The organism is Pantoea sp. SGAir0430 (genome assembly GCF_043549295.1).
In genome coordinates this window covers 57672-115342 of the sequence record NZ_CP039427.1, presented here as the reverse complement: position 1 = coordinate 115342, position 57671 = coordinate 57672, and the positions used below count along the sequence as shown (strand labels likewise).

General features: G+C 59.0%; 45 protein-coding genes and 1 pseudogene (2 of these 46 cut by a window edge). 13 read left to right on the top strand and 33 right to left on the bottom strand.

Annotated elements, in window-relative coordinates:
- Both guaA and guaB read right to left on the bottom strand, forming a co-directional pair.
- Window positions 1-1022, bottom strand: the 5' portion of a protein-coding gene (gene guaA / locus E7738_RS00620; protein ID WP_021506569.1) for a glutamine-hydrolyzing GMP synthase. 559 nt of this gene lie to the left of the window's left edge; only the first 1022 of its 1581 coding nucleotides appear in the window; it begins with the start codon at window positions 1020-1022; its stop codon lies off the left edge, out of view.
- A gap of 72 nt (window positions 1023-1094) precedes the next feature.
- On the bottom strand, window positions 1095-2561 hold the full coding sequence (gene guaB / locus E7738_RS00615) for an IMP dehydrogenase (protein ID WP_021506568.1): 1467 nt from the start codon (window positions 2559-2561) through the stop codon (window positions 1095-1097).
- A 168-nt stretch (window positions 2562-2729) separates the two neighbouring features.
- Here guaB and xseA point away from each other — a divergent pair, with 168 nt between their 5' ends.
- The 4 genes from xseA to E7738_RS00595 all read left to right on the top strand — a co-directional run bounded on the left by xseA (window position 2730) and on the right by E7738_RS00595 (window position 5847).
- Window positions 2730-4097 carry an exodeoxyribonuclease VII large subunit gene (gene xseA / locus E7738_RS00610; RefSeq protein ID WP_104094134.1) on the top strand — a complete coding sequence of 456 codons (1368 nt, stop codon included), beginning with the start codon at window positions 2730-2732 and terminating at the stop codon, window positions 4095-4097.
- A gap of 125 nt (window positions 4098-4222) precedes the next feature.
- Window positions 4223-5236 carry a M4 family metallopeptidase gene (locus E7738_RS00605; protein WP_021506566.1) on the top strand — a complete coding sequence of 338 codons (1014 nt, stop codon included), beginning with the start codon at window positions 4223-4225 and terminating at the stop codon, window positions 5234-5236.
- The gene (locus E7738_RS00600) at window positions 5233-5562 is read left to right on the top strand and encodes a protealysin inhibitor emfourin (RefSeq protein WP_021314501.1); all 330 of its coding nucleotides are present in this window, start codon (window positions 5233-5235) and stop codon (window positions 5560-5562) included. Before E7738_RS00605 ends, E7738_RS00600 begins: the two co-directional genes overlap by 4 nt.
- 102 nt (window positions 5563-5664) lie before the next feature.
- A complete protein-coding gene (locus tag E7738_RS00595; protein ID WP_071813581.1) occupies window positions 5665-5847 on the top strand; it encodes a con-10 family general stress protein in 183 nt (60 codons plus the stop codon).
- A gap of 86 nt (window positions 5848-5933) precedes the next feature.
- On the opposite strand, the gene E7738_RS00590 is transcribed toward E7738_RS00595, so the two are convergent.
- The 13 genes from E7738_RS00590 to E7738_RS00530 all read right to left on the bottom strand — a co-directional run bounded on the left by E7738_RS00590 (window position 5934) and on the right by E7738_RS00530 (window position 26064).
- Window positions 5934-8372, bottom strand: a complete 2439-nt coding sequence (locus E7738_RS00590) for a glucose/quinate/shikimate family membrane-bound PQQ-dependent dehydrogenase (protein ID WP_021506565.1) — start codon at window positions 8370-8372, stop codon at window positions 5934-5936.
- A gap of 329 nt (window positions 8373-8701) precedes the next feature.
- Window positions 8702-8929 carry a zinc ribbon domain-containing protein gene (locus E7738_RS00585; protein ID WP_058758301.1) on the bottom strand — a complete coding sequence of 76 codons (228 nt, stop codon included), beginning with the start codon at window positions 8927-8929 and terminating at the stop codon, window positions 8702-8704.
- An 84-nt stretch (window positions 8930-9013) separates the two neighbouring features.
- The gene (gene der, locus E7738_RS00580) at window positions 9014-10504 is read right to left on the bottom strand and encodes a ribosome biogenesis GTPase Der (protein ID WP_021506563.1); all 1491 of its coding nucleotides are present in this window, start codon (window positions 10502-10504) and stop codon (window positions 9014-9016) included.
- A gap of 176 nt (window positions 10505-10680) precedes the next feature.
- Complete coding sequence (gene bamB / locus E7738_RS00575) at window positions 10681-11862, bottom strand: outer membrane protein assembly factor BamB (RefSeq protein WP_058758300.1); 1182 nt, start codon at window positions 11860-11862, stop codon at window positions 10681-10683.
- Between the two features lie 19 nt (window positions 11863-11881).
- Window positions 11882-12499, bottom strand: coding sequence for a YfgM family protein (locus tag E7738_RS00570; protein WP_021506561.1), 618 nt, complete (start codon window positions 12497-12499; stop codon window positions 11882-11884).
- A gap of 39 nt (window positions 12500-12538) precedes the next feature.
- Window positions 12539-13813, bottom strand: a complete 1275-nt coding sequence (gene hisS / locus E7738_RS00565) for a histidine--tRNA ligase (protein WP_058770848.1) — start codon at window positions 13811-13813, stop codon at window positions 12539-12541.
- Window positions 13814-13918: 105 nt separating this feature from the next.
- Window positions 13919-15040, bottom strand: coding sequence for a flavodoxin-dependent (E)-4-hydroxy-3-methylbut-2-enyl-diphosphate synthase (gene ispG / locus E7738_RS00560; RefSeq protein WP_021506559.1), 1122 nt, complete (start codon window positions 15038-15040; stop codon window positions 13919-13921).
- 38 nt (window positions 15041-15078) lie between these two features.
- Window positions 15079-16101: a cytoskeleton protein RodZ gene (gene rodZ, locus E7738_RS00555; protein ID WP_058781734.1), complete on the bottom strand. Its 1023-nt coding sequence runs from the start codon at window positions 16099-16101 to the stop codon at window positions 15079-15081.
- Complete coding sequence (gene pilW, locus E7738_RS00550; RefSeq protein ID WP_058770850.1) at window positions 16091-16825, bottom strand: type IV pilus biogenesis/stability protein PilW; 735 nt, start codon at window positions 16823-16825, stop codon at window positions 16091-16093. The genes rodZ and pilW overlap by 11 nt, the downstream gene beginning before the upstream one ends.
- Before the next feature lie 75 nt (window positions 16826-16900).
- The gene (locus tag E7738_RS00545) at window positions 16901-18070 is read right to left on the bottom strand and encodes a bifunctional tRNA (adenosine(37)-C2)-methyltransferase TrmG/ribosomal RNA large subunit methyltransferase RlmN (protein ID WP_394515989.1); all 1170 of its coding nucleotides are present in this window, start codon (window positions 18068-18070) and stop codon (window positions 16901-16903) included.
- 187 nt (window positions 18071-18257) lie between these two features.
- On the bottom strand, window positions 18258-18689 hold the full coding sequence (gene ndk / locus E7738_RS00540) for a nucleoside-diphosphate kinase (RefSeq protein WP_021506555.1): 432 nt from the start codon (window positions 18687-18689) through the stop codon (window positions 18258-18260).
- A 169-nt stretch (window positions 18690-18858) separates the two neighbouring features.
- A complete protein-coding gene (pbpC, locus tag E7738_RS00535) occupies window positions 18859-21123 on the bottom strand; it encodes a peptidoglycan glycosyltransferase PbpC (protein ID WP_394516321.1) in 2265 nt (754 codons plus the stop codon).
- 60 nt (window positions 21124-21183) lie between these two features.
- Window positions 21184-26064 carry an alpha-2-macroglobulin family protein gene (locus tag E7738_RS00530; protein WP_394515988.1) on the bottom strand — a complete coding sequence of 1627 codons (4881 nt, stop codon included), beginning with the start codon at window positions 26062-26064 and terminating at the stop codon, window positions 21184-21186.
- A 146-nt stretch (window positions 26065-26210) separates the two neighbouring features.
- On the opposite strand from E7738_RS00530, the gene sseA reads away from it, so the two are divergent.
- Window positions 26211-27050: a 3-mercaptopyruvate sulfurtransferase gene (gene sseA / locus E7738_RS00525; protein ID WP_021506552.1), complete on the top strand. Its 840-nt coding sequence runs from the start codon at window positions 26211-26213 to the stop codon at window positions 27048-27050.
- A gap of 192 nt (window positions 27051-27242) precedes the next feature.
- Here sseA and sseB read toward each other — a convergent pair whose 3' ends face one another.
- The 5 genes from sseB to trmJ all read right to left on the bottom strand — a co-directional run bounded on the left by sseB (window position 27243) and on the right by trmJ (window position 32042).
- Window positions 27243-28010, bottom strand: coding sequence for an enhanced serine sensitivity protein SseB (gene sseB, locus E7738_RS00520; RefSeq protein ID WP_132464720.1), 768 nt, complete (start codon window positions 28008-28010; stop codon window positions 27243-27245).
- Between the two features lie 52 nt (window positions 28011-28062).
- Window positions 28063-29349 carry an aminopeptidase PepB gene (gene pepB, locus E7738_RS00515; RefSeq protein ID WP_058770854.1) on the bottom strand — a complete coding sequence of 429 codons (1287 nt, stop codon included), beginning with the start codon at window positions 29347-29349 and terminating at the stop codon, window positions 28063-28065.
- Window positions 29350-29406: 57 nt separating this feature from the next.
- The gene (locus tag E7738_RS00510) at window positions 29407-30576 is read right to left on the bottom strand and encodes an IscS subfamily cysteine desulfurase (protein ID WP_136545942.1); all 1170 of its coding nucleotides are present in this window, start codon (window positions 30574-30576) and stop codon (window positions 29407-29409) included.
- An 89-nt stretch (window positions 30577-30665) separates the two neighbouring features.
- Window positions 30666-31163, bottom strand: a complete 498-nt coding sequence (iscR, locus tag E7738_RS00505) for a Fe-S cluster assembly transcriptional regulator IscR (protein WP_031279392.1) — start codon at window positions 31161-31163, stop codon at window positions 30666-30668.
- A gap of 135 nt (window positions 31164-31298) precedes the next feature.
- The gene (gene trmJ, locus E7738_RS00500) at window positions 31299-32042 is read right to left on the bottom strand and encodes a tRNA (cytosine(32)/uridine(32)-2'-O)-methyltransferase TrmJ (protein WP_031279390.1); all 744 of its coding nucleotides are present in this window, start codon (window positions 32040-32042) and stop codon (window positions 31299-31301) included.
- A gap of 123 nt (window positions 32043-32165) precedes the next feature.
- Here trmJ and suhB point away from each other — a divergent pair, with 123 nt between their 5' ends.
- Complete coding sequence (suhB, locus tag E7738_RS00495; RefSeq protein ID WP_058758291.1) at window positions 32166-32969, top strand: inositol-1-monophosphatase; 804 nt, start codon at window positions 32166-32168, stop codon at window positions 32967-32969.
- Between the two features lie 45 nt (window positions 32970-33014).
- Here the strand turns inward: suhB and E7738_RS00490 are convergent.
- From E7738_RS00490 to E7738_RS00475, 4 genes and pseudogenes are all read right to left on the bottom strand, one after another.
- Window positions 33015-34322, bottom strand: a pseudogene (locus E7738_RS00490) (IS4 family transposase).
- Window positions 34323-34451: 129 nt separating this feature from the next.
- Entirely contained in the window at window positions 34452-35465 is a 1014-nt protein-coding gene (locus E7738_RS00485) for a hypothetical protein (RefSeq protein WP_058758290.1), read from the bottom strand.
- 200 nt (window positions 35466-35665) lie between these two features.
- Window positions 35666-36643 carry a nickel/cobalt transporter gene (locus tag E7738_RS00480; protein ID WP_278709054.1) on the bottom strand — a complete coding sequence of 326 codons (978 nt, stop codon included), beginning with the start codon at window positions 36641-36643 and terminating at the stop codon, window positions 35666-35668.
- Entirely contained in the window at window positions 36634-37260 is a 627-nt protein-coding gene (locus E7738_RS00475) for a DUF1007 family protein (RefSeq protein ID WP_166719564.1), read from the bottom strand. The genes E7738_RS00480 and E7738_RS00475 overlap by 10 nt, the downstream gene beginning before the upstream one ends.
- 158 nt (window positions 37261-37418) lie before the next feature.
- On the opposite strand from E7738_RS00475, the gene csiE reads away from it, so the two are divergent.
- Window positions 37419-38687 carry a stationary phase inducible protein CsiE gene (csiE, locus tag E7738_RS00470; RefSeq protein ID WP_394515987.1) on the top strand — a complete coding sequence of 423 codons (1269 nt, stop codon included), beginning with the start codon at window positions 37419-37421 and terminating at the stop codon, window positions 38685-38687.
- On the opposite strand, the gene E7738_RS00465 is transcribed toward csiE, so the two are convergent.
- Window positions 38684-39820 (bottom strand): 3-phenylpropionate MFS transporter, encoded by a 1137-nt coding sequence (locus tag E7738_RS00465; RefSeq protein WP_394515986.1) that lies wholly within the window; start codon window positions 39818-39820, stop codon window positions 38684-38686. The genes csiE and E7738_RS00465 overlap by 4 nt on opposite strands.
- A 124-nt stretch (window positions 39821-39944) precedes the next feature.
- Window positions 39945-41198, bottom strand: a complete 1254-nt coding sequence (gene glyA, locus E7738_RS00460) for a serine hydroxymethyltransferase (RefSeq protein ID WP_021506540.1) — start codon at window positions 41196-41198, stop codon at window positions 39945-39947.
- A gap of 337 nt (window positions 41199-41535) precedes the next feature.
- On the opposite strand from glyA, the gene hmpA reads away from it, so the two are divergent.
- Window positions 41536-42720 (top strand): NO-inducible flavohemoprotein, encoded by a 1185-nt coding sequence (gene hmpA / locus E7738_RS00455; RefSeq protein WP_394515985.1) that lies wholly within the window; start codon window positions 41536-41538, stop codon window positions 42718-42720.
- 51 nt (window positions 42721-42771) lie between these two features.
- Here hmpA and glnB read toward each other — a convergent pair whose 3' ends face one another.
- The 5 genes from glnB to purL form a co-directional block, all read right to left on the bottom strand.
- Window positions 42772-43110 (bottom strand): nitrogen regulatory protein P-II, encoded by a 339-nt coding sequence (gene glnB, locus E7738_RS00450; protein WP_007886217.1) that lies wholly within the window; start codon window positions 43108-43110, stop codon window positions 42772-42774.
- Between the two features lie 77 nt (window positions 43111-43187).
- The gene (gene glrR / locus E7738_RS00445) at window positions 43188-44519 is read right to left on the bottom strand and encodes a two-component system response regulator GlrR (protein ID WP_125309206.1); all 1332 of its coding nucleotides are present in this window, start codon (window positions 44517-44519) and stop codon (window positions 43188-43190) included.
- 2 nt (window positions 44520-44521) lie between these two features.
- Window positions 44522-45193, bottom strand: coding sequence for a two-component system QseEF-associated lipoprotein QseG (gene qseG / locus E7738_RS00440; protein WP_021506537.1), 672 nt, complete (start codon window positions 45191-45193; stop codon window positions 44522-44524).
- Between the two features lie 3 nt (window positions 45194-45196).
- Window positions 45197-46624 carry a sensor histidine kinase gene (locus tag E7738_RS00435; RefSeq protein ID WP_325924015.1) on the bottom strand — a complete coding sequence of 476 codons (1428 nt, stop codon included), beginning with the start codon at window positions 46622-46624 and terminating at the stop codon, window positions 45197-45199.
- A gap of 641 nt (window positions 46625-47265) precedes the next feature.
- Window positions 47266-51156 (bottom strand): phosphoribosylformylglycinamidine synthase, encoded by a 3891-nt coding sequence (gene purL / locus E7738_RS00430; protein WP_058775645.1) that lies wholly within the window; start codon window positions 51154-51156, stop codon window positions 47266-47268.
- Window positions 51157-51426: 270 nt separating this feature from the next.
- Here purL and mltF point away from each other — a divergent pair, with 270 nt between their 5' ends.
- Window positions 51427-52884, top strand: coding sequence for a membrane-bound lytic murein transglycosylase MltF (gene mltF, locus E7738_RS00425; protein WP_021506534.1), 1458 nt, complete (start codon window positions 51427-51429; stop codon window positions 52882-52884).
- Here mltF and tadA read toward each other — a convergent pair.
- Both tadA and yfhb read right to left on the bottom strand, forming a co-directional pair.
- Entirely contained in the window at window positions 52881-53375 is a 495-nt protein-coding gene (gene tadA, locus E7738_RS00420; protein WP_071813580.1) for a tRNA adenosine(34) deaminase TadA, read from the bottom strand. The genes mltF and tadA overlap by 4 nt on opposite strands.
- A 57-nt stretch (window positions 53376-53432) precedes the next feature.
- Window positions 53433-54071, bottom strand: coding sequence for a phosphatidylglycerophosphatase C (yfhb, locus tag E7738_RS00415; RefSeq protein WP_010618503.1), 639 nt, complete (start codon window positions 54069-54071; stop codon window positions 53433-53435).
- A gap of 216 nt (window positions 54072-54287) precedes the next feature.
- On the opposite strand from yfhb, the gene E7738_RS00410 reads away from it, so the two are divergent.
- The 4 genes from E7738_RS00410 to E7738_RS00395 all read left to right on the top strand — a co-directional run.
- Window positions 54288-55127 carry a MurR/RpiR family transcriptional regulator gene (locus E7738_RS00410; protein ID WP_021506531.1) on the top strand — a complete coding sequence of 280 codons (840 nt, stop codon included), beginning with the start codon at window positions 54288-54290 and terminating at the stop codon, window positions 55125-55127.
- A 178-nt stretch (window positions 55128-55305) separates the two neighbouring features.
- On the top strand, window positions 55306-55668 hold the full coding sequence (locus E7738_RS00405) for a GtrA family protein (protein WP_058781808.1): 363 nt from the start codon (window positions 55306-55308) through the stop codon (window positions 55666-55668).
- On the top strand, window positions 55665-56576 hold the full coding sequence (locus E7738_RS00400) for a glycosyltransferase family 2 protein (RefSeq protein WP_058781719.1): 912 nt from the start codon (window positions 55665-55667) through the stop codon (window positions 56574-56576). Before E7738_RS00405 ends, E7738_RS00400 begins: the two co-directional genes overlap by 4 nt.
- Window positions 56573-57671 carry the 5' portion of a hypothetical protein gene (locus tag E7738_RS00395; protein WP_394515984.1) on the top strand. Its footprint extends 323 nt past the window's final position, so the window shows 1099 of its 1422 coding nt (coding positions 1-1099); the start codon lies at window positions 56573-56575; its stop codon lies beyond the right edge, outside the window. Before E7738_RS00400 ends, E7738_RS00395 begins: the two co-directional genes overlap by 4 nt.

Sequence of the window (57671 nt, the reverse complement as noted above, 5' to 3'; positions counted from 1 at the left end):
TCCGGATAGATGGTGCCCTGCGCCAGCCACTTCACGTCGGTCAGCTTCAGTGCTTCTTCGTCGAACACTTCCACGAACACGCGGCCGATGATTTTACGTTTGGCTTCCGGATCGTTCTCGCCCGCCAGCGCGTCGAGGAAGCGCCCTTCTGCCGCAACATGCACGATGTTCAGACCAAAGTGGTCGCCGAACATGTCCATCACCTGCTCAGCTTCATTCAGACGCAGCAGTCCGTTATCGACGAACACACAGGTCAGGCGCTCACCAATCGCGCGGTGCAGCAGCATCGCGGTCACGGACGAGTCCACGCCGCCGGACAGGCCGAGAATCACGCGGTCTTCACCTACCTGTTCACGGATGCGCTCTACCGCATCTTCGATGATTTTGGCTGGCGTCCACAGCGCTTCACAGCCGCAGATGTCGCGCACAAAACGCTCCAGCATGCGCAGGCCCTGACGGGTGTGCGTCACTTCCGGGTGGAACTGCACGCCGTAGAAACGCTTCTCTTCGTTGGCCATGATGGCAAACGGGCAGCTTTCGGTGCTGGCAACCGTCACGAAGTCTGCCGGGATCGCCGTGACTTTGTCACCGTGGCTCATCCACACGTCTAGCAGCGGTTTGCCCGCCGCGCTGATGGCATCTTCGATATCACGCACCAGCGCGCTCGGGGTTGTCACTTCAACCTGCGCATAACCAAATTCACGCTCGTTCGAGCCTTCAACCTTACCGCCCAGCTGCATCGCCATGGTCTGCATGCCATAGCACACGCCCAGCACCGGCACACCGGCGTTGAACACATATTCCGGCGCGCGCGGGCTGTTGTGCTCGGTGGTGCTTTCCGGGCCACCGGAGAGGATGATGCCGTTCGGGTTGAACTGGCGGATTTGCTCTTCGGTGACATCCCACGCCCAGAGTTCGCAGTAGACGCCCAGCTCACGCACGCGGCGCGCGACCAGCTGCGTATACTGAGAACCAAAATCGAGGATCAAAATACGATGTTTATGAATATTTTCAGTCGTCATTGAGGCGTTTCCATTGGGATGGACTTAATAATAAAAGCGCCCGGCTGGAGCCGGGCGGGAAATCTTACGGGATTATGAACCCATGCGGTAGTTCGGTGACTCTTTGGTAATGGTCACATCGTGCACGTGGCTTTCGTTGATGCCGGCGCCGCTGATGCGCACGAACTCGGCTTTGGTGCGCAGATCGTCGATGGTCGGGCAACCGGTCAGGCCCATGCAGGAGCGCAGGCCGCCCATCTGCTGGTGCACGATCTCTTTCAGGCGGCCTTTATAGGCAACGCGCCCTTCGATACCTTCCGGCACCAGTTTGTCGGCGGCGTTATCGCTCTGGAAGTAGCGGTCAGACGAGCCTTTGGACATCGCGCCCAGTGAACCCATCCCGCGGTAGGATTTGAACGCACGGCCCTGGTAGAGCTCGATTTCGCCCGGCGACTCTTCGGTACCGGCCAGCATGGAGCCGACCATTACCGCCGACGCGCCCGCGGCGATAGCTTTGGCGATGTCGCCAGAGAAACGGATACCACCGTCAGCGATGACCGGAATACCGGTACCTTCCAGCGCTTCAACCGCGTCGGATACTGCCGTGATCTGCGGTACGCCAACACCGGTAACGATACGGGTAGTACAGATGGAGCCCGGGCCAATGCCCACTTTCACCGCGCTCACGCCCGCGTTAGCCAGCGCCAGTGCGCCTGCACCGGTCGCCACGTTGCCGCCGATGATTTCGAGGTCTGGATATTTTGCGCGGGTTTCACGGATACGCTGCAGCACGCCTTCGGAATGGCCGTGCGAGGAGTCGATCAGCAGTACGTCAACGCCCGCAGCGACCAGCGCATCAACGCGCTCTTCGTTGCCGGCACCGGCACCCACCGCGGCACCGACGCGCAGACGACCCTGCGCATCTTTACAGGCGTTAGGTTTACGCTCGGCTTTCTGGAAATCTTTAACGGTAATCATGCCCAGCAGGTGGAAGCTGTCGTCAACAACCAGCGCTTTCTCGACGCGTTTTTCGTGCATTTTCTGCAGCACGACTTCACGCGCTTCACCCTCTTTCACCGTCACCAGGCGCTCTTTCGGCGTCATGACCGCGGTCACCGGCAGCGTCATATCGGTCACGAAGCGCACGTCACGACCGGTAATGATGCCCACCAGCTCGTTGTCGGCGTTGACCACCGGATAACCGGCGAAGCCATTACGTTCGGTCAGCTCTTTCACCTCGGCCAGCGTGGTGGTTGGCAGCACGGTCTGTGGCTCCGTTACGACGCCGCTTTCGTGTTTTTTCACCTTGCGAACTTCATCCGCCTGGCGCTCAATCGACATGTTTTTGTGGATAAAGCCCAGACCGCCTTCCTGCGCCAGCGCAATCGCCAGACCGGCTTCGGTCACGGTGTCCATCGCTGCAGACAGCATAGGAATGTTGAGACGGATGTTTTTGGTCAGCTGGGTGCTGAGATCGGCCGTGTTGGGTAAAACAGTGGAGTGAGCGGGAACGAGCAGGACGTCGTCAAATGTGAGGGCTTCTTTCGCGATTCTTAACATTGCAATATCTCCACCTGGGGCGTTTAAAACAGATAAAATATTGCCGCGGCATTATACAGGCCGAAATCGGTTGCCTCCAGTGTTTTTTCGGAAAAAGTCTTGATCCTCCGGGGCAGGCATGTAGTATCGGTTAATTAACCCTCTGATTTGAAATTTGATCCTCATCACATGTCGCTACCGCCAACCGCCAATATTTTTACTGTCAGCCGCCTGAACACCACGGTGCGCCAACTGCTGGAAAATGAGATGGGCCTGGTGTGGCTCAGCGCTGAAATTTCCAATTTCACTCAGCCCGCTTCCGGTCACTGGTACTTCACCCTGAAGGACGATGGCGCGCAGGTGCGCTGTGCCATGTTCCGCAACAGCAATCGACGCGTCAGCTTTCGCCCGCAGCACGGTCAGCAGGTGCTGGTGCGTGCCAGCATCACGCTGTATGAGCCGCGCGGCGACTATCAGTTGATTATCGAAAGCATGCATCCGGCCGGTGAAGGGCTGCTGCAGCAACAGTTTGAGCAGCTGAAAGCCCGGCTGGCGGCGGAGGGGCTGTTCGACCAGCAGTTTAAACAGCCGCTGCCGGAGCCGGCGCGCCAGGTGGGTGTGATCACCTCCGCCACCGGCGCGGCATTGCACGATGTGCTGCGCGTGCTGCATCGCCGCGATCCCTCGCTGCCGGTGGTGATCTATCCAACCGCAGTGCAAGGCGTTGATGCGCCCGCCGCCATCGTGCGCGCCATCGAGCTGGCCAACCAGCGTGACGAGTGCGACGTGCTGATCGTCGGTCGCGGCGGCGGTTCACTGGAAGATCTGTGGAGCTTCAACGACGAGCGCGTGGCGCGGGCCATCTTTGCCAGCCGCCTGCCGATCGTCAGCGCCGTTGGGCATGAAACCGATGTCACCATCGCCGACTTTGTTGCCGATCTGCGCGCGCCGACGCCTTCTGCCGCTGCCGAACTGGTGAGCCGCAACCAGATCGAGCTGCTGCGCCGTTTGCAGTCTCAGCAGCAGCGCATGGAGATGGCGATGGACTATTACGTGGCGCAGCAGCAGCGCCGCTTCACCCGGCTGCAGCATCGTCTGCAACAGCAGCATCCGCAGCTGCGCCTGGCACGGCAGCAAACCACGCTGATTCAACTGCAGCGTCGTCTGCAGGAAGCGGCCGATCAGCGGCTGCGCCTGGCGCATCGCCAGCAGGACCGCCTGCTGCAGCGCCTGCAATCCCAGCAGCCGCAGGGACGTATTCTGCGCGCTCAGCAGCAGTTACAGCAGTGGCACTACCGTCTGCAGCAGGGCATGGAAAAACAGCTCAATCACAGCCGGCAGCGTTTTGGTACGCTGGCAGCACAGCTGGAAGGCGTAAGTCCGCTGGCGACGCTGGCGCGTGGCTTTAGCGTCACCACCGATGCTCAGGGCCAGGTGGTGAAAAAGACCCGTCAGCTGCATGCCGGCGATCTGCTGCGTACCCGGCTGGATGATGGCTGGGTGGAGAGTCAGGTGACGGCGTTACAACCGCAGAAGACGCGCAGCCGTAAGGCGTGATAATCTTTTCAGCCGCATAAATGGTTGATAACCCCCCGTAAATCGCGCGGGCTGCAGACGCAGCGGCGCGCGATTGATAAGCGGGTCTATACTTTCTGACATACCCATCCGTCAGGGAGTCCGACATGCCTTACAGCGTTATTCCTCCGTATATTCTGCGAAACATCATCGATAACTGTTCCGGCGCACAGCAGGATTACGCGCGGCGCACCCTCACCCACGTGCAACAGCTGATGGCGGAACATCCTCACACCGCCAGCGCAGCCAGCACCGCGCAGCCCGGCAGCGTGCTGCGTGCTATCTACGACGCGGGTAATACGCAAAATCTGCCCGGCACCCTGATCCGTGAGGAAGGCCAGCCCGGTAACGGTGACGTTGCCGCCGACGAAGCGTGGAACTATCTCGGCATCACCTATGATTTCTACTGGCAGATCTACCAGCGCAACTCGCTGGACAATAAAGGCCTGAAACTGGATGGCACCGTGCATTACGGCAAGGAGTACCAGAACGCCTTCTGGAATGGCCAGCAGATGGTATTTGGCGACGGCGACGGTGAGATCTTCAATCGCTTTACCATTGCCATTGATGTGGTCGCGCACGAGCTGACGCACGGCGTGACCGAAACCGAAGCCGGGCTGATTTACTTCCAGCAGGCGGGTGCGCTCAACGAATCGATGTCCGATGTGTTCGGCTCGCTGGTGAAGCAGTATCACCTTAAGCAAAGCGCCGATCAGGCCGACTGGATCATCGGCGAAGGGCTGCTGGCGGCGGGTATTAAGGGCAGCGGCCTGCGCTCGATGTCCGCGCCCGGTACCGCCTATGATGATCCGCTGCTCGGCAAAGATCCGCAGCCTGCCGATATGGATCACTATATCGACACGCGCGAAGACAACGGCGGCGTGCATCTTAACTCCGGCATTCCCAATCGCGCCTTCTATCTGGCAGCGACCGCGCTAGGCGGCTTTGCCTGGGAACGGGCCGGTCAGGCATGGTACGACACGCTGTGCGATAAGGAATTGCCGCAGGATGCCGATTTCAGCACCTTTGCGCGCTTTACCGTACAGCATGCCGCAAAACGTTTTGATAATACGGTGGCACAGGCGATCCAATCCGCGTGGCACGAGGTAGGTGTAAGGTGAATATTCAGCTGACCGATGACGCCATCATTGAGCTGGCGCGTGAAGGCGGCATTGCATTTATCCCCGGCCTGCGCAGCGAGCGGCGATTTGCGCTGGCGCAGCTGCCGGAACCGCAGAAGCAGCGCGTGTGCAACGTGCTGGAGCAGGCGCTGCCGCTCGGTGAGCCGGAGGAACAGGCCGCCAGCATCGGGCGCGGCGACCAGCGCTATTTCCGCATCCAGATTAGTTACGCGACCCACCGCGAAGCCGGAACGATTGTGATCCTGATTCCGGAAAACGTTGCGCCTCCTGAATTGCAGGCGCTGTGGCGCGATGGCGAAGAATAACTTAGACAGTTCCCACAGCATCGCCGTAACTAACTGACTATACTGGATAACGTGGCTAGCTAGTCCACATCAAAGAAAACACCCTTAGATGATGTCTCTGCTATGACACAAACCAAGCAACGAGGCGGTGCCGGGAACTTTGCAGAGGACCCGGAGCGCGCCAGGGAAGCCGGTAGCGCTGGCGGCAAAGTCAGTGGGGGCAATTTCAGGAACGATCCTGAGAGAGCCAGGGAAGCTGGAAGAAAAGGAGGTCAAAAAAGCCGTCGCCCCTCTAAGCAGAAGTAAGTAAGGATCCTTACAGGAAGGAGTACGCCACGGACGGTTAATAAAAAAGGCCGACATCATGATGTCGGCCTTTCTTTTACTGCGGCTTACTTGCTGTCGGGCAGCGCGTAAGCAATCACGTAATCACCGCGATCCGGTGACTGACGCGCACCGCCTGCAGAGATCAGGATGTACTGTTTGCCGGTTTTCGGCGAAACATAGCTGATCGGTCCGCCCTGGCTGCCCACCGGCAGACGTGCTTTCCACACTTCTTTACCGGTTGAGCTATCAAAGGCGCGCAGGTAGTAATCCTGGGTGCCGGCAATAAATACCAGACCGCCCTGCGTTGCCAGCGTACCACCCAGCGTCGGCATACCGACCGGCATCTGCGCATGCATTTTGATACCAAACGGACCGGTATCCTGCACCGTACCCACCGGCACCTGCCACACAATCTGACGGGTCTTCATGTCGATGGCCGACAGCGTACCGAACGGCGGTGCCTGACACGGAATGCCCAGCGGCGACATGAAGCGGTTTTTGTTTACTGCATACGGCGTGCCTTTCAGCGGTACCGCACCCATGCCGGTGTTGATGGCTTCACCGCCATTGCTGGCAGCCGATTTGGTAGTGTCCTGCGGAATCATCTGCACCCACAGGCCGAGACGCATATCGTTAACGAACATGTACTGGTTGTTCGGATCGAACGAGATGCTGCCCCAGTTCATGCCACCGAGCGAGCCCGGGAAGCTGAGCGAAACATCAGTGTCTGGCACGGTGAACAGGCCGTCATAACGCATGCCTTTAAAGGCAATACGGCAAGCCAGCTGGTCAAACGGCGTGGCGCCCCACATGTCTGACTCGGTCAGTTTCTGATTGCCAATGTTTGGCATTTCTACCGAGTGCGGCTGAGTTTTGGTGTACTGCTCGTTCGGGATATGGCCCTGCGGCATCGGCAGCTCTTCAACTTTGGTTAAAGGCTTGCCGGTCAGGCGATCCAGCACCCAGATCATGCCGGTTTTCCCGCCGATCACCACCGCAGGTTTGGTGGTACCGTCCTTCATCGGGAAGTCCACCAGGCTCGGCTGCATTGGCAGGTCGAAGTCCCACAGGTCATTGTGGACCGTCTGATACACCCACTTCTCTTTACCGGTGGTGGCATCCAGCGCCAGCACCGACGCGCCATATTTGTGATCCAGCGCGGTACGGTTGGCACCCCACAGGTCCACCGACGAACTGCCCATCGGCAGGAACACGGTGTTCATCGCCGGATCGTAAGAGATTGGCGCCCATGAGTTTGGCGTGCTGCGGGTGTAATCCTGACCTGGCATCAGTACGGCATTTGGATCTTCATTGCCCGGGTCAAACGCCCAGCGCATCTGGCCGGTGATGACGTCGAAGCCACGAAGAACGCCGCCAGGCATGTCTGTCTGTACGTTATCCGCGACGCGACCGCCCACCACAACCGTGGTGCCTGCCACCTGCGGCGGCGAGGTCAGCTGATACTGCGGGTCCGGCGCGCTGCCGAGACCTTGCTTCAGATCGACCACACCGTGGTTGCCGAAGTTTTCACACAGCTCGCCGTTATCGGCATTGATGGCAATCAGACGTGCATCGATGGTGTTCATCAGGATGCGACGCTGGCAGCTATCGCCCGCCGCCAGCGTTACCGCTGGCACCGGCGTGGAGCCCGGCTGCGTTGGCTGCTGTACCGGTTTGGTGGCATCAAAATACGCCAGACCACGGCAGCGGTTCCACACCTGCGCCTGCGCATTGATTTCGCGCTTCCAGATCTGCTTACCGCTGTCGGCTTCCACCGCAATCACGTTGTTGTGCGGCGTACACAGATACAGGGTATTACCTACCTGCAGTGGCGTTTCCTGATCTTCTGCACCGTTACCGGTCGGGCTGATCGGCGTGTCGCCGGTATGAAACGTCCAGGCAACCTGCAAGTCTTTCACGTTGTCGCGGGTAATCTGGTCGATAGCGGCAAAACGGTCACCCTGCGGCGTACGGCCGTAGCTGCTCCAGTCTTGCTGCGGTTTGCTTTTATCTACCGGGATCAGCGGCAGCTGCTTGCCGGTGAAAGCCACAGTCGGATGCGGCTGGAACATCTGGACAAAGGTGACCACCATACCAACGGCAATCACTGCTGACAGCGCATACGAAAGCTTCGCCAGCGAGGCCTTGCCTTCTCGCTTACGCAGCGCCGGCCAGGTAATAAACGCCAGCACCATCAGGCCGGCCGGCACCATCAGGCGCGACACCAGCGGCCAGAACTGCCAGCCAGCATCGTACAGCGCCCAAATCAGCGTGCCGGCGAAGACCAGAATAAACAGCGTAACCGCCGAGGATTTACGGCGAAAGAACTGAATCGCCGACAATAACATGACGATACCGGCAATGAGGAAGTACCAGCTGCCGCCCAGGGCCACCAGTTTACCGCCACCGATCGCGAAGAACAGGCCGATCGCCAGCAGGACCAGCCCGAATAACACGGACCAGAGACTCAACCCTTTACCGGGACGAGCGGAATTTTCTGCCATAACACAAACTCTCCTGAAAAAATAACGCGTGGCGGCCGGAATGCGGGAGCAGCCGGTCAATGTCCTCCTGACTGAGCAGGGACAGGAAGTTATCCGTTACGCTTTATTTTATATCTGTTGGTACGGGAGCTACGCCCGTTATGCAGCGCTTGTGAGCGAGGCCGCAGGATCAACATCCGCTGGCATTCGCGACAAGGCGGGCAGGATTGTACCATCCGGTACAATTAAAAGTGAACATCCATAACGCGGTAGTTACTGGGCAATAGCATTTTTGCTACAAACGCAGCGCGAAGCGAGCAGCCAGCACCACTTCGCGCTATCGCAAACCCTCATTCCATGACGTCTTCCGGGCGATAATGCACGCGCCTGCTGGAGATCAGGCCGTGACCGTGGGTACAGAAATAATCTATGGCACCGCACGCTTTTAGCACCTGCAGCGGCTGCTGGCAGTCGGGACAGCAGGCCAGCGCGGTGAAATGACGCTGGCAGTGCGGGCAATCGAAGCGTTGTTCGCTGTAAGTGAGCGGTTGCTGACAGTGAGGGCACGGGGTGAGCATGATGACTCCGGAATCGTGGCTGAGGATCGTGATAAACCGGATGTTACGCCATAAAAAGAGGGCCCATCCGGGCCCTCATCATGTTTAGCGTTTGTTTTTCTTCAGATGCGATATCAGACGCTTACGCTTACGCTGCTGGGTTGGCGTCAGCAGGTTACGTTTGCCCGCATACGGGTTATCGCCCTCTTTAAACTGGATGCGAATCGGCGTTCCCATCACGTTCAGCGAGCGGCGGAAGTAGTTCATCAGGTAACGCTTGTAAGAATCCGGCAGATCCTTCACCTGATTACCGTGAATCACCACAATCGGCGGGTTATAACCACCGGCATGCGCGTATTTGAGTTTCACGCGGCGTCCACGCACCAGCGGCGGCTGATGGTCGTCAGCAGCCATGTTCATGATACGCGTCAGCATGGAGGTATTTACGCGTTTGGTCGAGCAGTCGTACGCTTCGGTCACGGATTCAAACAGGTTGCCCACGCCGCTGCCGTGCAGTGCCGAGATAAAGTGCACACGCGCGAAGTCGATAAAGCCGAGACGGAAGTCCAGCGTCTCTTTCACTTCATCTTTAATCTCCTGCGACAGGCCATCCCACTTGTTGACCACAATCACCAGTGAGCGCCCACTATTCAGGATAAAGCCGAGCAGCGACAGGTCCTGATCTGAAATGCCCGCGCGCGCGTCAATCACCAGCATCACCACGTTGGCATCTTCAATCGCCTGCAGCGTTTTGATGACGGAGAATTTTTCCACCGTATCAGTGATTTTGCCGCGCTTACGCACGCCCGCGGTATCAATCAGAATGTACTCGCGGTCATCACGCTCCATCGGAATGTAGATGCTGTCGCGCGTGGTGCCCGGCATGTCGTACACCACCACACGATCTTCACCGAGGATACGGTTGGTGAGCGTTGACTTACCTACGTTGGGACGCCCGACAATCGCCAGTTTGATCGGCAGACCGGTCGGATCGAAGGCTTCTTCCTCTTCTTCCTCCAGCGCTTCACCGTTCTCTTCGGCGGCTAACGCGGCCCAGTAGGCTTCGTTTTCGTCCTCTTCGCTGACTTCCCGCGGCGCGATGTCATCCATCCACGGCAGCAGCGCGGTTTCCAGCAGGCTGGTGACGCCACGACCGTGCGACGCGGCAATCGGGTGAATCTCACCCAGGCCGAGCGCGTAGAAGTCCAGCACCGCAGCATCCGGATCGAGACCATCAGTTTTGTTGGCAACGAGGAACGTCGCTTTATCGCGCGAACGCAGATGATTGGCGATCTGCTGATCCGCCGGCATGACGCCAGCACGCGCATCAACTAAAAACAGCACCACATCGGCCTCTTCAATCGCCAGCAGCGACTGTTCCGCCATGCGGTTTTCCACGCCTTCCTCGGTGCCATCAATACCGCCGGTATCGATAACAATAAATTCGCGCCCTTCCACTTCGGCGCGACCATATTTGCGATCGCGAGTCAGTCCAGGGAAATCGGCCACTAACGCATCACGTGTGCGCGTTAAGCGGTTAAATAGCGTGGATTTCCCCACATTGGGACGCCCAACCAGCGCGACCACAGGTACCATAACACTTGCCTCAGTTTTAAAAATAAATCGCCCGAATGGCGTGATTATAACGGCATTTGCCGTCAGGTTCAGGCCGCAGGCGCCAAGAATATCATGCCTGACTAAAAACAGAACGGCCCCTGACGAATCAGGAGCCGTATCAATGCGTGCGAAACGCTGCCCGTCGGGCCATCGCCTTAACGGGTGATGGCGTAGACCTCACCGCCTTTCGCCTGGATCAGCAGCTTGTCACCGGCCACGACTGGCTCGGTCTGGAAGCCGTCGCTGTCCAGTTTCTGCTGCGCCACAAAGCGGCCGTCCAGGGTGTTGATCCAGTGCACGTAGCCTTCGCTATCGGCGACCACCAGGTAACCGTTGAACAGCACCGGAGACGTCAGATTACGGTGCAGCAGATCGCTCTGACGCCAGATCGCCACGCCGCCATCGGCGTTGAGCGCAATCACGCGGTCATCCTGATCCACCAGATAGATACGACCGGCATCGACGATAAGATCTTTGACGCCGCCGATTTCACGCTTCCACAGAATCTGACCGGAACGCAGATCCAGCGCCGTCAGGTTACCGTTGTAGGCCAGCGCATAGACCACGCCATTGACGATCACCGGCGTGGTGTCGACATCGTTAAGACGATCGATCTCGGTCGCGCCGCTTGGCTGGGAGATACGCTGCTGCCAGATCAGCTGGCCCTGGTTCATGATCACCGCGCTGACGCGGCCGTTATCGCCGCCAACAATCGCGCCGCCGAACGCTACTGCCGGCGCCGATTCACCGCGCAGCGACAGCGCTGGCATATCCAGATTCACGCTCCATTTCACCGCGCCGCTGCTCTGATCGAGCCCCTGCAGCATACCGTTGCTGGTGTGAATCAGCACCAGACCATCGCTGACCACCGGACGCGACAGTGCTTCACCGGCCACTTTGGTCTGCCAGGCAATGCTGCCGTCGCTGCTGTTCAGGGCAAATACCTGCCCCCGCTCGCTACCGATGTAGAGGCGATCGCCATTGGCCGTGATGCCGCCAGACAGCAGTGCCGAAATGTTTTTCGAAAAGAAGCCGGTCTTCTCAGAGAGGTTCACTTTCCACTTCTCTTTGCCGTTGCTGGCGTCGAGCGCTTTCACGATACCGAAGCGGTCGGCGGCATACACGGTGCCGTCCTGCCAGGCGGGATGCAGATTGGAGTAGAAATCACCCACGCCGTCACCGACCGAGGTGCTCCACGCGGTTTCCGGCGTGAACTGGTTTTCAACCTTCGGCAGCGGGGCCATTTTCACTACATCTTCTTCGCCGCTGAACAGCGAGCAACCGCTGAGCAGAGTGACTGACATCAGCCCTGGCAGCAGGTATTTACGTAATTCCATGTGCGCTCTCTTGACTGGCTTAACTTAAGTTATTCATCTTCATCTGCAGCATCTGCTTCAGCGCAGGAGAAGCCTGCGATTCCGCACCTTTACTCCAGGCATCGCGGGCGCCCTGCTTATCGCCTTTGCTCAGCAGTGCTTCGCCACGAATGTCCGCCACAATGGCTGTCCAGCCATCACCCTTCACATTGTTCAGGGTAGTAAGGGCGGCATCGGCCTGATTTTGCTGCAGTTGAATGCGTGCCAGACGCAGGTTGATCACCGCCTGCAGATTGGCATCTTTGGTGTCTTTCAGCCCGCTCTGTAACAGCGTGATGGCTTTGTCTAACTGATTGGCGGCAACGTACTGTTTAGCCAGATCCAGCGCGGCCAGCGCACCGTAGGTGTTGTTGTTCTCGCTGGCGAAGCTGGCGACCGCTTCCAGCGTCTGCGGCTTGTCTGCCTGCATGGCGCTGGTCAGCTGCTGATACTGCGCCGACGCGGCTTTGTCCGCTCCTTCCTGATGGCTGCTCCAGAAACGCCAGCCACCCAGCGCAGCGATACCGACGATGACCCCGACCGCCAGCGCTTTGCCATTATTGGCAAAGAAGCGACGCAGCGCATCAACCTGTTCGTTTTCGTTGCTGTAAACTTCCACGCAATCCCTCTCCTTAAAATGCCTGTTGCAGTGCTGCGCTTACTGCAGCAGCGTGTGCAGCGTCGCGGCGGCGTCGCTCTGCGCCAGCGTCTGCTGATCGCCGGTGCGCAGGTCTTTAATCACCACCTGGCCCGCTTTCACTTCGTCTTCGCCCAGCACCAGCGCAATGCGTGCACCCCACTTGTCTGCACGGGCAAACTGCTTCTTGAAGTTACCGCCGCCGAAGTTGGTCATCAGCTTCAGCGCCGGGTCGGCATCACGCAGTTTTTCCGCCAGTTGCATCGCGGCGGACTGCACGCCCTGCCCCGAAGCGATAACATAGACATCAACAATGCGCGTCGGTTCAAATTCCGGATTCACCGCCTGCACCAGCAGCACCAGACGCTCGAGCCCCATGGCAAAACCGACCGCCGGCGTTGCGCGGCCGCCCAGTTGCTCCACCAGACCATCATAGCGACCGCCACCGCACACGGTGCCCTGCGAGCCGAGGCTGCTGGTCACCCATTCGAACACGGTGCGGTTGTAGTAGTCGAGGCCGCGCACCAGGCGCTGATTGATGCGGTATTTGATGCCGGCATCGTCGAGCAGCGCGCACAGGCCGCTGAAGTGTTCACGTGACTCCTCGTCGAGGAATTCACCCAGCGTCGGCGCGTCGTTCAGCAGCGTCTGAATATCCGGATTTTTACTGTCCAGCACGCGCAGCGGATTGGTATACATGCGGCGTTTGCAATCTTCGTCCAGCACCTCTTTATGCTGTTCGAGGAAGGCCACCAGCGCGCTGCGGTAGTTGGCGCGTGCTTCCAGTGAACCGATGGAGTTCAGCTCCAGCTCAACGTGGTCAGCAATACCCAGCGCTTTCCACCAGCGATGGGTCAGCATAATCAGCTCGGCGTCCACGTCCGGCCCCTGCAGGCCAAACACTTCCACACCCATCTGGTGGAACTGGCGATAGCGCCCCTTCTGCGGACGCTCGTAGCGGAACATCGGACCGATGTACCACAGGCGCTGCTCCTGATTGTACAGCAGACCATGTTCGATACCGGCGCGCACGCAGCCTGCGGTGCCTTCCGGACGCAGCGTCAGGCTCTCGCCGTTGCGGTCTTCAAAGGTATACATCTCTTTTTCAACCACGTCGGTGACTTCACCGATCGCGCGGCTGAACAGGGGGGTTTGCTCGACGATTGGCAGACGGATTTCACTGTAGCCGTAGCTGGCCAGCACCTGCTTCAGGGTGCCCTCAATACGCTGCCAGATGGCGGTATCTGCCGGCAGGTAATCGTTCATCCCGCGAATCGCTTGAATATTCTTCGCCACGTTAGAATCTCTTAATACAAAAAAACCTGTCCGGCATCATACCTTATGAGGATGAAACCGCACAGGTTCAATCACAACTGGCGTGCGCCGGGCGCACACCGTCCTTTATTTTTCCAGCTGCTGCACGTTGATGCGGCGGCTCTCGTCCAGCATGGTGGCTTTCGCACGGATGCGCGCTTCCAGCTGATCGATCATGTCATTGTTGTCGAGGCGATCGCGCTGGCGCACGCCATCTTCGTAGAAACCGCTCTTCTTGTTGCCGCCGGTGACGCCGAGCGTCGAGACCGTGGCTTCGCCGGGACCGTTCACCACGCAGCCAATGATCGAGACGTCCATCGGCGTGATGATGTCTTCCAGCCGCTCTTCCAGCGCGTTCACCGTGCCAATGACGTCAAACTCCTGGCGCGAACAGGTCGGGCAGGCGATGAAGTTGATGCCGCGTGAGCGGATGCGCAGTGATTTCAGGATGTCGTAGCCGACTTTCACTTCTTCAACCGGGTCGGCGGCCAGCGAAATGCGCAGCGTATCGCCAATCCCTTCCGCCAGCAGCAGACCAAGGCCGATCGCTGATTTCACCGCACCCGCACGCGCGCCACCGGCTTCGGTGATGCCAAGGTGCAACGGCTGATCGATGGCTTTTGCCAGCAGACGGTAAGATTCCACCGCCAGGAACACATCGGAGGCTTTGACGCTCACTTTGAACTGGTCAAAGTTGAGGCGATCGAGGTGATCAACATGACGCATCGCGGATTCGAGCAGCGCCTGCGGCGTTGGCTCACCGTATTTTTCCTGCAGATCTTTTTCCAGCGAACCGGCGTTAACGCCGATACGAATCGGAATATTGTGGTCACGGGCGCAATCCACTACCTGGCGAATACGCTCGTTGTTACCGATGTTGCCCGGGTTAATGCGCAGGCAATCGACGCCGTACTCGGCCACTTTCAGAGCGATGCGGTAGTCAAAGTGAATGTCCGCTACCAGCGGCACGTTGACCTGCTGCTTAATCAGTTTGAAGGCTTCCGCCGCATCCATGGTGGGCACGGACACACGCACGATATCCACGCCGACGCGCTCCAGCTGACGAATCTGATTCACCGTGGCTTCGACGTCCGTGGTACGGGTGTTGGTCATTGACTGAACGGCGATAGGCGCGCCATCGCCAACCGGCACCTTGCCGACGTAAATACGTGTAGATTTGCGACGGATAATGGGTGCTTCGTTATGCATATTCTCTCTCCACAATTACCCGGAAAGCGCGCTGCGCGTTATTGCGCACCCAGCGTCAGACGGGCAACCTGGTTATTACGGATAAAACGACTTAAATCAACGGGCTGATTCTGATATTGCACGTCAACCGCACCCGGAGCGCCAATTTTCAGACGATACGGAGCGGTGCCGGACAGGCTGAGTTTACCGCCGCTACGTTGCAATCCGCTGAACAGCTTCTTACCGGTCGCATCGGTGACTTCCAGCCAGCAGTCTGCTTTGAAGTTCATCACCACGGCGTTAGGATCGCCCGCGGGCTGGCTGACGGCAGCGGTACCGGTTGGCATTGAGCCTGCCGGCACGCTGTTGGCCGGCGCCGGTGAGGTGGCCGCTGGCGGTGCGTTGTCAATCGGCGCCTGGCTCGGAGACACCACCGCGTTGTCGCTGCTGGTTGCCGTGTTGCTGCTGGTCGCTGCTGGCGCACTGCTGGTAATGCCAGCGTTGTCTGGCGTGCTGACCGCACCGGCACCGGTGTCAATCGGGGTACCGGCCGCGTTAGTGTCGCTGTCGGTAGTGCTGTCCGTGCTGTTGTCACCCAGCGGAATCGACTGGCTGTTGTCGCTGCTGCTGCCGTTCTGGTCAGCCATCGACACCAGATCCGCCTGCGAGGCTTTATGGTTCTGCCACCACCAGGCGCCGGTCAGGCCGACCACCACGAAAATCACCAGCCAGGTGAAGATCATCAACCAGCCGTCACGCTTTTTACGACGCTTACCCAGTGAGAAGCTCTGCATCGGCTCAATTTTCGCCGCACGCACCGGAGCCTGCTTCGCCATCATCGGCAGCAGGTCATCTTCAGGTACATGCACCAGACGCGCATAAGAGCGAATGTAGCCGCGCAGGAAGGTCGAGGCCAAATCCGCCGGGGATTTATCCTCTTCAATATCACGCACGGTAGAAAGTTTCAGGCACAGGCGCTCAGCGACGTTTTGCTGGGTCAGCCCCATCTGCTCACGGGCCAGACGCAGGCGTTCACCTGTGGAATGTACTGCAGAATTCTCTTGAGTGGCTTCAGTATTCATTAGCTAAATAACGCTGGTACTGTATCGATTGTGGAAAACTTCGCGCCAACCGGTCGCCATAACGTGTAACGTCAGCAGCGTTTCCCTGTTGCGCGGCGAAACGTATCTGTAACCCCAGACTCTCTGCCGTTGCCGGCAAATGCTGATGGTAAACTTCTAAAAGCAGCGGCACTGAAGCCCACTGCTGCTGTTCAAGCCGTCGTTCCACTTCCGTCAGCAGCATACTGCCCTGCTCCGGTGCGGCATCCAGCGCGAGATCGAACTGCTGGCGCGCGGCGCGATCCTCTCCCGCCTGCAGGTAACAATAGCCCGAAAACAGCAGGGCATCCTGAGCGGCGTCGCTGTGCTGCGCTTCAGTTGCCAGCTTAAACTGTTGATGCGCTTCGTCATACTGCCTCAAACCGCAGAGAAACGCACCGTAATTGTTAGCCACATAACCATTCAGCGGCGCTAACTGCTGCGCGCGCTGGTAGTAATGGCGCGTCCGGGCGTTATTCTGCTGTGCCTGCGCGACGCGCGCAAGCGCCAGCGGCACCCGGTAATCGCGCGGCGCGGCCTGCTGCGCGCGCAGCAAATTGCGCTGCGCCGCGGCATAATCCTTCACCGCCAGATAGTGCAATCCCAGCTGCAGCCGGATATCAGCCGCGCCGTGCCGCGCCGGTGCTTCGACACACCCGGTTACAACAAAGCCGGCCAGCAGCGCGGCGGGTAATCCTTTACGCATCTCAGTCTCTCCCTGTCAGTTCAGCGCAGAGACTGCCATGCCTGACGCCCGATGCGTAGCAGCGGGCGCGATCTTTCAGAGCGCCTTCACAGAGATGGCTTCACCGGCCATTTTTTTACGCAGCGTACGCTTGGTGCGGTCGATAACATCGCCCGCCAGCTGACCACAGGCGGCATCAATGTCGTCGCCGCGCGTTTTACGCACGATGGTAGTGAAACCGTACTCCATCAGCACTTTGGAGAAGCGGTCAATACGGCTGTTTGAGCTGCGGCCATACGGCGCGCCCGGGAAGGGGTTCCACGGGATCAGGTTGATCTTGCACGGCGTCTCTTTCAGCAGCGCCGCCAGCTCATGCGCATGTTCGGTGCTGTCGTTGACGTGATCCAGCATCACGTACTCAATCGTCACGCGGCCCTGATTGGCGTTGGATTTGCCAATGTAGCGCTTCACCGCCGCCAGGAAGGACTCGATGTTGTACTTTTTGTTGATTGGCACGATGTCATCGCGGATGGTGTCATTCGGTGCGTGCAGCGAAATCGCCAGCGCCACGTCGATCATATCGCCGAGCTTATCCAGCGCCGGCACTACGCCCGAGGTCGACAGCGTCACGCGACGTTTGGAGAGGCCGAAACCGAAGTCATCCAGCATGATCTCCATCGCCGGCACCACGTTGGTGAGGTTGAGCAGCGGCTCGCCCATGCCCATCATGACCACGTTGGTGATCGGACGCTGGCCGGTCACTTTAGCGGCACCGATAATTTTTGCCGCGCGCCATACCTGACCAATGATTTCAGACACGCGCAGGTTACGGTTAAAGCCCTGCTGCGCGGTCGAACAGAATTTACACTCCAGCGCACAGCCTACCTGCGAGGAGACGCACAGCGTGGCGCGGTCGGCTTCCGGGATATAAACGGTTTCCACCAGCTGATCGCCGACGCGAATCGCCCACTTGATGGTGCCATCGCTGGAGCGCATCTCTTCCGCCACTTCCGGCGCACGAATTTCAGCGCGCTGCATCAGCTTGCCACGCAGCACTTTATTGATGTCTGTCATCTGCTCGAAATCATCGCAGCAGTAGTGGTACATCCACTTCATGACCTGATCGGCACGGAACGGTTTTTCGCCCATCTCAACAAAGAATTCGCGCATCTGCTGACGGTTAAGATCCAGCAGGTTAATTTTTTCGTTTTTCGGGGAAACAACCACGGGGGAAGCGGACGATGGCGTCACAATCTGTTCGGACATAATGTTCTCTGGCCTCGTTGTTACACGTTACGGCTCTGGTTAAGAATAGGAAAAAAACAGCGCCCTCACTGAGCCAGGCTCAACAAGGGCGCATAATTGTACTACATCTGCTGCGTGATGCCAGGGGAACGTCTTAGCCACCGGTTACAAGGTGTAAAGACGTCTGTCCGCATCCGCTACCGCGCACTTAGCGGGTACGTGGGCAGACTTCGTTTTCTGCGAAGAAGTAAGCGATTTCGCGTGCCGCAGATTCTGCAGAGTCAGAACCGTGGGTGGCGTTTTCGGTGAAGCTGTCTGCATAGTCAGCACGCAGCGTACCGGCCAGCGCGTTGTCCGGGTTAGTTGCACCCATCAGATCGCGGTGACGCTGGATAGCGTTTTCGCCTTCCAGAACAGATACCACAACCGGGCCAGAAGTCATGAACTCAACCAGACCATCAAAGAACGGACGGCCTTTGTGCTCCGCGTAGAAGCCTTCAGCCTGCTCTTTGGTCAGGTGCAGCATTTTCGCACCAACGATTTTGAAGCCAGCGCTTTCGAAACGGTTGTAGATAGCACCAATCACGTTCTTAGCGACGGCGTTTGGTTTGATGATGGAGAAAGTGCGTTCGATTGCCATGATTACCTCTGATTAGCATCCTGAAGAAACCGGGAACCCGCTCCCGGTAAGAAAACGCGCCGATTATAGGGAGATCGGCGCGCCTTGCCTATGAGTGAAGAGAGGAATTATTGAAAATAATTGATTTCTGTCGGGGCAAACACGCAAAAAATATGCCATAGCGCTGCGTTTAGCCACGCGTGAAGGACACCGAAGCCAGCTGCCCGGCCTCATCCATCACCACCAGCTGATAACGACCGGGCTCGCGCAGCACCAGCGAGGCGCTGTTTTTTCCCGCCGCCAGTTCCACCGGCTGCCCGTTTAAAAACCACCAGCGCTGCGTACCCTGCCCGCCCTGCACCGCCACCGGCAGCAGCAATACGACCTTACCGGGCAGCGGCTGCACGCGCTGGCCATTGATCACGCCGGTCACCAGCAACGGCGCGCTGTCCCCCTGATTCAGCGGCGGACAGGTCGCATCCACGGGCGGCAGGCGCTGCGCCCGCCGTTCGCCCGGCGGCAGCCACGGCTCGAGCGGCAGCGGCCACATCACGCGTTCCCGGCTTTGCGCATCCGGACAATCCGCCGCCACGCGCAGCCCTTTGCTGTTTTGCCAGAAGCGCTGGCGTAAGCCATTGACGCCCTCCTGACCCGGCGCCAGCAGCGTTGGCGGCACGGTCTGATTCAGCACCCAGCTGTAACGCCGCTGCCGGCAGTTCTCGTCGCCAGCGGGCAACGGCTGGCCGCCGGGCCAGCAGATACTGACGGCGCTGACCGTCGCCGGGCGCGGATCGCCGCGCACGCCGCGCGCCGGCAGGTGTCCCGCCAGCAGGTGATTAACCTGCTGCATCACCGGCACCGCCGACGCGTAACCGAACTGGCCGGCAACCGGTGTGGCATCCGGCCTGCCCACCCAGACGCCAATCAGATAGCGCGGCGTGATACCGACGCTCCAGGCATCGCGATAACCGTAGCTGGTGCCGGTTTTCCACGCCAGCGGCACGATATCGGCGACCGCCCCGCTGGCGGCAGGCTGTGCCTCACCGGCGAGAATGCGGCGCACAATCCACGCCGCGCCAGGCGACAGTAACGGGCGCTGCAGCAACGGCTGCTGTGGCAGCCAGCGCAGCTGTGCAGCATTACCGTGGCGGGCAAAGGCGCTGTAGGCGGCGACAATGTCGTCCAGCCGCGCGCCGGTGCCGCCCAGCACCAGCGACAGATTCGGTTCACCGCCCGCCGGAAAGCGCAGATTCAGGCCGACGTTGCGCAGCCGCGCGGCGACGTTTTTCGGTCCAAGCGCCTCCAGCAGCTGCACCGCCGGCAGATTGAGCGAACGCTGCAGCGCTTCACTGGCGCTGACCGGGCCGTGAAAGCCGCTGTCGAAATTGCCGGGACGATAGTCACCAAAGCGGCGTGGCACATCCTGCAGCAGCGATTCGCCATGAATCAGGCCTTCATCCAGCGCCATGCCGTAGACAAACGGCTTGAGCAGCGATCCCGGCGAACGCACGCTGGCAATCATATCCACATGGCCAAAGCGGCTGTCGTCATTGAAAGACACCGAGCCGACGTAGCCGCGCACCTTCATGGTGCTGTGGTCGACAACCAGCAGTGCCAGCGAGGTGCTCGGCGGCAGCCGGGTTTGCAGCGACGCAGCGAGGTTCTCCAGTTCACGCTGCAACGACACATCCAGCGTGGAGGTAATTTTGCTGTCGGGCAACAGCGACAGCAGCCGGCGCGCCAGCAGCGGTGCCAGCTGCGGCAACTGGCGCGGCGGCAGCCATACCGGCTCCTGTTTGATTTCGGCGACGGTCTGCGCCGGCCACACCTGATACTGCGCCAGGCGGTCCAGCACTTTATTACGGGCAGCTTCAGCGCGCTGCGGCCAGCGGTCCGGGCGCAAACGGCTGGGTGCCTGCGGCAGCACCGCCAGCAGCGCCGCCTCGCCGCGGGTAAGCTGCGACGCCGGTTTGCCCAGCCACATCCAGCTGGCAGCGCCGACGCCCTCAACCGTGCCACCAAACGGGGCGCGGTTGAGATACAGCGTGAGGATCTCGCGCTTTGACAGATGCCACTCCAGCTGCAGCGCGCGCCACGCCTGCACCACTTTGCCACGCAGGGTACGCGGCTGCGGATCAATCAGCCGCGCCACCTGCATAGTCAGCGTGCTGCCGCCGGAGACAATGTCGTGCTGCAGCAGGTTTTGCCCGACGGCGCGCACTATCGCCAGCGGGTTAATGCCGGGATGGTGCCAGAACCAGCGGTCTTCGTAGGTCAGCAGAGCCTCAATATAAGCCGGTGACACCTCGTCCAGCGTCACCGGATAGCGCCACACACCCTGTCGATCGGCAAAGCGCCACAGCGGCGTGCCATCTTCCGCTACCACCACCCGCGCCGGCTGTAACTGGCGCAGCGGCAGCGGATCGAGCCGGTCCAGCAGCCATACTGCGCCCATCAGCAGCAGTAACAGCAGCGCCAGCCCGCACAGGCGTCGGTGGCGCTGCGTCACGGGCGCTTAACGCACATGAAGTTTTTCCGGCGTGGTGCCGATGGCGCGCCACGCGGGCACATACATCGACTCCACCTGCGGTGGCGGCAGACGATAACTGCCCGGCGTCACCGCACGCGCCAGATACAGCAGCGTGCCGGGTGTGTAGTCATCCAGCGCCAGCGCGGCGACAAAGCGGTCGTCGCGAAACTCAAGATGTTTAATGTTGGCCTGCTGCATGTCCATCATGCTCTCTTTCAGCGCATCGGCACTGTCGCCCAGGCTGGCGCTGCTGTCGCTCAGGTTTTGATTTTCCAGCTCCAGCCCGGCCGGCAGCAGATCCACCACCAGCGCATCGCTGACGCGCTGGCTGGCGCCCACCTTCAGCCGCACCACCAGCAGCTCACCGCTCTTAAGGTTATTGAGATCGGCCGGTTTGCCGTCCAGCGTGAAGTATTCGCGACTGATGCTGAGCACGTTGCTGACCGGTGACGGCGCAGTGCGCGGATAGCCGACCACATTGAGCGTGCCGTACAGCGGCGACGGTGTGTCGCTGGTCACCGTCAGGCCCTGCTGCAACTGCTGCGCGCTCAGCCCGAGACTCAGCGGCCGATCGCTGCGCAGCGGCTGGTCCTGCAGCATGGCCTGCCAGGTCTCACCCGGATGCTGCTGCAGCGTCCGCGCGGCGAGGAACAGCGCATTATTCTCCTGGGTGGAGAACCAGCGCTGCCCGTGCAGCGTTTGCGCCAGTTCAATCAGCAATGGTCCCTGCTGCTCCGGCAGCAGCTGATTTTCCGTCAGCAGCGCCAGCGTTAGCGCGCGGTCACGCAGCGGACTGCCGTAATCGCCCAGCCACATGTCAGGCTGGCGTTGCAGCGCGATGCCCTGCATCAGCGCCAGCTGCGCGCGCTGCGTATCGCCCATCTGCTGTAGCGCCACGCCAAGCTGCACCAGCGCCAGTCCGGACTTCGCCTGGGCGCGTTGGTCATACAGCGCCCGCAGCGCGCCGAGCGGCGCCTGCTGCTGACGCGCCAGCACCAGCCCCGCATAGGCCTGCACGCTAAAACGCAGCGCATCGGCATCGCTGCTCCAGCTGGTTTCGATTTGCGCCGGATCCTGCAAATAACGCAGCAGGCGCTGGTCGGCGCGATTAATCACGCCCTCCGGCACGCTGTAGCCCGCTTCGCTGGCGCGCAGCAGGAAGTCGGTGACGTAAGCGGTGAGCCAGAACTCCTCGCTGCTCTCTTTGCTCCACAGGCCAAAGCTGCCGTTACCGCGCTGCATGCCGGCCAGGCGCGCAATGCCGGTGTCAATTGCCGCGCGGCGCGCCTCATCGCTGCTGGTTTTGATGCCCATCGCGCTGAGCTGGGCGTGATTGGTGAAGAGTGAAGGCCAGATACCGCTGGCGGTCTGCTCCAGACAGCCATAGGGATAAGCGTAAAGCTGGCTGATGTAGCTGGCGATATTCAGCGGCGGCTGAGAACTCAGCGACAGCTGGCCATTCAGCGTGCTGGCCTGCAGGCCGTTGAAAGCGCTCGCCATCACCTGCCAGCGCTGCCCGCTGTTCATTACGTTCTCGAAACTCAGGGTTTGCGCCGGATAAGCCGGACGCACGCCAATCTTCCAGCGGCGCACGCTCGGTGCCAGCGTCTCGTTCGGCAGGCTCAGCCCCGAAACGGTCACCTGCACGTCGCCCTCGCCAAAACCGTCCTGCGCTTTAACCGGAATCGCCAGCGTGGTTCGCGCCCCCTTCGCCAGCTGCACCCTGGCCGGGATTTGGCCGTTGAGTGCAATCAAGCCGCTTGCGTTGACCGCGACGTTCAACGTTTGAGGTTGATCGGTGAGGTTGGTCAAATCCAGCGCCAGTGTTGATTGATCGCCGCTGGCAAGAAAGCGCGGCGTCGCCAGTTCGCTTACCAGCGGTGCGGCGACCACCATTTTACGATCCGCCGCGCCGAAACTGTCTTCGCTCCACACCTGCGCCATCAGCCGCAGCTCGCCGTTGAAGGCCGGTACCGGCAGTTCCAGCGTGCCCTCGCCGCTGGCATCCAGCGTCACCGGTTGCAGCTGCTGCGCCACAATCTGCGCCTCGGTGACCGGCTTTTTACCGCCGCGCGACAGCGCATCGGCATCATCACCGTCACCGCCAAAACGCAGCGCCGCCAGTTTGCCACCGCCCTCAATCAACTGCCCGAACACGTCATACTGATCGGCGTTGTAGCGCTTGCGGCCAAAGAAGCCGTTCCACGGATCGGGGGTGGCATAGTCGGTAATGCTCAGCACGCCGCTGTCCACCGCCGACAACAATACCTGCACCTGCTGCGGCAGCGCACCGCCCTCGCGGCGGGCTTTAACCTTCACTTGCACAGTTTGTTCCGGCCGAATCCTGTCCGGTGCCTCCAGCGCCAGCGTCAGGCGGCGCGCGGCGGTTGCCATCGGCAGATGCAACAAGCCGACCGCGCGTTTTGGCGTGGTGCCGTTCGCTTTGTCGCCGTCGCGCACCACAATCGCGCTAAGATACAGATCGTGGCGTTTCCACTCCGCACTGACTGGCACATTAATGGTTGCACCGCCCGCCGGCACATCCAGCGGTTGCCACCACAAGGTGCCGCTGCTCGACTCCACCAGCAAATAGCCTTTGCCGGCCGCCGGGGATTCCACCGTGACACGCGCGGTGTCGCCGGGTTGATAGGCTGCTTTGTCGATCTTCAGTTTGACCTGATCCGGACGCAGCGCCCCGGTGCCGTTAGTGTTGTCCTGCCACCAGTAACCAGCCTGGAAACGCACGCTGCTGACGATGTTGTCACCGGCATGCACTTCAAGACGATAGGTGCCCCACTCTACCGGGAAGCTGACTTTCTGACTGCCGCCCGCCGCAATGCTGATGCGCTGCTGCTCTTCCTGCAGATCTTTCTGGTCAAAGCGTGACTGCCAGCCTTCGCTGTCAGAGAAGCTCCAGAAGTAGTCGCGACGTTCGTGGATCAAACGCACATCAAGGTCCTGCGCCGCCAGCTTTTCGCCCTGCGCATTGGCGTATACCACGTCAAATTCGGCGATGCTGTTTTCCGGTACGGTTGGCTCGTCGTTATAACGATCGGTGCGATAGTCGTACACCGATTCGCGGTTAAACAACGGACGAATGCCCGGCAGCGCTGGCGCAGGCCAGATCGCTTGCGTGGCACGCCGCGTTACCGGACGACCGCCGGTCTCCAGCAGGCTGGCCTGCAAAATCAGGTTGAGCGGAGAGTGGCTCTCCGCCCAGCTGCTTTCGACCTTAAGCTGCAGCCTGCCGCTGTCGTCCAGCTTTTCATCCACATCATCAAGGCTACGTTTCAGTTCCTCAGTGATGTCGCCAAACTGGTAACCTGGCAACGCAGCGACCGCTTCACGCGCCGGACGCAGGAACAGCTGGCCCTGTAGTTCGTTGCCTGCCGCTGGCGCACCATACAAATAGCGACCTTCGATATCAAAGGTGACGTCGGCATCTGGCGACAGTGGCTGAGTGTTGCTTTTAAGCGACAGCGCCATCCGTTCGGGCAGGAAATCTTCTACATTGAACGGCCAGCTGCGCGGCTGGTTGTCGCCGCTGTTAATACGCAGCGTCCATTTACCGGTCATCGCCGAGGCCGGTAAGGCAAAACGTTGTTGATAAACGCCGTTCTCTGCTTGCCAGACGAAGGTTTGTGCCACTTCACCATTCGGCTGCACCACTTCAGCTTTCACCGGCTGCGGCGGCAGTGGTTTGCCATCGGCATCGCGCAGCAGCGCATTAACGATGACCGTTTCGCCGGGGCGATAGAGATCGCGCGGGCCAAAAATGAAGAACTGTTTGTCGTAGCCTTGCGGGCCATCAATCGGGAATTCGGCCAGATCCAGCGCCGGGCGATTAAGGTCGATGAGCGAAGTCTGGCCTTTACTGGTCGCCAGCAGCAGCTTGCCTTTGGCGTTAGCCGCTAAACGCAGATGCCCCTCGCTATCACTGCTGCCGCTCGCCAGCTGTTGGCCTTTCTCATCCAGTAGCTGCACGCTGACATCCGCCAGCGGATCGCCACTGGCGAGGCTTTGTGTAAACAGTTCCAGTTGGGTGGGAAAACGGTGCAGCGACAAACCAATGTCGCTCAGGGTGAACAGTGTCGCCGGTTGCGTGTAGTTGTAGGTGCCGGCCTGTTTCATCACCGCCAGATAGACACCCGGCTGTTTCAGCGCCGCGACGTCGCCGAGCGGCAGCTGCATTTTTTCCCGCGTATTGCGTGCCGGGTTGAGATCGAAGCGGCCGCTGTAAACCAGATCGGCGTTTTTCAGCAGATCGCGCGATTCCCAGTACGACAAATTGTTGCCGTAATTCCACTGGGCGAGAAAATCCGCGAGCGTGGCATTTTTCACCCGGAAGAAATCAACATCGATCTGGTTAACGTTGAGCGCCAGCACCGGCAGGCCCTGCGCCAGGCGCAGCGGCAGCAGCGAGCCACGACTGGCGAAACCGACCATCGGCTGGATGTCGCGCGTGGTGAGTGTCTGGCTGAATGGGCTGGCTAAGGCACTGCCATCCGCGGCCTTCAGGCCGGCATTGACGGTGACGGTGAGCTTGCGCGCCGGCTGCGGATGACGGAAGCGCAGCACTTTGCCGTTCTGCGCCAGCTCCCAGCCTCCGTCGACCTTGCCGCTGCTGTCATCGGTGAGGCTGATCCAGTGGTTAAAATCCTGCTGACCGTCGAGCGCGCGGTTAAAGGTCAGTACCAGCGCCGCCGCGCCGTCCAGCTGCAGCTCGGACAGGTCGATCACCGCAAGAGCGCGTGTCGCGGCCTGCGGCGCAGGCGTATCAGCCGCCTGCAGCGACGGCTGCGCGCCGCCCAGTAATGCGCCGCCGATCAGCACGCTGAACAGCAGTCGTTTTACACATCTTGCCATGGTAATTCCCTCACCAGCCCCAAAAGGTTAAACGTGTTGTGCTGCGCAATTTCACATCAAGCCGCCAACTTTAGCAATGTTACCCTTGAGATAGCCTTCACATTCCCGGACACTGGGCCTTTGCCGCTGATGGAGAAGAGGTTGCTATGACAGCCATGTTTGTGTCCGCTGATTGGTTGAATGAACATTACCACGAAGAGCGTTTGCAGGTGCTGGATGCCCGCATGCTGCCGCCAGGTCAGGAAGCGGTGCGCGATATCACGGCGGAGTATCTGGCCGGGCATCTGCCGGATGCGCCTTTTTTCAACATCGAAGCGCTGTCCGATCACACCAGCCCGTATCCGCATATGATGCCGCGCGCAGAGACCTTTGCCGTGGCGATGCGCGAGCTGGGCATCAGCCAGGATAAACATCTGGTGGTGTACGACGAAGGCAATCTGTTCTCCGCGCCGCGCGCCTGGTGGATGCTGCGCGCCTTTGGCTGTGAACAGGTGTCGATTCTGGCGGGCGGCCTGCAGGGCTGGAAAGCCGCTGGCTTCAGCCTGGCTACCGGTCCGGTAAATCTGCCTGAAGGCGAGTTTGACGCGCAGTACGACAGCAGCCAGGTGAAGCGCCTGACCGATGTGCTGCTGATCAGCCACGAGGGCGGCGCGCAGATTGTTGATGCGCGCGCGGCCAACCGTTTCAATGCCGAAGTGGATGAGCCGCGTCCCGGCCTGCTGCGCGGCCATATCCCGCACAGCCTGAATATGCCGTGGAACGATCTGGTGGCCAACGGTGAGCTGAAACCGGCCGCCGAGTTGCGCGATCTGTTTGCAAAGGCAGGGATTAAGCTGGATCAGCCGATTGTCGCCAGCTGCGGCTCCGGTGTGACGGCGGTGGTGGTGATTCTGGCGCTGACCGCGCTTGGCGTGCGTGATGTGACGCTGTACGACGGTTCGTGGGGAGAATGGGGCAGCCGCGACGATTTACCGATTGAGAAATAAGTGTATCCGGCCGCCGTAAGGTGCGCGTTGTCGGATGTTGTGCACATTTATCCGGTCGCCGTAAACGGCGACCCTACATGTAGGGTGCGCATTTATGCGCACCTGGGTGAAATCGGTGCGATTTTGATGACGCATTTATGCGCACCTGGTTGAAATCGGTGCGATTTACCGGCGCACTGATGCGCACCGGCACTAGATAATCCGCTGGCTGCCTTTGAAATCGCGCAGGAAACTGCCCCAGCGGCGCTCATAAAACGGCGTAATGTGCGCGGTGAAGAAATGGCTGACACCCTGCTCATTACTGACCACTTCACAGATATCAATTGGCGCGTCATCGGGCAGCGTATCAGTCGCCACGCTGCCGGCCGCCTGAATAATCGCATCAATATCGCTGTCGGCTTCGATCCCAATCAACAGATTCGCCTGTTCATCGGCACGCTCACGAATGCTGGCAACGTAGGCGCGACGCACCTGTTTGTATTTCGCAAACAGCTGGGTCAGCGAATCGATCATCTGCGCTGGCGGCTCGGCCACTTCGGACAGCAGCAATGCATGACCGCCCTCCAGCACCGTTTGCTGGCTCAGCGCACTGCCCTCTTCGCCCAGCAGATGCGCGATCTCGCCGGGTGAAAATTCTTTGCCGGCCGGCAGTTTCGGGTTGAGGAACAGCGCTTCACCCAGCGTCATTTCAAACAGCGTGCGCGTCGGTAAACGCAGGTACGGCTGCTCACCCTGGATAGCTTCGCTCATCGCTGCTTCTGAGGTAAAGAAAGGGATCACGCTGCCGCCGCCCTCTTTCTCCCAGTGCTGTAATTCTACCGGCGAGGTGGCATCAAACTGCTCTGCGGGACTTTCGCCCGGCACCCAGACATCGGCCTCCAGCAACAGCTGAAAAAATTCCGGACGGTGCGCAGGCTCGGTGGCCGCCAGCTTCAGCACCTCTTCAAGACGGTTACTCATAAGGGATAGGCTTCCAAAAAAGACGGCAGGTTGCAGCCTGCCGTTGTCGGGATTATTTCAGTAACAGATTGGCAATGGTACGCACGCCAAGGCCTGTCGCACCGGCGGACCACTGATCGACCGCGCTTTTGCGATAGGTCGCGGAGCAGTCAATGTGCAGCCAGCCCTGCTGATAGTTGCTGACGAACCATGAGAGGAACGCCGCCGCGCTGCTGGCGCCCGCCGCGTGGGCTGCGCTGGCGATGTTATTCAGGTCGGCAAAATTGGACGGCAGATGGTTGCGGTGGAACTCGGCCAGCGGCAGACGCCAGAAGGCTTCGTTCTCGCTGGTGGCGCTGCCCAGCAGCGACTCCGCCAGCACGTCGTCAAAGGTAAACAGCGCATGGTAATCGTTGCCCAGCGCGGTTTTCGCGGCACCGGTCAGCGTGGCCGCATCAATCAGCAGCTGCGGACGCTGTTCGCTGGCGTCGATCAGCCCGTCGGCCAGTACCAGGCGCCCTTCGGCGTCGGTGTTCATCACTTCAACGGATTTCCCGTTGCGATAGCGGATGATGTCGCCGAGGCGGAACGCGTTGCCGCTTACCATGTTATCGGCGCAGCACAGGAACAGCTTCACGCGCTTATCCAGGCCGCGCGCAATCGCCAGAGCCAGCGCACCGGTTACCGTTGCCGCGCCGCCCATGTCGGATTTCATCGAATCCATGAACGCGCTCTGCTTCAGGCTATAACCACCGGTATCAAAGGTGATGCCTTTGCCCACCAGGCAGGCGTACACCGGTGTGCTGTCGTCGCCGCCAGGGTTAAAGTCCAGCGTCAGCAGCACCGGCGGACGCGTCGAGCCGCGGCCTACGGTATGAATTCCGGCATAGCCCTGCTCACGCAGATCCTCACCTTTGATGATGCGATAGCTCACCGCGTCACCGCCTACTTCGCTGATCAGATCGATGGCGCTGTGCGCCAGCTGCTCCGGGCTCAGATCTTCCGCAGGCAGGTTGATGGTGTCGCGTACCCAGTCAACGATCTTCAGGCGCCGATCAAATTCGGCCTGATCGGCATCACTTAGCGTCGGCCATTCGACCTGACGCTGGCCTTTCGGGCTGCGGAAACCCTGCCAGAACGCCCAGCATTTCTCCAGATCCCAGCCTTCGCCGCTCAGCGCGACGTGGCGGATGCCCTGGCCGTCCAGCTTGCGTCCGGCACGTTGAATGCTCATCAGCGCATCGGCACCGGTCAGGTGAACGGTCATGCCACTTTCATTGCTGCTCAGCAAGGCTTTCTCGCCCCAGCGCGCGTCGGCGGCCTGGGAGCTGAGCGTAATCGTCATGGGTTGTGTTGTCATCGCGTGGCTCCGTTTGCGTTTGTTATCCCTGCGCACTGACCGGCGCAGGGCGAAAATTTAGCGGGAAGTGGCCGGCGTCAGCGCCCGTAAGCGCGTTACCGCCTTATGTACCACCCCGATGGCATAATCGATCTCTTCCTGCGTGGTAAAGCGACCCAGCGAAAAGCGCAGCGAGCTGTAAGCCAGCTGCTGATCCACGCCCATGGCGCGCAGAACGTAGGAAGGTTCAAGGCTGGCAGAGGTACAGGCGGATCCCGACGACAGCGCCAGATCTTTCAGCGCCATGATCAGCGATTCGCCATCGACGTGAGCAAAACTGATATTGAGGATATTCGGCGCGCCCTGTTCGAGTGAACCGTTGAGCTGTACGTCGCTTAGCGTGCTGATGCCCTGCCACAGACGATGGCGCAGCGTAGCCAGGCGCGCGCTCTCGTCCGCCATCTCTTCGCGCGCGATGCGATAGGCTTCGCCCATGCCGACAATCTGATGCACCGGCAAGGTCCCCGAACGCATGCCGCGCTCGTGACCACCGCCGTGCATCTGCGCGTCGATCTGCAGTTTTGGTTTACGCCGCACCCACAGCGCGCCGATGCCTTTCGGCCCGTACAGCTTGTGCGCTGAGAACGACATCAAATCCACTGGCAGTGCGCTGACGTCGAGCGGCAGTTTGCCCACGCTTTGCGTGGCGTCCACGTGGAACAGGATGTCGCGCGCGTGACACAGCGCGCCCAGCGCGGCGATGTCCTGAATCACGCCGGTTTCATTATTGACGTGCATCAGCGACACCAGCACGGTGTCGTCGCGCAGTGCCGCCTCCAGCATCGCAGGCGTGACGATGCCGTCCGCGCCGGGCTGCAGAAAGGTGACGTCAAAGCCTTCGCGCGCCAGCTGAGCACAGCTGTCGAGCACCGCTTTGTGTTCGGTCTGACTGGTGATGATGTGTTTACCGCGCGCCTGATGCTGCTGCGCTGCGCCCTTGAGCGCCAGGTTATCGGCTTCGGTGGCACCGGAGGTAAACACGATTTCGCGTGGATCGGCGTTGATCAGTTCGGCAACCTGGTTGCGCGCCACGTCAACGGCCTCTTCAGCCTGCCAGCCAAAACGGTGGGAACGGGAAGCGGGGTTACCGAAGGTGCCATCCAAAGTGAGGAACTGCATCATTTTGCTGGCGACACGCGGATCCGCAGGCGTTGTCGCTGCGTAATCCAGGTAGATCGGTAATTTCATTGCGCTAAAACTCCGTATAAAAAATCATACGTCTTTATAGCACGATTCAGCCTCTCCTGGGTTAACAGCAGAGGCTGAACGAGAGAGGATCAGGCGCGCAGATTGACGTTGATGGTTTCCTGCACGCGATGCTGCTGGAAGCGACGGTTATCAACGCTGTTCTGGCGATCGGCCACGTCGAGGATCTCCTGGTTATTCACCAGTTCCGCCAGCGTGATGTTGTTGAGGAAATCGCTGATGCGCTCGCTCAGGTCGCGCCACAGAACGTGGGTCAGGCAGCGCTCGCCGCCCTGGCAACCCTCTTTACCCTGGCATTTAGTAGCATCAACGGATTCGTCCACCGCGGTGATCACCGCACCAACTGCAATCGCCCCGGCGTCTTTGCCTAACAGATAACCCCCACCCGGCCCCCGCACGCTGGCCACCAGACCGTGCTTACGCAGACGCGAGAATAACTGCTCCAGATAGGAGAGCGAAATGCCCTGACGCTCTGAAATATCGGCCAGCGGTACCGGGCCCTCGTGCGAGTGCAGGGCAACGTCCAGCATAGCGGTTACGGCATAACGTCCTTTGGATGTCAGTCTCATAGCATACAACCTCGTAAGCGTCCGCCAGCGAGTCGGCGGGTTATCTGAAGAATGGAGGCCAGTCTGACATTCCCGAGTATTTTGGTCAACTATTTAACCGAGTATTTCGCTCAACTATTTAACCTGGTGTTTTACTCAACTATTACCCTTGTCGTTTTTGGGTTTTTCAAACGACGACAGCATGCCGCGCAGAATGTTGAGTTCGTCGCGCTCCGGACGCGCACGGGTATAGAGGCGACGCAGTTTGCTCATCACCTGGCTCGGTGTGCCCTGGCGGATAAAGCCGCTATTCAGCATCATCTGCTCGATGTGTTGATAGAAGCGCTCCAGATCGTCAACCAGCGGATACGGCGAGGCTTCGTACTGCGGCTGCGGACTGGCTTTCTCCTGCGCGTCCAGCCACGCCATGCGCACTTCATAGGCGATAATCTGAACCGCCATCGCCAGGTTGAGCGAGCTGTACTCCGGGTTGGCCTGAATGGCGACATGATAGTGGCACTTCTGCAGCTCTTCGTTGGTCAGGCCCACGCGCTCGCGGCCAAACACCAGCGCCACCGGCGCCTGCTGGCCCTCTTCCACGCTTTTGATGCCGCATTCACGCGAGTCAAGCATCGGCCACGGCAGCGAGCGCGAGCGGGCGCTGGTCCCCACCACCAGGCTACAGCCGGCAATCGCCTCATCCAGCGTATCGACGATCTTCGCCTCACCGATCACATCGCTGGCACCGGCAGCCAGTGAAATAGCCTGCGAGTCCGGTTTCACCAGCGGATTGACCAGATACAGGTTGCTTAAGCCCATGGTTTTCATGGCGCGGGCAACGGAACCCATGTTGCCGGTGTGCGAGGTTTCTACCAGTACGATTCGGATATTTTGCAGCATAATAGATAGCGATAAGGAAATGATGGCGCGCATCCTAACATAAAAGCAGGACATTTGCTGAACACCCTGATATACTCCGCGCCGTTTTCACCCCCGTTCTTTAACATCCAGTGAGAGATACCGATGCATCCGATGCTCAACATCGCCGTGCGCGCAGCGCGCAAGGCCGGAAATTTAATTGCCAAGAATTATGAAACCCCGGACGCCGTCGAAGCCAGCCAGAAAGGCAGCAACGACTTCGTTACCAATGTTGACCGCGACGCAGAACGTCTGATTGTCGAAGTGATTCGCAAGTCCTACCCGCAACACACCATCATCACCGAAGAAAGCGGTGAGCTGGCGGGCGACGATCAGGATGTTCAATGGGTAATCGATCCCCTGGATGGCACCACCAACTTCATCAAACGTCTGCCCCACTTTGCTGTTTCTATCGCCGTGCGCATCAAAGGCCGCACCGAAGTGGCGGTGGTTTACGATCCAATGCGTAACGAACTATTCACCGCGGTACGCGGTCAGGGCGCGCAGCTTAACGGCTATCGCCTGCGCGGCAGCACGGCGCGTGACCTCGACGGCACTATTCTGGCTACCGGCTTCCCGTTCAAGCTGAAGCAGCACGCCACGCCATTCATCAACATCGTGGCAAAACTGTTTACCCAGTGCGCTGATTTCCGCCGTACCGGCTCTGCTGCGCTGGATTTGGCCTATGTGGCCGCAGGTCGCGTTGACGGTTTCTTTGAGATTGGCCTGAAGCCATGGGATTTCGCTGCCGGTGAACTGCTGGTGCGTGAAGCGGGCGGTCTGGTGACCGATTTCACCGGTAACCACGGCTATATGCTGTCTGGTAACCTGGTGGCCGGTAACCCGCGTGTGGTGAAGGCGATGCTGGCCAGCATGCGCGAAGAACTGAGCGAAGCGCTGAAGCGCTAAGCAAAAAAGGCGGCTAAATCAGCCTAATGCTTGTCAGTTAAGCTTTTAAGAACGCCGCAGCGGATAACGCTGCGGTTTCTTTTTTACCGCCCGCGGATAATGCCGCTGACGACGGCCGGGTAATACGAAGCTTCCCGCCATCGCCATTATTTCATTCATCACCTTCGGTATTCTTCCCGGTGCAACCGCAGGCAGCAGACTCAGCTGACCGGTCAGATACAGCGCCGCCTGTTTAAAGCCCAGCTGATAAGGCTCCACATTTTTAAGGCTGTATGCCATCTGTGCCATCATAAAGCGCAGCAGGTTATACGCCAGTGCCACCCCCCACAGCTCCTGCTGCACCAGCTCCGGCTTTTTACTTCTCAGCGTCAGCTCATTATTCAGCAGGTGCTGCTTCATCTCCCTGAAGCCATGCTCGATTTCCCAGCGATGACCGTACAGGTCCACGATATCGGCTTTCGGATAGCGAAGCGGATCACACATGGACGTCAGTATCTGTACCGTTCTGCCGCCGGATTCCTTACTGATAAGTCTTGCCGTCAGCGTGGCCGGTGCGCCGCTCCATTTTTTCCGCGCCTGCGGCGTCAGGCTCAGCTCAACCAGTTAATGTCCGGGACCCAGCCTCTCTTTTACCCGGTACTGAGCGCCTTTTCGCAGCGGTATCATCCAGTGCTTTTCGGTGCCTGATGTCTGCCAGTGATGAAGGAGGCCCGGAGCATAGAAGCCCTTGTCCATTATCGTCAGGGAATGAGCAGGCGTCTGCGCCGCCAGCCGGGCGGCGAGCTCAACTTCGCTGGTTTCAGAGACGCTGCCAAAGGCAACGCCCGACAGCAGGTGACTGGTGACCTCCATCTGACAGACCATGCGCAGCTGTGGCCAGTCAGAACGGGCGTGTTCATTGGCCGTGCGGCCGAATGCGGCGTCGTTTTCCGGCGTGTCCGGCGTTCGCCACAGCGTCCCGTCCATCGCCATCAGCGTGAGGCCGTTCCAGTGCGACATCGGTGTTTTTTCGAACCAGAGCTGGCGGGTCTTTTCAAAAACCAGGCGGACGGCTTCAGCCCCGAGCCGCTGACGTGCCTGCACAACCGCGCTGGGTGCGACGAAGGGACGTTTACCCGGGAGGACAATATCAAGGTGGGAAACGAGCTGATTCATGGAAAGAGAGCGGAAAAGCGCCATGCCGGTCACGGCCCATACCATCATTTCCATGGGCAGACGGCGCTTTCGCACCGTGACAACCCCGGTATCCGCCAGGCATTCGTCAATAAGTTCAGGGGAAAGCAGGTCAGAAAGAGCAGAGAACTCTTTCGGTGAGAACTTAAGAACAGCGTCAAGGGCCTGGCTGAGGAGCATAAAAAAATCCGTAATCATCCATGAGAGATTACGGATTTTCACACAGCGACCGGATCGTTCAACCGATCATTTTTGTCTTAACTGATCGGCATTAGGCTAAATCAGCCGCCTTTTTTATTACCGACTTTGTTACCGACGCTCGTGGGTTAACACGGTGCGCGGCTGGGTACGCCGACCGACACCACCGAGGACCGCCGCCAGCACCGCCTCGATCAGCATCATGAAGAAGGCAAACCAGCTGGCTTTCGCCGTTGCCGCCGCGGCTTTCTCTGCGGCTTCACGCGCTTTCTGCTCCGCTTCCTGCTTCAGCTGCTGATATTTCTGCATCGCCTGTTGATAGCTCTGCTCAGTCTGATTAACGATCTGCTCCGCTTCCTGATCGCTTTTTCCGGTCCGCGCTTTAATAATGTTTTTCAGCGCATCGCGGTCTGCCGCCTGCAGCGTATCGGCATGGCGACTCAGTACACCACGGATCCAATTGGCAATATCATTGTCGGCATTCTGTGGATTCTGTGCCGTCTGTTTCGCCTGGTTTTGCGCATTATTCGCTTCGCTATTTACATCCTGCTGTAAATTTTCCGGCTGCAGTTCCGGTTTGCCGGTCTGGCGCAGCGTGGTTTGCAATTCATTTTGCAAATCATCCAGGTTGATATTATTTTCCTGCAGCTTCTCTTTCGCCATATTGGTCACCGATGGCGCTACCGCAGAAATACCGTTCCCCAGGGCATTAAAACCGGAGCCTAAAATATTAAAGGCGCCACCGATAATACCGCTGGCAAGTGAAATCGCCAGCCACAGCGTAATCAGGGTACTGACGCCAAACATCAGCAGACCGTGCAGCGCACCTTCGCGCTGAGCCAGCCGTCCGGCAACGTAGCTACCGACCGCCAGCGCAATCAGCATGCTGGCCCCGGTCCAAATCAGCGCCCCGGTCCCCAGGTGTTCCAGCGGATTTTGTTCCTGCTGGGGATCGATGGTCGTGGCGCCGATCGCGGTTCCCAGCAGCCCCAGTAAAATATGAATGATTAATGCCGCAATCACCCCTGCAAATACGGCACTCCAGGAAATGCGTTTCAACGGTAGACCGCCGTGCGTTTCCACCACCGTTTCCGTGCTGCCATTATTAGTCCAGGTTTCAGGCATATTTATTTCCTCACAAACATTGACGATAAAGAGTAACGCATATAAGAGCACACCCTGTCCTTTTTGATATTATCTAGCGTAGACAGAGAAAACTCTTTTCACCAGATCGTCGGGCAAGAGAAATTAAACTCTGCGTCGCGGGCAAAAAAAACGCAGCATATTCAGGGAACATGCTGCGCTTATTTTTTAAAGCGTATTAATTAAAAAGGACGCAGACCGCCACCGAAGCCGGGCGTAGCACTGTGCCATAAAATAAAGCCGGCCAGCAGCAACAGCAGGCTGCCAGCCAGCATCACGGCCGGCAACAACCATTGCGCTGCCCCTCTGCTGCTGACCCTGCCGAGACGCACCGCAAGCACGCGCGAGCGCTGCACCAGCAAACCCAGCAGCGACACGGTGAGCGCGGTGCCCAGCGCCATGGTCAGCGCCGAGGCCACGCCCCAGCCATACACGCCAATCACTTTGGCAAACAACAGCATCATGATGGCACCGGAACAGGGCCGCAGCCCCATCGACAGCACCACCAGCGCCTGGGTTCTGCCGCTCACCGCACCGGCCAGCTGTTGCGCGCTCGGCAGGTGGGCATGACCGCAGCCGCAGTCAGCATGGTGCTGATGATGCGGCCGTACCGCGCGAATCTGGAGCCCGGTCGCCGGACGGAACGCGCGGCGTAACCCCTGCAGCGCGCGCCAGCCCACCCAGACGCCGAGCGCTATCACCAGCAAATAGCTGCCTTTCTCCAGCCAGTAACTGGTGAGATGCAGCTGGCGCGAGGAGGTTTGCAGCACCACCAGCATCAGCGTCACCAGACCAATCGCCACCGTGCCCTGCAACAGCGCCGCCAGCAGCGTCAGCTTCATGCTGGTTTTCAGCTGCGCCGGATGGGTAGCGAGAAAGGTGCTGATCACCACTTTGCCGTGGCCCGGCCCCAGCGCATGCAGCACGCCGTAGGCAAGGCTGAACAGCATCAGCGTGACACCGGCCTGCTGCGGCTGCTGCGCCACCTGTTGCAGGAGCTGCGTCATCTCACGGTGCAGAACCTTCTGCCACAGTACGCTTTGCAGCAGAATCTGCGGCCAGTGCAGCCACAGCAGCGCGCCCGCGGTAATCAGCAGCGCAGCCAGCAGCCACAGCGGCCACCAGCGACGGGAAGCGCCAGGCAGTGAAATCAACGACATGTCAGGGTTACCGTCTGGGCAAACTGCTGGCCGAGATCCATATCCTCGGGCGGTGCGTCAGCTTTATCCAGCGACAGCGCGTACTGTTTTAGCGAGTCATCCGGTTTGGGCGTGTGTAAGTCAAACTGGCAATGGGCTTTCACGGTCTCATCCATGGTGATGGCTTGCGGATTGTCATAATACATATCAACAAAGTAACTGGGATCGAAGGTCTGGATGCGGTACTGCCTGGCGCTTAACGACTGCGGTTCGCCGAACGGCACAATGAACTCCAGCACTGCTTTGTTGCCCTTGCGCGACAGCTGATACTCCTGCGGCAGGTTGAGAAACTTCACCCGATTTTTATCCTGCCACACTTCGGTAAAATAGTGCTGGCCCAGCACATTGGCCATCACCTGCGCCGCCAGCTTTTTCCACACCACCTCGCCGGGTTTGGCGTTGCCGGCATCGTACAGCAGATCGGCGGAGGTGATTTCATCCATGGTCCATACCATCTTCATCGCGCTGAGATGATCGTCCTTACCGAGCAGTTCGGTCTGCATATCAATAAAGCTGTGTGGATGCGCCCACACGGCGCCGCTGAACAACAGCGTAAAGCTAACGAGCGCAATTTTCATATGTTATAAAGTAACAAATTTTAAAGTCAGAAGGATACCGGGCCAGAAAAAACTGTGACCCGCCCTGAAGCTCTGAACAAAAGTCATGACAAAGGCCAGGGTCAGCGCGTGGAGTTGGCTATTCTTAGCTGAAAAATGACCTGCGGATAACACGATTGATGAGTTCAGCGCATTCTACTGCTCCCCTCTTCAGCCGCGCCCAGCGTCGTTGCCATCTGCTGTTGCTGCTGTTTCTGCCTGCTCCCGCGTTAACGCTTGAAAAGCTCTGCCAGTTGAATGGCGTGGCCCCTGTTGTCGCCCGACAGGATATCGCGGATGTCGGAGATGAGATACAGCGCTTTCACCAGCTGGAATTACACCAGATGGTGGATGGCAGCTTTCGCATTCATGGCACGGAACTGGACCGGCGTCTGTGCCTGCTGCACTGGCTGCGCCGCGCGCTGCGCCTGTCGCAGGATTTCGTCTGCACCCATTTTGCGCCGGCACTGCGCCAGCGGCTGAAGGTGCTGAAAATCGAGAAAGCGCTGTGGGATGAAACCAATCTGCAGGCGCTGATCCAGCACTGCAGCCTGCGGCTGGCGCGCGATTTCACGCCGCGCGACCGGCTGTTTCTGCAAATCTTCATGAAATATGCGCTGTGTCAGCGTCAGACGGCGCTGTTCAGCGAGCGCCAGCGCGCCTGGCTGGCGGCGAAGATCGAACGTAGCGCAGCGGATGACGTGATCCATCACTGGCAAAAACGTTGCCATCTGGCACCGGACGTCAGCGAAACAGATTTCTGGACGCTGCTGTTCAGCCTGATTCACGCGCCAGACGGCAGCCAGCTGGCGGACAGTCAGGCACACAAGCTGATGGCCGCGGTGGAAGCGCTGATTGCCCGCTTTGAGCAACTGGCGCAGACGCGCATCAAAAATCAGCAGCAGCTGAAGCTGCAGCTCTATACTCACCTGGCGCAGGCGCTGGATCGCAGCCACTTTGCCATCGGCATTGATAACAGCGTGGCGCTGGACGTGGCGCGCCTCTATCCGCGCCTGCTGCGCACCACGGCACGCTCGCTGCAGCACTTTAGCAGCGATTTCGGCACGCAGTTTAGCGCGGAAGAAGTGAGCCTGGTGGCGGTGCTGTTTGGTGGCTGGCTGATGCAGGAGAGCGCGCTACAGGAGAAACAGGTGCTGTTACTGACCGGCGCTGACGCGGCGCTGGAACAGCTGCTGGAGCAGCAGCTGCGGGAAATGATGCTGTTGCCGATCAATATTACCTATCAGGATATGCTGCACTTTCAGCGTGAGGGCGCACCGCGCGATGTGGCGCTGGTGGTGACGCCCTACGCCACCGCCCTGCCGCTCTACTCGCCGCCGCTGATCCACGCTGAGCTGCCGCTGAGCGATCACCAGCAGCAGCGCATTCGTCAGCTGCTGGAGTCTTAAGCCGCGCGTGGCCGCAGGAACAGCGCCGGCAGCGCCACCAGCGCCATCACCCAGAACAGCTGGCCGTGCAGGTGAGTAAACAGCACGCCGCACACCATCGTCATCACCGCGATGCCGCCGCCCATTGCCAGCGCCGAATAGAGCGACTGCAGACGAATCACCTCTGCGCCTTTACGCGCGGCAATAAAGCGCATCGCCGCCAGATGGCAGACGGTAAAGCTGCCGCAGTGCAGAATCTGCGCCACAATCAACAATGGTAGCGCAGTGCTGGCGCCCAGCAGCGTCCAGCGCACCAGCGCGCATATGCCTGACAGCAGCAGCAGATCGCGCGCGCTCCAGCGGCGAAACAGCCGGTTGCTCAGGGCAAAAATTACGATTTCAGCCACCACGCCCAGCGACCACAGATAACCGACCACCGAGGCCGAATACCCGGCTTCCTGCCACCAGATCGCACTGAAGCTGTAATACGCGGCGTGCGCGCCCTGCATTAGCGTTACGCACAGCATGAAACGCCAGACGCTGTTCTCGCGCAGCAGGTCGCGCCACGCCGCCCAGCCACCGCTCGCGCCCTGGCGTAGCTCACCCTGCGGTCGGGTTTGTGGCAGCAGCAGCATGCCGGACAGCATCGCCAGCGCACCGACGCTCAGCAGCAGCAGAATCACCTGCGATGACCAGGCGCTGACCAGCATACCGGTGAGCGCCGAGCTGATAACAAACGCCAGCGAGCCCCACAGCCGTACCGGACCATAGGCCAGCCCGATTTGCTGTGTCCAGGTGGCCGCCAGCGCATCACTCAGCGGCACCAGCGGCGAGAAGAACAGGTTAAAACCAATCATCACCAGCAGCAGCCACAACCACTGGCTGCCGAGCCAGAAACCGAGCGCGAACAGACAGGTCACCAGCGCCAGCAGGCGCAGCGCAACAATCAGCTGCGCTGGATTTTTCACCTGCGAAGCAATCAACAGGCTGCCGGCAAAGCGCGCCACCATGCCACAGCCGAGCAGCAGGCCAATTTTTTCCGCATCCAGCCCGTTGCCTTTCAGCCACACGCTCCAGAACGGCAGATAGATGCCATAGCAGAAAAAGTAGGTGAAGTAGCTCAGTCCCAGCCACCTGGCCGATCCGATGGTCATGTTTCCTCCTGTTGACGCTCCGCCGTGCGCGGAATGGCCGTTACTTTCTCAAAGCCGCCTGCGAAAGGGAATAAAAAAAGGATGGCTTTCGCCATCCTTCTTCACACTGCGGGTTTAGCGCTTATCAGGCATAAACCGGCAGACGGGCACAGATATCCAGCACTTTCTGTTTGGTGCGCTCGATAGTGGCTTCGTCGTTGATATTGTCGAGAACGTCAGCGATCCAGCCCGCCAGCTCGCGCACTTCCGCTTCTTTGAAGCCGCGACGGGTCACTGCTGGCGTACCGATACGCACACCAGAGGTCACAAACGGGCTCTTCGGATCGTTAGGTACGCTGTTTTTGTTCACGGTGATGTTGGCGCGGCCCAGAGCGGCATCCGCCTCTTTACCGGTCAGACCTTTGCTCACCAGATCGATCAGGAACAGGTGGTTGTAAGTACCGCCTGAGACGATGTTGTAACCGCGCTCCAGCAGCACTTCCACCATCGCTTTGGCGTTCTTCGCGACCTGCTGCTGATAAGCCTTGAACTCCGGCTCCATGGCTTCTTTGAACGCGACGGCTTTACCGGCGATAACGTGCATCAGCGGGCCGCCCTGACCACCCGGGAACACCGCGGAGTTCAGTTTTTTGTACAGCTCTTCGTCGCCGTTTTTCGCCAGGATCAGGCCACCACGCGGACCGGCCAGCGTTTTGTGCGTGGTCGAGGTCACGATGTGCGCGTGTGGTACCGGGTTCGGGTACACATCAGCAGCGATCAGACCGGCAACGTGGGCCATATCAACAAACAGCCATGCGCCGATGCTGTCGGCGATTTCACGCATTTTGGCCCAGTCGCACACGCCAGAGTAAGCAGAGAAGCCGCCCACGATCATTTTTGGCTTGTGAGTCTGCGCCAGTTCGGCCAGCTCTTCGTAATTGATTTTGCCGGTTTCATCGATGCCGTAAGGGATAACGTTGTACAGCTTACCGGACAGGTTGACCGGCGAACCGTGGGTCAGGTGACCACCGTGTGCCAGGTTCATGCCCAGAATGGTGTCGCCCGGCTGCAGCAGCGCGGTGTACACCGCGAAGTTAGCCTGGGAGCCGGAGTGCGGCTGCACGTTAGCGTAATCCGCGCCGAACAGCGCTTTGGCGCGATCGATCGCCAGCTGCTCAACGATATCCACATATTCACATCCGCCGTAGTAGCGTTTGCCCGGATAGCCTTCGGCATATTTGTTGGTGAGCTGTGAACCTTGCGCCTGCATAACGCGTGGGCTGGTGTAGTTTTCCGAAGCAATCAGTTCAATGTGCTCTTCCTGACGCACCTTCTCCTGCTCCATAGCCTGCCACAACTCGGCATCATAATCGGCAATGTTCATATCACGCTTTAACATCCGCATCTCCTGACTCAGCAACTTTTTAACGGCAGTTTAAGCCCCGGCTAAGGGGCGAAGGCCAACAGTGTAAACGGTTTTGCCAGGTGACGGTAGCGCCAATCCCCTCTTTTTACGCAAACGATTGGCAAGGCGCTGGCACGGGATTTTTACGCTTTTTAGCCGGCTAACCAAAGCGGATAATTGTTCATCCACATCGGGAAAATTTTTCAGCTTTGCGCGCCCGCTTCCGGTTTACCGGTCGCTGCCCAAAACTCACGAGGGATTTACAGCCTGCGGCAACAGGCATAACATGCATTTTAAATACATGTTTAAAATTACCCCTGAGGAGTTCCCGATGCTCGACGCGCAAACCATCGCCACCGTGAAATCTACCCTGCCCGCGATTGCTCAACTCGGCCCGCAGCTGACCGGCCACTTTTATCAGCGGATGCTGACGCAGCATCCGGAACTGAAAGATGTGTTTAACATGAACAACCAGCGCAGCGGCAATCAGCGTGAAGCGCTGTTTAACGCGATCTGCGCGTACGGCAGCAATCTGGAAAACCTCGCGGTGCTGCTGCCGGCAGTGGAGAAAATTGCGCAGAAGCATGCCAGCCTGAATATTCAGCCGGCGCAGTACGCGATTGTCGGGGAAAACCTGCTGGCGACGATTAAAGAACTGCTTAATCCAGGCGATGAGGTACTGGCGGCGTGGGGCAAAGCCTATGGCGTGCTGGCTGAGGTGTTTATCCAGCGTGAAGCAGCGATTTACCGTGCGTCAGAAGAAAAGGTCGGCGGCTGGCGCGGCGCGCGCGATTTTCGTATCCGTGCGATTACCGCGCAGAGCTCGGTAATTAAAAGCATTGAGCTGGTGCCGAATGATGGAGAGCCGGTGGCGGACTTCCTGCCCGGTCAGTATCTGACCCTCAGTCTGCGCCCGGCGGACAGCGACTACATTCAGCACCGCCAGTATTCGCTAACGCATCTGCCGGATGGCAAAGCCTATCGCATTGCGGTGAAACACGAAGCGCAGGGCAGCGTCTCCGGCTGGCTGCATCAGCATGCGAAGGTCGGCGATATCGTGCAGTGCGCCGCGCCGGCCGGGGATTTCTTCCTGCAGGCAACAGCGCAGACGCCGGTGACGCTGATCTCAGCAGGCGTCGGGCAAACGCCGCTGTTAGCCATGCTGGCCAGCCTGGCGGAGCAGCAGCACCCGGCCGCAGTATGCTGGCTGCACGCTAGCGAAAACGGCGCGCAGCACGCGTTTGCTGATGAGGTCGCGGCGCTGGGCGCGCAACTGCCGCGCTTTAGCCGCCACGTCTGGTATCGCCAGCCGCAAGCTGACGACGCGGGACGTTACGACGCGCAAGGCCTGATGGATTTAGCCACCGTCTCAACCGCACTGACCCAGCCCGAGGGTGAGTTCTGGATTTGCGGCCCGCTGGCGTTCATGCAGTTTGTTGCGCGCCAGCTGACTGATGCCGGCATCAGCGCCGACCGTATCCACTACGAAGTGTTCGGTCCGCACAAAGTGCTGTAAATGAAAAAGCCTGCACGCGGCAGGCTTTGTGTCTGGTGAGGAGCGAAGGGCTCAGATGGCCTCTTCGTCTTCCTCGCCGGTACGAATACGCACGACGCGCGCCACGTCAAAGACAAAGATTTTGCCGTCGCCGATTTTACCGGTCTGCGCGGTTTTCATGATGGTTTCTACGCAGGTATCGACGATATCATCGCCCACCACCATCTCGATTTTCACTTTTGGCAGAAAATCGACCATGTATTCGGCACCGCGATACAGCTCGGTGTGGCCTTTCTGACGTCCGAAGCCTTTCACTTCGCTAACCGTCATCCCGGTGATGCCCACTTCCGCTAAGGCTTCACGCACATCATCGAGTTTGAATGGTTTGATAATTGCATCGATCTTTTTCATCACAGATCCTTTTTTCGCTCCCTCCATGATGGACGGGTAACTATGAGTATAAGTGTTCCTGACGCTGCCGCAGCAAGCTACTCTTTAAATTCGCTGGCGTCCAGTTCGTGGCGCGACAGCAGCTTATAAAACTCGGTACGGTTGCGTCCAGCCAGACGCGCCGCATGCGTCACATTACCTTTGGTCATCTGCAGCAGCTTGCGCAGATAGTTAAGCTCAAACTGGTTGCGTGCTTCGACAAAGGTCGGTAGCGCCGTGTTCTCGCCAGCCAGCGCCTGCTCTACCAGCGCGTCACTAATTACCGGCGACGTAGTAAGCGCCACGCACTGCTCAATCACGTTGACCAGCTGGCGCACATTTCCCGGCCAGCTGGCACTCACCAGCCGTTTCATCGCATCGACCGAGAAGCTGCGCACAAACGGTTTGTGGCGATCGGCCGACTGGCGCAGCAGATGGTTGGCCAGCAGCGGGATGTCTTCGGCGCGTTCGTGCAGTGCCGGGATCCTGAGATTCACCACGTTGAGACGATAGTAGAGATCTTCGCGGAAGCTTTTCTTCTCCATCGCCTTCGGCAGATCGCGGTGCGTGGCAGAGATGATGCGCACGTTGATGTCGAGATCGCGGTTGCTGCCCAGCGGGCGCACTTTGCGCTCCTGCAGCACGCGGAGAAGTTTTACCTGCAGCGCCTGCGGCATGTCGCCAATCTCATCGAGAAACAGCGTGCCGCCTTCCGCCGCCTGAAACAGCCCTTCGCGCGCACTTACGGCACCGGTGAAGGCGCCTTTGGCGTGGCCAAACAGCTCAGACTCCAGCAGCTGTTCCGGCAGCGCGCCGCAGTTGATGGCAATGAAAGGTTTACCGGCGCGCGGACTGGCAGCATGAATCGCCTGCGCCAGCACCTCTTTACCGGTGCCGCTCTGGCCGTTAATCAATATACTGACGTCAGATTGCGCCACCATGTGCGCCTGCTCCAGCAGCCGCAGCATCAGCGGATTTCGCGTGACGATCGCTTCGCGCCAGCCGTCATCGCTGACCGGCGCGCGCTGCGCCAGTGCTTCGTCAATCGCTTTGTATAGCGCATCGCGATCGACCGGTTTGGTCAGAAAGCTAAACACGCCCTGCTGCGTGGCGGCTACCGCGTCCGGAATCGAGCCGTGCGCGGTCAGGATGATGACCGGCAGTCCGGTATGGCGCTTCTGGATTTCAGCAAATAGCGCCAGGCCATCCATTTCATCCATGCGCAGATCGCTGATCACCAAATCGACTTTCTCTTTCTGCAAATGACGCAGGGCTTCCGGCCCGCTGGCCGCGGTCGCTACCTGATAACCTTCACTGCTGAGACGCATACCGAGCAGCTTGAGTAAGCCCGGATCGTCATCCACCAGCAGTAAGCGTGCGGCCTGTTTCATGGTTACTGCTCCTCGCTTTGGGCATCGCTGGCACCGTGTGTGCTGTCGCCGCTGTCCGGCGCTTTGCGCGATGACAGCTGACGCTCGATGTCAGTCAGTCGCTGCAATTTACGCTGGGTATCGTCCAGCGTTTGCCGCAGTTGCGTTTGCTGCTGACGCAGGCGATCCAGTTCGGCGTCATTGCTTTGCTGCAGCGCGGCGTAGCGGCCGCGCGCCTCGCTCAGCTCCAGCTGCGCGGCCTGGTTACTGCGCCACAGCTGCAGCAGCGGACGCACCGCCGCCGGATAATCCGCGCTGTAGCTGTCGAGCGTATCAACGTACTGACGGCGCTCCACCGGCGTCACGTTGCCGTTCGCCAGCAGGATGCCCTGCTTAAAGGCGCGCGCCCAGTTCTGTACCGGCCAGCGCCGCGCTTCCGCCCGCGCTTCGGCCGCCGACAGCCGCTCACCGCAGTCGATAGCGCGCTGCCAGTAAAGTGGATTGCTCATGGCCGCCGGTGCTTCAATCTGCCAGACATTCTGGCAATCGGTGGCCAGATAATCCGCCAGGCGCACGTCCGGCTCCGGCAGGTTCACCGCACCGCGCGGCGTACTGCTCTGGGGCGGCGCCTGACAGGCGCTCAGGCCGATGGCGATCAGTGCGCCGACGAGAAATCGGCTGGATGTGAGTTTCATTAATCAGGCATTCCCGGCGCTGGTAGTCAAAATGATACGAAAACAGACGTCCGCGTCCGTGCGCGTGACCAACTGCAAATCACCCTGCATCCTGCGCAGGCAATCTTTGGCGATGCTTAATCCCAGCCCGCTGCCTTTCACCGGCCCTTTGCGCTGCTGGCTCCCCTGATAAAAGGGCTCAAAGATCATCGCCTGCTCTTCAGCCGGAATCGGCGTGCCGGTGTTCGCCACCTCAATCCACACCTGGTTGCCCTTCTGCTGGCTCTGCAGCCAGATGTTACCGGATTCGCTACCGTAGTTCACGGCGTTCGAGTAGAGGTTATCAATCACCCGCTGCAACAGCGTCGGTTCCGCCAGACAATAGCGGGCCTGCAGATCGATATGCGTGTGCATCTGGCGCGCGCTGGCGGGCAGTGAGTGCACCCTGACGACGCTATCAATGATAGCGTCGATAGCCACCGGTTCCAGCCGCATTGGGCTGTCCGCCAGCCGGCGATTGTAGTCGAGCAGCTGTTCAATCAGCCGCTGCAGATGACGGCTGCTGGTGTCGAGAATGGCGACAACCTCCTGCTGCTCCGCATTGAGCGGGCCGGCAACCTGGTCGGCCAGCAGTTCGGTGCCTTCGCGCAGGCTGGCCAGCGGCGTTTTGAGTTCGTGCGACAGGTGGCGCAGAAACTCATGCCGCTGCGCTTCCAGCCAGCTAAGACGTTCGCTGAGCCAGACAATGCGCTGTCCCAGCGAGCGAATTTCGCGCGGCCCGCGAAAACTGACGCTATTGCCCAGTGTTTTCCCCTCGCCCAGCCGGTTGATCATGCGTTCGACGCGCTTAACCGGGCCGATAATCATGCCGGTGAACAGCAGTACCAGCACCAGACTGATTAAAAACAGTATCAGCGCCTGCCAGCCAAAAAACTGGCCGCGATCGGCAATTTCGCGCTGCAGTTGCAGGCCGCGTGAAAACACCACTTCACGTGTGGCCTGCACCATGCGGGTGTTGGCGGCGGAGAATGCTTCCAGCGCGCTCGCCGCCGGTGCCAGCAGATTGCCGTTATCACACTGCAGCTTTTCCAGCTGCGGCAGCGCGCTCTGCAATATTTTGAACGTTGGCAAATCGGGCAGGCTGGCGGCATGGCTGCTGAGCATCTGGCCGTAGCGGCTCCACTGCGTTTGATACAGGCGTGCCAGACTGGCATCGCCCAGCACGCAATACTGACGATAGCTACGCTCCAGCTCCAGCGCCGTGCGCGCCATCGCCTCGCTGCGACGCACGTCGGTGAAGGTGTTGCGGTTGGTGTCCGCCGCCTGATCGCTCAGCGCCGACAGGCTTTCCCACGCCTGCCATGCCAGCACCAGCAGCGGCAGCAGCACCAGCAGAAAGGCCATTAAAACCAGTTGCCGCAGGGATCGGGGAAACAGACGCCATCTCTTCACAACCGCGCTTCCTTTGAGGTGAGTTGCAGGCATGCTAGCGAAGTCCGGCAAGGTTAGAAAGGCTGAAAACGAAAACGGCAGGCCTTTTGGCCTGCCGTGAGAGCGACGCCGCAGCATCGCCTGCAAAATAGGTGGAGCCTAACTCAACGTTGCGTCCGGTGCCTGATAACGTTGCAAAGCAAGCGATTATCGGTTGGGTGGACGGCAGGCTCCGTTTGGTGCGTCATTCGGTATTTTATGAGCTCAACCGCAGTGCGGGGCAATCATAGACAGGAGAATGAGCAACGTAATGAGTATAGCAACTATCGTGCCAGAAAATAAATAGCCTTGTTAATCAGCATACTGCCAGCTCAGAGAGGGAATTAACGACGCTTTCGGACCGGCTGGTCTGGAAAAAGTGTCGCCGATTAGCAACGGCTTTAACGCGCTAACTTCGCGCCCATAAAAAACAACGATTTAAATGTCACCTTTTAGCGACAGTTCAGTTATGGGATTGTCGTCATTTTCCGACATGCCACAGATGTCAGCGAATCACAGCGGATCGAGAGCAGTGCCCACGCGACAAAAAATAAAAAAGGCCGCGTTGAGCGGCCTTTGCACGGTGCCCGTGAATGGGCACCGGTAAGAGACAGGATTCAGGTTTAACCCAGCTGCTTGCGCGCGTTGCGGAAAATCCGCATCCACGGGCTGTCTTCGCCCCACTCCGCCGGGTGCCACGAATTGCTGACGGTGCGGAACACGCGCTCCGGATGCGGCATCATGATAGTGACGCGACCGCTTTCGTTGGTCACGGCGGTGATGCCGTTTGGTGAGCCGTTCGGGTTCGCCGGATAGGTCTCGGTGACTTTACCGAAGTTATCGACGAAGCGCAGCGCCACCAGCCCTTTCGCTTCCAGCTCAGCCAGATGCGCACCGTCACGTACTTCAACAAAACCTTCACCGTGCGAGACGGCAATCGGCATGCGAGAACCGACCATACCGTCCAGCAGCAGTGACGGGCTGGCGGCCACTTCCACCAGGCTGAAGCGTGCTTCAAAGCGCTCGGACTGGTTACGCACAAAGCGTGGCCACAGCTCGCTGCCCGGAATCAGTTCACGCAGATTCGACATCATCTGGCAGCCGTTACACACGCCCAGCGCCAGCGTCTGCGGACGATGGAAGAAGTTTTCAAACTCGTCACGCACGCGGCTGTTAAACAGAATTGATTTCGCCCAGCCTTCGCCCGCACCCAGCACGTCGCCGTAGGAGAAGCCGCCACAGGCGACCAGCGCGTGGAACTCCTCCAGACCACGACGGCCCGCCAGCAGATCGCTCATGTGCACGTCAACCGCGGTAAAGCCTGCGCGGTGGAAGGCAGCGGCCATCTCAACGTGCGAGTTCACGCCCTGCTCGCGCAGCACGGCAACGCGCGGACGCGCGCCAGTGGCGATCATCGGTGCCGCCACATCCTCTTCCGGACGGAAGGTCAGCTGCACGTTCAGGCCAGGATCGTTATCGTCTTTCTTCGCTTCATGTTCCTGATCGGCACAGGCCGGGTTATCGCGCAGGCGCTGCATCTGCCAGGTGGTTTCAGCCCACCAGGTACGCAGGGTGGTACGGCTTTCGCTGTACACCGCGCTGTCGCCGGAGCGGATAACAAAACGGTCGCCCGGCAGCGCTTTACCGATGACGTGAACATTGCTGCTCAGACCGTGATCGGCAAACACTTTTTCCACGGCCGCGCGGTCGGCAGCGTTAATCTGCAGTACGGCGCCCAGCTCTTCCGTAAACAATGCTGCCAGCGCATCGCTGCCCAGCGCGGCGATATCCGCCTCAATACCGCAGTGACCGGTGAAGGCCATCTCAGCCAGCGTGACCAGCAGACCGCCATCCGAGCGGTCGTGGTAAGCCAGTAGTTTCTGCTCGCTTACCAGCGTCTGAATTGCATTGAAGAAGCCAGCCAGCTGCGCGGCATCGCGCACGTCGGCCGGTTTGTCGCCCAGCTGGCGATACACCTGTGACAGCGCCGTGGCACCGAGGGTGTTAGCACCGTTGCCGAGGTCCACCAGCAGCAGCAGGTTGTCGCCTTCCGGCTGCAGCTGTGGCGTCACGGTGCGACGCACATCTTCAACGCGTGCAAAAGCCGTAATGACCAGCGACAGCGGCGAAGTCATTTCGCGCTGTTCAGTTCCCTGCTGCCAGCGGGTTTTCATCGACATGGAGTCTTTACCCACCGGAATGGTGATCCCCAGCGCCGGGCACAGCTCTTCGCCCACCGCTTTCACCGCAGCGTACAGGCCTGCGTCTTCGCCCGGGTGACCGGCTGCAGCCATCCAGTTTGCCGACAGCTTCACGCGCTTCAGCGAACCGATCGCGGTCGCGGCCAGGTTGGTCAGCGCTTCGCCCACCGCCAGACGGCCGGACGCAGCGAAATCAAGCAGCGCTACCGGCGCACGTTCGCCCATGGCAAACGCTTCACCGTGGTAGCTGTCAAGGCTGGCAGTGGTCACGGCGCAGTTCGCCACCGGGATCTGCCACGGCCCGACCATCTGATCGCGCGCCACCATGCCGGTTACGCTGCGGTCACCGATGGTCACCAGGAAGGTTTTTTCCGCCACGGTTGGCAGGTGCAGCACGCGGTTTACCGCATCGGCAATGGTAATGCCGTCCCGCACCAGCGCATCACCTTTCGCCTGCTGGCTGGCCACGTCGCGCGTCATTTTTGGCGTTTTACCCAGCAGCACGTCGAGCGGCATGTCGATCGGTTTGTTATCGAAATGGCTGTCGGCAAGGTTCAGGTGCTGCTCTTCGGTCGCTTCACCAATCACCGCGTACGGCGCACGTTCGCGCTGGCACAGTTCATCGAACAGCGCCAGTTTGTCCGGCGCAACCGCCAGCACATAACGCTCCTGCGACTCGTTACACCACACTTCCAGCGGGCTCATGCCTGGTTCATCGCTGAGGATGTCGCGCAGGTTGAAGTTGCCACCGCGGCCACCGTCGCTCACCAGCTCCGGCATGGCGTTAGACAGGCCACCGGCACCGACGTCGTGAATAAACAGAATCGGGTTGGCTTCGCCCAGCTGCCAGCAGCGGTCAATCACTTCCTGACAGCGACGCTCCATCTCCGGGTTGTCACGCTGCACCGAGGCGAAGTCGAGATCGGCATCCGACTGGCCGGACGCCATAGAAGACGCCGCACCGCCGCCAAGGCCGATATTCATCGCCGGACCGCCCAGCACGATCAGCTTCGCGCCAACCACGATCTCACCCTTCTGCACGTGATCGGCGCGGATGTTACCAATGCCGCCGGCCAGCATGATCGGCTTGTGATAGCCGCGCAGCTCAACGCCGTTGTGGCTGTTGACCTGCTCTTCATAAGTACGGAAATAGCCGTTCAGCGCCGGGCGACCAAATTCGTTGTTAAACGCGGCGCCGCCTAACGGGCCTTCGGTCATGATATCCAGCGCGGTAACAATGCGATCCGGCTTGCCGAAATCCTCTTCCCACGGCTGTTCAAAGCCGGGAATACGCAGGTTGGAAACCGAGAAGCCGACCAGACCCGCTTTCGGCTTCGCGCCGCGTCCGGTGGCGCCTTCGTCACGGATTTCCCCGCCGGAACCGGTGGCGGCACCTGGCCATGGCGAAATGGCCGTCGGGTGGTTGTGGGTTTCCACCTTCATCAGGATATGCGCGGCTTCCTGATGGAACTCGTATTCGCCCTGCTGCGCATCCGCGTAGAAACGCCCGACCTCGGAGCCTTCCATCACCGCGGCATTGTCTTTATACGCCGACAGGACGTGTTCCGGATGCTGCTCAAAAGTGTTTTTAATCATTTTAAACAGCGACTTTGGCTGTTTTTCGCCGTCGATAATCCAGTCGGCGTTAAAAATCTTGTGACGACAGTGCTCGGAGTTTGCCTGAGCGAACATATAGAGCTCGATGTCGTTCGGATTGCGGCCCAGTCTGGTGAAGGCATCGAGCAGGTAATCAATTTCGTCATCGGCCAGCGCCAGGCCGAGCGTGCGGTTAGCCTGTTCCAGCGCCTCGCGCCCTCCGCCCAGCACGTCTACGCTTTTCAGCGGCTGCGGCTCATGATGCGCGAACAGCTGTTCTGCCGCGCTGAGCTCCGTGAACACGGTTTCCATCATGCGGTCGTGCAGCAGGCTGGCCAGCTGCTGCCACTGCGCGTCAGTCAGCTGCGGTGCCTGTACATAGAAGGCCAGACCGCGCTCCAGGCGCAATACCTGTGGCAGGTCGCAGTTGTGGGCGATATCGGTGGCTTTCGATGACCAGGGAGAAATGGTGCCGGGACGCGGCGTCACCAGCAACAGACGCCCTTGTGGCGCATGTTCGGCGAGAGAAGGACCGTATTTCAGCAGACGCTGCAGGCGGGCTTGCTGTTCCGCGCTGAGCGGTGCGCTGACATCGGCGAAATGGACGTACTCGGCGTAAATATCACTCACCGGCAGATGAGCGTCCTGAAAGCGGGTCAGCAGTTTGTTTACACGAAATGCCGACAGAGCGGGCGAACCACGCAGAATTTCCATCATTAAAGATCTCTCGTCTTCGAAGCGCCGGGCGACGCTTCATGGGGCGCAACAGGGAAAACGGGCGGTATTATAGAGAAATGGCACGGGTTACGAAACCGTTTGCGCAGAAAAACTGAGCCTCAGGATTTGCCTGAATTTTGCGCAAATCTTGCTATATAAGTTGCCCTGTTACGCTTTGTTGCGCAAAATGCCCCACGCTCTGGGAGTGCAAAACAACATAAATACTGCCTTTAAAAGACAGAGGCCTGTGAGCCATTACGAGACAACTATTTGAAACGCCTGAAATTAAATTATCTGTTTATCGGTCTGATCACCGTGCTGCTTGCGCTGGCGCTGTGGCCGTCCATCCCCTGGTACGGGGGCGGAAAAGACGCGTTATCACAGATCAAATCGCGGGGAGTGTTGCGCATCAGTACCGTCAACTCGCCGCTGACTTACTACACCATCAATAATGCACCAGCCGGTATGGACTACGAGCTGGCGAAGCGCTTCGCCGATTATCTTGGCGTGAAGCTGGAAGTCACGGTGCGGCCCAACCTCGGCGACCTGTTTGACGATCTCGACGACGGCAAAGCCGACCTGCTGGCCGCCGGGCTGATCTACAACAGCGAGCGCCTCAGCCGTTATCAGAGTGGCCCGAGCTACTATTCCGTGTCGCAGCAGCTGGTGTATCGCATCGACAAGCCGCGGCCCAAAAACCTTGGTGATCTGAAAGGCCGGCTGATTGTGCAGTCCGGTTCAGCCTATCTGTCAACGTTACGTTCCGCCAAAGCGGACAGCTATCCCGATCTCGACTGGGCCATTTCCACCGATATGGGCCAGAAAGCGCTGCTGGAAGCGGTTGCCGACGGCAAGCTCGACTATACCGTGGGAGATTCGGTGACCATCGGCCTGCTGCAGCGTATCCATCCACAGCTGGCGGTGGCGTTTGATATTACCGATGAAGAGCCGGTGACCTGGTATCTGCCGCGTAACGATGACGATAGCCTGAACGCCGCCATGCTCGACTTCTACAGTCAGATGGGGGAAGAAGGCACCATGGCGCGGCTGGAAGAGAAGTATCTCGGCCACGTCGGCACCTTTGATTATGTCGATACCCGCACCTTCCTGCGCGCAATTGATAACACGCTGCCGGATATCAAGCCGCTGTTTGAGAAGTACGCGTCCAGTATCGACTGGCGCCTGCTGGCGGCGATTTCCTATCAGGAGTCGCACTGGAATCCGCAGGCGACCTCGCCCACCGGCGTGCGCGGCATGATGATGCTGACGCGCAATACCGCTGACAGCCTCGACGTGAACGATCGTCTCGATCCGGAACAGAGCATTCGCGGTGGCAGCGAATACCTGCGGCGCATGATGGAAAAAGTGCCGGAGACCATTCCGGAAGATGAACGCATCTGGTTTGCGCTGGCGGCCTACAACATGGGTTACGCGCATATGCTGGATGCACGCCGGCTGACCCTCAAACAGGGTGGCAATCCGGACAGCTGGGCCGACGTTAAGCTGCGCCTGCCGATGCTGAGCCAGAAGCGCTATTACGCGCAGACCACTTATGGCTATGCGCGCGGCCACGAAGCTTATAACTACGTTGAGAACATCCGTAAGTATCAGATCAGCCTGGTAGGCTATCTGCAGGAGCAGGAGAAACGGCTGGCGCAGCAGTCGGCGCTGGAAGCGGAACTCGGTGCCGGTTATCCGGCTGTCGAACCGAAGATTGCGATGAACTAATCGGCGCGCAGCGCCTGCCGCTGTGCGCGCTTCTGTTCCCGGCGCATACGGAAGAAGTCGCTCAGCAGCGTGGCGCACTCCTCTGCCAGCACGCCATGCGCAATCTCTATCTGATGATTCATGCCCGGATGGCCGATCACATCCAGCAGCGAACCGGCGGCACCGGTTTTCTCATCCTTCGCGCCATAGACCAGACGGGTAATCCGGCTGTGCACCATGGCACCGGCGCACATCACGCACGGCTCCAGCGTCACGTATAAGGTGGTGTCGAGCAGCCGGTAGTTATCAATCACTTTTCCGCCCTGACGCAGCGCCATAATCTCGGCATGCGCGGTGGGATCGCACTGGCTAATCGGCCGGTTCCAGCCCTCGCCAATCACTCTGTCGCCCTGCACCAGCACCGCACCGACCGGCACTTCGCCCTGCTCCCACGCACGCCGCGCCAGTTCAAGCGCGTGGCGCATCCAGTATTCATCAGTTTGTGGGTTCAACGGGCAACTCCTGCGGATTAACAAGGCGGCGCATTATAGACGGAATCCAGCTGCGATTCACTCCAGCTGTTGCAGTTCACCGCGCGGCGTCACGCGCCAGCGATGCTGGCAGAAAAACAGCAGCGGGTTATCCTGCTTGCTGTCGCTGTAGCCGCTGTACAGCTGTAGCGGCGTACCGATTTTTTCCTCGAGCTGCGCCACTTTTTCATGGCCGAGACAGCGCATGGCTAATACCCGGCCACCACGGCCCGGCTTCATCTGGCTGGCGATCAGCTTCACGCGCGGCAGAAACGCGGAATCAAAATAGACCTGCTCCACCAGCGACTGCGGCGAGCCGGTAATCAGCCAGACATCGGCGTCTTCGCTACTGAGGTAGTCAGTCAGCCGCTGCTGCACCACCGGAAACGCGGTAACGCGCTCGCGAAACCAGCGGGCAAATTCGGCCTCACGCTGGCGCAGCGTGGCCTCACGATGGCCAAAGGTGATAGCCCACAACAGCAGGCTCATCGGCCAGCGCGCGGCGCGGCCCTTTATCAGCATACCCATGCCGATGACCGGCAGCAGCGGCACCACCAGCACCAGATTGAGCGGCTGGCGGCGCAACAGATAACGCATAAATGTGCCAAACATGTCCTGCTGATGCAGCGTGCCGTCCAGGTCAAAAAATACCACGCGGCGATGCGAACCCTTTGTCAAACCCGACTCCTTTTTCTAAACGCGGCGATACCTGCTCTACAGTGTAGCCAGCATCGCGCGCCGGGGCGAAAGCTGTCATTTTTAATTCCAGTGGCTACAATGCCATTTGAATAGTTTATTCTCTGCGTCGGCGCGATGTCATCTGACATTCCTGGCCAGACATTTCCTTCCGCGAGCGGCTAAGCTGTGTGCGGGACTATGGATTAAGGATCGGACATGAGTTCATTGCTGCGAATTCGCCAGCTCTACCCACGCCTGGCGCTGAACGAGCGTCGGCTGGCGGATTTTTTGCTGTCGCAGCCTGATCGGGCACGGCATCTGAGTTCACAAAAACTGGCGGAAGAGTCAGGCGTCAGCCAGTCGAGCGTGGTGAAGTTCGCCCAGAAACTGGGTTACAAAGGCTTTCCGGCGCTGAAGCTGGCGCTGAGTGAGTCGCTGGCCGACCGCGATGCCATCACCGTGCACAACCACATTCTGAGTGACGATCCGCTTAAAGTTGTCGGCGAAAAGCTGCTGACGGAAAAAATTTCGGCGATTCGCGCCACGCTGGATATCAACAGCGAAGAGAAACTCACGGAAACGCTGCAGCTGCTGAAAAACGCCAACCGCATTCTGCTGGTCGGCATTGGCGCTTCCGGGCTGGTGGCGAAAGATTTTTCGTGGAAGCTGATGAAGATTGGCATCAACGCCGTCGCCGAGCAGGACATGCACGCGCTGCTGGCCAGCGTTCAGGCGATGGCACCCGGCGATGTGCTGCTGGCAATCTCCTACACCGGCGAACGTCGCGAGATCAACCTCGCGGCACAGGAAGCCGCAGCCATTGGCGCCGATGTGCTGGCGTTCACCGGCTTTACCCCGAATTCGCTGCAGCAGTGCGCGACGGTCTGCCTGTACACCGTCGCCGAGGAGCAGAGCACGCGCAGCGCGGCCATCTCCTCCACCAGCGCCCAGCTGGCGCTGACCGATCTGCTGTTTATGGCGCTGGTGCAGAACGATCCGGAACGCGCCTCCAGCCATATTCGTCACAGCGAGGAGCTGGTGAAAAAGCTGGTCTGATTGCCCCATGATCAGGATATTCCCCCCTGCCTTAGCCCGAAATTGATCATCGGGCGGGGCAATGATTTTGTTGCCTGTCGCTATCCTTTTCGGCCCGATTAAACGCATTTTCAGCATCGGGCTTGCAGGATAATTTCCGATGTATATGATCAGGGCAAATTTACTCATCTCTCTCGTCATGCTGAAACTTATTTCCCGTTATGCAGGAATTGGCGTTATCAATACCGCGATTCACTGGACGGTGTTTGCGCTTATTCTCAAGCTGTTCGAGTCAGGTCAGGCTATGGCTAACTTTGGAGCATTCTGCGTTGCGGTGACGTTTTCCTTTTTTGCTAATGCCCGCTGGACCTTCTCTTCTGCAGCCACGCCCTTGCGTTACCTGCTTTATGTCAGCTTTATGGGAGGCATGGCGGCGCTGGTTGGCTGGATGGCCGACGCCTGCACGCTTTCCCCGGTGGTTACCCTGATACTCTTTTCCTTTATTAGCCTGGGTTGCGGCTTCATCTACTCTAATTACATCGTTTTCAGGGAAGTAAAATGAAATTGTCTCTCGTCGTGCCCGTCTTCAATGAAGAGGAAACCATTCCGCTCTTTTATCAGGCGGTTCGTCATGAATTAGCCGGCTATCAGGTGGAAATTGTTTTTATCAATGACGGCAGTAGCGATGGCAGCGAAAACATCATCAATGCCCTGGCCATCTCGGATCCGCTGGTCATTGCGCTGTCATTTACCCGCAATTTCGGCAAAGAGCCCGCGTTGTTTGCCGGACTGGAGCATGCCACCGGCGACGCGGTTATCCCGATTGATGTTGATCTGCAGGATCCCATCGCCGTTATCCATCAACTGGTTGAACGCTGGCAAGCGGGTGCCGATGTGGTTCTGGCTAAACGGAAAGATCGCAGCGCCGATGGGCATGTCAAACGTAAAACAGCCGAGTGGTTTTATCACTTCCACAACCAAATCAGCTCGCCGAAAATAGAGGAAAACGTTGGCGATTTTCGTCTGCTGTCGCGCGAGACGGTAGAACAAATAAAAAGCCTGCCGGAAAGGAATCTGTTCATGAAGGGCATTTTATCCTGGGTTGGCGGTAACACAGCGATTGTGGAATATGATCGGGCTGAACGCGTCACAGGGGTGTCGAAATTTAATGGCTGGAAATTGTGGAATCTGGCATTAGAAGGATTAACCAGTTTTTCCACCTTCCCCTTACGCATCTGGAGTTACATCGGCGGTAGCGTCGCGTTACTCTCCTTTCTTTATGGATTCTGGATGATCATCGATAAACTGCTCTGGGGCAATCCGGTGGCGGGTTACCCTTCGTTGCTGGTTTCCATTCTGTTTTTGGGTGGAGTGCAACTTATCGGCATCGGTGTTCTGGGCGAATATATTGGCCGAATCTACATTGAGTCCAAACAAAGACCACGCTACGTGATTAAGAGCAGGAAATGAAAAAAACAGTTTTTGAGCGTCATCCCTCCGCCATGTATCTGATACTGGCCGTCGCTTTACTCATCGGTTATAGCCCGGTTTATTTATCAACATACGGATTTTCCGACGACTGGTTCTATTTATACGCATCCACTACCGATGCATTCAGTATTTTCAAATGGGATATCTTATCGGGCCGACCTTTTTATGGTGCTATCCGCTACTTCTTCGCTTTCCTGATCGATGACGTGCAGGATTTGACCTGGCTCCGTGCACTCTCATTATTAAGCCTGATTTTACTGGGCGGGTACATTATCCGTTTCCTTGAGCGTCGCAGCATTTTCGCCAGCGCGGTCCAGCGTCTGACGTTTGCCACGTTGATTTGTTTGCTGCCCTCATTTCAGGTTTTTGTCGGCTGGACAGTCTGCTTTCCTTATGTCCTGTCCGTACTGCTGGCGGGCATCAGTTATTCAACGCTGGCGGAAAACAAAGGCCTGGGCCGGGTGCTACTGTCGGCTATTTGCCTGACGCTTTCCTTTGCGATTTACCAACCCGCAGCCATGAGCTTTTTATTCTTTGCCCTGCTCGATCTGGGCATGAGCCGGAATAATTATCAGCGCAGCGCGGTGATCAAGCTGATGTTGATGCTGGGATTTGGCATGGTGATGGCACTGGTACTGGCGAAAGTTCTGCCGCTCGTGCTGTTCAATGAAGTACTGGCCAGAACCAATATCACCTTAGCGCCGCTGAAAAAAATCACCTGGTTTATCGCTGAGCCGCTCAGAAATGCGCTGTGCAACTTTGATACCGGGCGCTCGATTGTCAGTATTATCATCTCCTGCTCACTGATCATCGTGGGCATTGTGAAGGCACCCGATTTCAAACCGCGTAAAGCTTTTCTGTTCCTGTTTTTCCTGCTGGCGGCGGGCATTCCTAATCTTTTGGTGAGTGAGGACTGGGCAGCCTATCGCACGGTTATCGCGCTGTCGTTAATCACTACCTCAGCCTTCATTGCTGGCTTATTCGTGATCTTTAATAAGCTGAAGATAACTACTTCTGCCAGTATCGTTTGCCTCGTCATTGCGGTGCTCTCATGCATGCTGAATATTCAGAAGG

What these genes read in the sequence shown, in the direction of transcription:
- E7738_RS00545 (WP_394515989.1), bottom strand. Translation starts at nt 18,070, where the DNA reads ATGTCCGAACAGATTGTGACGCCATCGTCCGCTTCCCCCGTGGTTGTT.
- glnB (WP_007886217.1), bottom strand. Translation starts at nt 43,110, where the DNA reads ATGAAAAAGATCGATGCAATTATCAAACCATTCAAACTCGATGATGTG.
- E7738_RS00485 (WP_058758290.1), bottom strand. Translation starts at nt 35,465, where the DNA reads ATGCCTGAAACCTGGACTAATAATGGCAGCACGGAAACGGTGGTGGAA.
- E7738_RS00595 (WP_071813581.1), top strand. Translation starts at nt 5,665, where the DNA reads ATGACACAAACCAAGCAACGAGGCGGTGCCGGGAACTTTGCAGAGGAC.
- trmJ (WP_031279390.1), bottom strand. Translation starts at nt 32,042, where the DNA reads ATGCTGCAAAATATCCGAATCGTACTGGTAGAAACCTCGCACACCGGC.
- E7738_RS00475 (WP_166719564.1), bottom strand. Translation starts at nt 37,260, where the DNA reads ATGAAAATTGCGCTCGTTAGCTTTACGCTGTTGTTCAGCGGCGCCGTG.
- E7738_RS00510 (WP_136545942.1), bottom strand. Translation starts at nt 30,576, where the DNA reads ATGAAATTACCGATCTACCTGGATTACGCAGCGACAACGCCTGCGGAT.
- E7738_RS00400 (WP_058781719.1), top strand. Translation starts at nt 55,665, where the DNA reads ATGAAATTGTCTCTCGTCGTGCCCGTCTTCAATGAAGAGGAAACCATT.
- xseA (WP_104094134.1), top strand. Translation starts at nt 2,730, where the DNA reads ATGTCGCTACCGCCAACCGCCAATATTTTTACTGTCAGCCGCCTGAAC.
- sseB (WP_132464720.1), bottom strand. Translation starts at nt 28,010, where the DNA reads ATGAGTAACCGTCTTGAAGAGGTGCTGAAGCTGGCGGCCACCGAGCCT.
- ispG (WP_021506559.1), bottom strand. Translation starts at nt 15,040, where the DNA reads ATGCATAACGAAGCACCCATTATCCGTCGCAAATCTACACGTATTTAC.
- glyA (WP_021506540.1), bottom strand. Translation starts at nt 41,198, where the DNA reads ATGTTAAAGCGTGATATGAACATTGCCGATTATGATGCCGAGTTGTGG.
- E7738_RS00605 (WP_021506566.1), top strand. Translation starts at nt 4,223, where the DNA reads ATGCCTTACAGCGTTATTCCTCCGTATATTCTGCGAAACATCATCGAT.
- iscR (WP_031279392.1), bottom strand. Translation starts at nt 31,163, where the DNA reads ATGAGACTGACATCCAAAGGACGTTATGCCGTAACCGCTATGCTGGAC.
- E7738_RS00465 (WP_394515986.1), bottom strand. Translation starts at nt 39,820, where the DNA reads ATGACCATCGGATCGGCCAGGTGGCTGGGACTGAGCTACTTCACCTAC.
- ndk (WP_021506555.1), bottom strand. Translation starts at nt 18,689, where the DNA reads ATGGCAATCGAACGCACTTTCTCCATCATCAAACCAAACGCCGTCGCT.
- E7738_RS00530 (WP_394515988.1), bottom strand. Translation starts at nt 26,064, where the DNA reads ATGGCAAGATGTGTAAAACGACTGCTGTTCAGCGTGCTGATCGGCGGC.
- pepB (WP_058770854.1), bottom strand. Translation starts at nt 29,349, where the DNA reads ATGACAACACAACCCATGACGATTACGCTCAGCTCCCAGGCCGCCGAC.
- csiE (WP_394515987.1), top strand. Translation starts at nt 37,419, where the DNA reads ATGAGTTCAGCGCATTCTACTGCTCCCCTCTTCAGCCGCGCCCAGCGT.
- hmpA (WP_394515985.1), top strand. Translation starts at nt 41,536, where the DNA reads ATGCTCGACGCGCAAACCATCGCCACCGTGAAATCTACCCTGCCCGCG.
- E7738_RS00590 (WP_021506565.1), bottom strand. Translation starts at nt 8,372, where the DNA reads ATGGCAGAAAATTCCGCTCGTCCCGGTAAAGGGTTGAGTCTCTGGTCC.
- purL (WP_058775645.1), bottom strand. Translation starts at nt 51,156, where the DNA reads ATGATGGAAATTCTGCGTGGTTCGCCCGCTCTGTCGGCATTTCGTGTA.
- bamB (WP_058758300.1), bottom strand. Translation starts at nt 11,862, where the DNA reads ATGGAATTACGTAAATACCTGCTGCCAGGGCTGATGTCAGTCACTCTG.
- pilW (WP_058770850.1), bottom strand. Translation starts at nt 16,825, where the DNA reads ATGCGTAAAGGATTACCCGCCGCGCTGCTGGCCGGCTTTGTTGTAACC.
- E7738_RS00585 (WP_058758301.1), bottom strand. Translation starts at nt 8,929, where the DNA reads ATGCTCACCCCGTGCCCTCACTGTCAGCAACCGCTCACTTACAGCGAA.
- pbpC (WP_394516321.1), bottom strand. Translation starts at nt 21,123, where the DNA reads ATGGGCGCAGTATGGCTGCTGGACCGGCTCGATCCGCTGCCGCTGCGC.
- qseG (WP_021506537.1), bottom strand. Translation starts at nt 45,193, where the DNA reads ATGAAACTCACATCCAGCCGATTTCTCGTCGGCGCACTGATCGCCATC.
- sseA (WP_021506552.1), top strand. Translation starts at nt 26,211, where the DNA reads ATGACAGCCATGTTTGTGTCCGCTGATTGGTTGAATGAACATTACCAC.
- rodZ (WP_058781734.1), bottom strand. Translation starts at nt 16,101, where the DNA reads ATGAATACTGAAGCCACTCAAGAGAATTCTGCAGTACATTCCACAGGT.
- E7738_RS00410 (WP_021506531.1), top strand. Translation starts at nt 54,288, where the DNA reads ATGAGTTCATTGCTGCGAATTCGCCAGCTCTACCCACGCCTGGCGCTG.
- suhB (WP_058758291.1), top strand. Translation starts at nt 32,166, where the DNA reads ATGCATCCGATGCTCAACATCGCCGTGCGCGCAGCGCGCAAGGCCGGA.
- guaB (WP_021506568.1), bottom strand. Translation starts at nt 2,561, where the DNA reads ATGTTAAGAATCGCGAAAGAAGCCCTCACATTTGACGACGTCCTGCTC.
- E7738_RS00480 (WP_278709054.1), bottom strand. Translation starts at nt 36,643, where the DNA reads ATGTCGTTGATTTCACTGCCTGGCGCTTCCCGTCGCTGGTGGCCGCTG.
- E7738_RS00405 (WP_058781808.1), top strand. Translation starts at nt 55,306, where the DNA reads ATGCTGAAACTTATTTCCCGTTATGCAGGAATTGGCGTTATCAATACC.
- der (WP_021506563.1), bottom strand. Translation starts at nt 10,504, where the DNA reads ATGGTACCTGTGGTCGCGCTGGTTGGGCGTCCCAATGTGGGGAAATCC.
- glrR (WP_125309206.1), bottom strand. Translation starts at nt 44,519, where the DNA reads ATGAAACAGGCCGCACGCTTACTGCTGGTGGATGACGATCCGGGCTTA.